The organism is Flammeovirga sp. EKP202 (genome assembly GCF_014534745.1).
GTDB lineage: Bacteria > Bacteroidota > Bacteroidia > Cytophagales > Flammeovirgaceae > Flammeovirga.
On the sequence record NZ_JACVVP010000001.1, the window covers coordinates 115,343 to 173,013 of the forward strand.

Annotated in this window: 46 protein-coding genes and 1 tRNA gene (2 of these 47 running past the window's edge); 30 read left to right on the forward strand and 17 right to left on the reverse strand. The window is 33.3% G+C overall.

Annotated features, from left to right (window positions below):
* The 17 genes from IC221_RS00500 to IC221_RS00580 form a co-directional block, all read left to right on the forward strand.
* Positions 1-782, forward strand: the 3' portion of a protein-coding gene (locus tag IC221_RS00500; RefSeq protein WP_188167097.1) for an ATP-grasp domain-containing protein. 103 nt of this gene lie to the left of the window's left edge; only the last 782 of its 885 coding nucleotides appear in the window; its start codon lies off the left edge, out of view; it ends in the stop codon at positions 780-782.
* Positions 783-877: 95 nt separating this feature from the next.
* On the forward strand, positions 878-1,951 hold the full coding sequence (locus IC221_RS00505; protein WP_188167098.1) for a DNA replication/repair protein RecF: 1,074 nt from the start codon (positions 878-880) through the stop codon (positions 1,949-1,951).
* A 7-nt stretch (positions 1,952-1,958) separates the two neighbouring features.
* Positions 1,959-2,300, forward strand: a complete 342-nt coding sequence (locus tag IC221_RS00510; protein WP_188167099.1) for a DUF721 domain-containing protein — start codon at positions 1,959-1,961, stop codon at positions 2,298-2,300.
* A gap of 14 nt (positions 2,301-2,314) precedes the next feature.
* Complete coding sequence (locus IC221_RS00515; RefSeq protein ID WP_188167100.1) at positions 2,315-3,391, forward strand: mannose-1-phosphate guanylyltransferase; 1,077 nt, start codon at positions 2,315-2,317, stop codon at positions 3,389-3,391.
* A 30-nt stretch (positions 3,392-3,421) separates the two neighbouring features.
* Positions 3,422-4,687, forward strand: coding sequence for a nucleotide sugar dehydrogenase (locus tag IC221_RS00520; RefSeq protein ID WP_188167101.1), 1,266 nt, complete (start codon positions 3,422-3,424; stop codon positions 4,685-4,687).
* 2 nt (positions 4,688-4,689) lie between these two features.
* Positions 4,690-5,682 carry an SDR family oxidoreductase gene (locus IC221_RS00525; RefSeq protein WP_188167102.1) on the forward strand — a complete coding sequence of 331 codons (993 nt, stop codon included), beginning with the start codon at positions 4,690-4,692 and terminating at the stop codon, positions 5,680-5,682.
* Positions 5,683-5,795: 113 nt separating this feature from the next.
* Positions 5,796-6,854 carry a hypothetical protein gene (locus IC221_RS00530; protein ID WP_188167103.1) on the forward strand — a complete coding sequence of 353 codons (1,059 nt, stop codon included), beginning with the start codon at positions 5,796-5,798 and terminating at the stop codon, positions 6,852-6,854.
* A gap of 6 nt (positions 6,855-6,860) precedes the next feature.
* Positions 6,861-8,261, forward strand: a complete 1,401-nt coding sequence (locus IC221_RS00535; protein WP_188167104.1) for a nucleotide sugar dehydrogenase — start codon at positions 6,861-6,863, stop codon at positions 8,259-8,261.
* Between the two features lie 33 nt (positions 8,262-8,294).
* Positions 8,295-9,167 (forward strand): N-acetylneuraminate synthase family protein, encoded by an 873-nt coding sequence (locus tag IC221_RS00540; protein WP_188167105.1) that lies wholly within the window; start codon positions 8,295-8,297, stop codon positions 9,165-9,167.
* A gap of 75 nt (positions 9,168-9,242) precedes the next feature.
* Entirely contained in the window at positions 9,243-10,397 is a 1,155-nt protein-coding gene (locus IC221_RS00545) for an acylneuraminate cytidylyltransferase (RefSeq protein WP_188167106.1), read from the forward strand.
* Positions 10,397-11,635, forward strand: a complete 1,239-nt coding sequence (locus tag IC221_RS00550; RefSeq protein WP_188167107.1) for an oligosaccharide flippase family protein — start codon at positions 10,397-10,399, stop codon at positions 11,633-11,635. The genes IC221_RS00545 and IC221_RS00550 overlap by 1 nt, the downstream gene beginning before the upstream one ends.
* A gap of 6 nt (positions 11,636-11,641) precedes the next feature.
* On the forward strand, positions 11,642-12,961 hold the full coding sequence (locus IC221_RS00555) for a polysaccharide pyruvyl transferase family protein (protein ID WP_188167108.1): 1,320 nt from the start codon (positions 11,642-11,644) through the stop codon (positions 12,959-12,961).
* A 299-nt stretch (positions 12,962-13,260) separates the two neighbouring features.
* Positions 13,261-14,202 carry a hypothetical protein gene (locus IC221_RS00560; protein WP_188167109.1) on the forward strand — a complete coding sequence of 314 codons (942 nt, stop codon included), beginning with the start codon at positions 13,261-13,263 and terminating at the stop codon, positions 14,200-14,202.
* A 3-nt stretch (positions 14,203-14,205) separates the two neighbouring features.
* Positions 14,206-15,570, forward strand: coding sequence for a hypothetical protein (locus tag IC221_RS00565; protein WP_223241249.1), 1,365 nt, complete (start codon positions 14,206-14,208; stop codon positions 15,568-15,570).
* 13 nt (positions 15,571-15,583) lie between these two features.
* The gene (locus tag IC221_RS00570) at positions 15,584-16,735 is read left to right on the forward strand and encodes an O-antigen ligase (RefSeq protein WP_188167111.1); all 1,152 of its coding nucleotides are present in this window, start codon (positions 15,584-15,586) and stop codon (positions 16,733-16,735) included.
* A complete protein-coding gene (locus IC221_RS00575; RefSeq protein WP_188167112.1) occupies positions 16,695-17,372 on the forward strand; it encodes a WecB/TagA/CpsF family glycosyltransferase in 678 nt (225 codons plus the stop codon). Before IC221_RS00570 ends, IC221_RS00575 begins: the two co-directional genes overlap by 41 nt.
* Positions 17,373-17,435: 63 nt before the next feature.
* Positions 17,436-18,815, forward strand: a complete 1,380-nt coding sequence (locus IC221_RS00580) for an undecaprenyl-phosphate glucose phosphotransferase (RefSeq protein ID WP_188167113.1) — start codon at positions 17,436-17,438, stop codon at positions 18,813-18,815.
* Between the two features lie 801 nt (positions 18,816-19,616).
* On the opposite strand, the gene IC221_RS00585 is transcribed toward IC221_RS00580, so the two are convergent.
* Together IC221_RS00585 and atpD are read right to left on the reverse strand one after the other, a co-directional pair.
* The gene (locus IC221_RS00585; RefSeq protein WP_188167114.1) at positions 19,617-19,862 is read right to left on the reverse strand and encodes a F0F1 ATP synthase subunit epsilon; all 246 of its coding nucleotides are present in this window, start codon (positions 19,860-19,862) and stop codon (positions 19,617-19,619) included.
* A 147-nt stretch (positions 19,863-20,009) separates the two neighbouring features.
* Positions 20,010-21,515, reverse strand: coding sequence for a F0F1 ATP synthase subunit beta (gene atpD / locus IC221_RS00590; protein WP_188167115.1), 1,506 nt, complete (start codon positions 21,513-21,515; stop codon positions 20,010-20,012).
* Positions 21,516-21,964: 449 nt separating this feature from the next.
* On the opposite strand from atpD, the gene IC221_RS00595 reads away from it, so the two are divergent.
* The 5 genes from IC221_RS00595 (at position 21,965) to IC221_RS00615 (ending at position 26,516) form a co-directional block, all read left to right on the forward strand.
* Entirely contained in the window at positions 21,965-22,639 is a 675-nt protein-coding gene (locus IC221_RS00595; RefSeq protein WP_188167116.1) for a hypothetical protein, read from the forward strand.
* 315 nt (positions 22,640-22,954) lie between these two features.
* Positions 22,955-23,620 (forward strand): carboxypeptidase-like regulatory domain-containing protein, encoded by a 666-nt coding sequence (locus IC221_RS00600; protein WP_082026733.1) that lies wholly within the window; start codon positions 22,955-22,957, stop codon positions 23,618-23,620.
* A gap of 284 nt (positions 23,621-23,904) precedes the next feature.
* Positions 23,905-24,930 carry a rod shape-determining protein gene (locus tag IC221_RS00605; protein WP_188167117.1) on the forward strand — a complete coding sequence of 342 codons (1,026 nt, stop codon included), beginning with the start codon at positions 23,905-23,907 and terminating at the stop codon, positions 24,928-24,930.
* Between the two features lie 168 nt (positions 24,931-25,098).
* Complete coding sequence (gene mreC / locus IC221_RS00610) at positions 25,099-25,950, forward strand: rod shape-determining protein MreC (protein WP_188167118.1); 852 nt, start codon at positions 25,099-25,101, stop codon at positions 25,948-25,950.
* Between the two features lie 35 nt (positions 25,951-25,985).
* Entirely contained in the window at positions 25,986-26,516 is a 531-nt protein-coding gene (locus tag IC221_RS00615; protein WP_188167119.1) for a rod shape-determining protein MreD, read from the forward strand.
* A gap of 77 nt (positions 26,517-26,593) precedes the next feature.
* Here the strand turns inward: IC221_RS00615 and mnmA are convergent, their stop codons facing one another.
* Positions 26,594-27,799 carry a tRNA 2-thiouridine(34) synthase MnmA gene (gene mnmA, locus IC221_RS00620; RefSeq protein WP_188167120.1) on the reverse strand — a complete coding sequence of 402 codons (1,206 nt, stop codon included), beginning with the start codon at positions 27,797-27,799 and terminating at the stop codon, positions 26,594-26,596.
* A 286-nt stretch (positions 27,800-28,085) separates the two neighbouring features.
* Between mnmA and IC221_RS00625 the strand changes: the two genes are divergently transcribed.
* Both IC221_RS00625 and IC221_RS00630 read left to right on the forward strand, forming a co-directional pair.
* Positions 28,086-28,167 (forward strand) — tRNA-Leu (locus IC221_RS00625).
* A gap of 246 nt (positions 28,168-28,413) precedes the next feature.
* Positions 28,414-30,807, forward strand: coding sequence for a GAF domain-containing protein (locus IC221_RS00630; protein WP_188167121.1), 2,394 nt, complete (start codon positions 28,414-28,416; stop codon positions 30,805-30,807).
* Positions 30,808-31,044: 237 nt separating this feature from the next.
* Here the strand turns inward: IC221_RS00630 and IC221_RS00635 are convergent, their stop codons facing one another.
* A complete protein-coding gene (locus IC221_RS00635) occupies positions 31,045-33,084 on the reverse strand; it encodes a BatA domain-containing protein (RefSeq protein ID WP_188167122.1) in 2,040 nt (679 codons plus the stop codon).
* 250 nt (positions 33,085-33,334) lie between these two features.
* Between IC221_RS00635 and IC221_RS00640 the strand changes: the two genes are divergently transcribed.
* The 3 genes from IC221_RS00640 (at position 33,335) to IC221_RS00650 (ending at position 35,473) form a co-directional block, all read left to right on the forward strand.
* Positions 33,335-33,937, forward strand: coding sequence for an OmpH family outer membrane protein (locus IC221_RS00640; protein WP_044211642.1), 603 nt, complete (start codon positions 33,335-33,337; stop codon positions 33,935-33,937).
* Positions 33,938-34,060: 123 nt separating this feature from the next.
* On the forward strand, positions 34,061-34,594 hold the full coding sequence (locus tag IC221_RS00645; protein WP_188167123.1) for a hypothetical protein: 534 nt from the start codon (positions 34,061-34,063) through the stop codon (positions 34,592-34,594).
* Between the two features lie 120 nt (positions 34,595-34,714).
* Entirely contained in the window at positions 34,715-35,473 is a 759-nt protein-coding gene (locus IC221_RS00650) for a class I SAM-dependent methyltransferase (protein ID WP_188167124.1), read from the forward strand.
* 307 nt (positions 35,474-35,780) lie between these two features.
* Here IC221_RS00650 and uvrA read toward each other — a convergent pair whose 3' ends face one another.
* Together uvrA and IC221_RS00660 are read right to left on the reverse strand one after the other, a co-directional pair.
* Positions 35,781-38,630 (reverse strand): excinuclease ABC subunit UvrA, encoded by a 2,850-nt coding sequence (gene uvrA, locus IC221_RS00655; RefSeq protein WP_223241250.1) that lies wholly within the window; start codon positions 38,628-38,630, stop codon positions 35,781-35,783.
* Positions 38,631-38,752: 122 nt separating this feature from the next.
* Positions 38,753-39,214 carry an N-acetyltransferase gene (locus IC221_RS00660; protein ID WP_223241251.1) on the reverse strand — a complete coding sequence of 154 codons (462 nt, stop codon included), beginning with the start codon at positions 39,212-39,214 and terminating at the stop codon, positions 38,753-38,755.
* A 223-nt stretch (positions 39,215-39,437) separates the two neighbouring features.
* On the opposite strand from IC221_RS00660, the gene pruA reads away from it, so the two are divergent.
* Positions 39,438-41,072 carry an L-glutamate gamma-semialdehyde dehydrogenase gene (pruA, locus tag IC221_RS00665; protein ID WP_044211646.1) on the forward strand — a complete coding sequence of 545 codons (1,635 nt, stop codon included), beginning with the start codon at positions 39,438-39,440 and terminating at the stop codon, positions 41,070-41,072.
* Positions 41,073-41,219: 147 nt separating this feature from the next.
* Here the strand turns inward: pruA and IC221_RS00670 are convergent, their stop codons facing one another.
* The 4 genes from IC221_RS00670 to IC221_RS00685 all read right to left on the reverse strand — a co-directional run bounded on the left by IC221_RS00670 (position 41,220) and on the right by IC221_RS00685 (position 44,233).
* Complete coding sequence (locus tag IC221_RS00670) at positions 41,220-42,083, reverse strand: biotin-dependent carboxyltransferase family protein (protein ID WP_188167125.1); 864 nt, start codon at positions 42,081-42,083, stop codon at positions 41,220-41,222.
* Positions 42,080-42,748: a 5-oxoprolinase subunit PxpB gene (gene pxpB / locus IC221_RS00675; RefSeq protein WP_188167126.1), complete on the reverse strand. Its 669-nt coding sequence runs from the start codon at positions 42,746-42,748 to the stop codon at positions 42,080-42,082. Before pxpB ends, IC221_RS00670 begins: the two co-directional genes overlap by 4 nt.
* Complete coding sequence (gene pxpA, locus IC221_RS00680; protein WP_188167127.1) at positions 42,745-43,488, reverse strand: 5-oxoprolinase subunit PxpA; 744 nt, start codon at positions 43,486-43,488, stop codon at positions 42,745-42,747. Before pxpA ends, pxpB begins: the two co-directional genes overlap by 4 nt.
* Before the next feature lie 229 nt (positions 43,489-43,717).
* Complete coding sequence (locus tag IC221_RS00685; protein ID WP_188167128.1) at positions 43,718-44,233, reverse strand: hypothetical protein; 516 nt, start codon at positions 44,231-44,233, stop codon at positions 43,718-43,720.
* 291 nt (positions 44,234-44,524) lie between these two features.
* Here IC221_RS00685 and IC221_RS00690 point away from each other — a divergent pair, with 291 nt between their 5' ends.
* Positions 44,525-45,043 carry a hypothetical protein gene (locus IC221_RS00690; protein ID WP_223241252.1) on the forward strand — a complete coding sequence of 173 codons (519 nt, stop codon included), beginning with the start codon at positions 44,525-44,527 and terminating at the stop codon, positions 45,041-45,043.
* A gap of 73 nt (positions 45,044-45,116) precedes the next feature.
* Here the strand turns inward: IC221_RS00690 and IC221_RS00695 are convergent, their stop codons facing one another.
* The 3 genes from IC221_RS00695 to IC221_RS00705 are packed head-to-tail and all read right to left on the reverse strand — an operon-like array spanning position 45,117 to position 47,137.
* Positions 45,117-45,827, reverse strand: coding sequence for a Bax inhibitor-1/YccA family protein (locus IC221_RS00695; RefSeq protein ID WP_044211657.1), 711 nt, complete (start codon positions 45,825-45,827; stop codon positions 45,117-45,119).
* A gap of 60 nt (positions 45,828-45,887) precedes the next feature.
* Positions 45,888-46,580 (reverse strand): YggS family pyridoxal phosphate-dependent enzyme, encoded by a 693-nt coding sequence (locus IC221_RS00700; protein WP_188167130.1) that lies wholly within the window; start codon positions 46,578-46,580, stop codon positions 45,888-45,890.
* Between the two features lie 2 nt (positions 46,581-46,582).
* The gene (locus IC221_RS00705; protein WP_188167131.1) at positions 46,583-47,137 is read right to left on the reverse strand and encodes a hypothetical protein; all 555 of its coding nucleotides are present in this window, start codon (positions 47,135-47,137) and stop codon (positions 46,583-46,585) included.
* Between the two features lie 460 nt (positions 47,138-47,597).
* Here IC221_RS00705 and IC221_RS00710 point away from each other — a divergent pair, with 460 nt between their 5' ends.
* Positions 47,598-48,572 (forward strand): ROK family protein, encoded by a 975-nt coding sequence (locus IC221_RS00710; RefSeq protein WP_188167132.1) that lies wholly within the window; start codon positions 47,598-47,600, stop codon positions 48,570-48,572.
* Between the two features lie 595 nt (positions 48,573-49,167).
* Here the strand turns inward: IC221_RS00710 and IC221_RS00715 are convergent.
* The 4 genes from IC221_RS00715 to IC221_RS00730 form a co-directional block, all read right to left on the reverse strand.
* Positions 49,168-50,382, reverse strand: a complete 1,215-nt coding sequence (locus tag IC221_RS00715) for a hypothetical protein (protein ID WP_188167133.1) — start codon at positions 50,380-50,382, stop codon at positions 49,168-49,170.
* A gap of 42 nt (positions 50,383-50,424) precedes the next feature.
* Positions 50,425-53,193, reverse strand: a complete 2,769-nt coding sequence (locus tag IC221_RS00720; protein WP_188167134.1) for a TonB-dependent receptor — start codon at positions 53,191-53,193, stop codon at positions 50,425-50,427.
* A gap of 226 nt (positions 53,194-53,419) precedes the next feature.
* Positions 53,420-56,572, reverse strand: a complete 3,153-nt coding sequence (locus IC221_RS00725) for a hypothetical protein (protein WP_188167135.1) — start codon at positions 56,570-56,572, stop codon at positions 53,420-53,422.
* Positions 56,573-56,666: 94 nt separating this feature from the next.
* A protein-coding gene (locus IC221_RS00730) for a DUF5723 family protein (protein ID WP_188167136.1) crosses the window boundary here: on the reverse strand, positions 56,667-57,671 show its 3' portion. Its footprint extends 540 nt past the window's final position; only the last 1,005 of its 1,545 coding nucleotides appear in the window; its start codon lies beyond the right edge, outside the window; the stop codon is at positions 56,667-56,669.

Genomic DNA, 57,671 nt, shown 5'->3' on the forward strand with positions numbered 1-57,671 from the left:
TTTTCTTTTCTACCCCAACACTTCAAGAAGTAAAGTCCACAATGAAGCAGTTGGATTTAAATTTCCCTATTATTCTAAAACCTGATGAAGGTGAAAGAGGAAGTGGTGTAGAAAAGGTGAATTCAGATGAAGAAATAGAAAATTATTTATCGACAAATCCTTCAGGAGTAATTCTTCAAGAATTCATCACTGCGAATTATGAGTATGGTGTGATGTATGTAAGGCATCCTTCTGAACAAAGCGGTCAAATAACGTCAGTGGTTTATAAAGGTGAACTTTTTGTAGTTGGTGATGGAAAAAGTACATTATTGGAATTATTTAAAAGTCATCGTCGAGCCGTTTTATACATTGATTTCCTAAAAGAAAAATATAACAAGGAGTTAGATCTTATTCTTTTAGAGAATGAAGTATTCATGCTTTCAAAAATGGGTAATCACTGTAGAGGTGCGATTTTCAATGATGCTAATTATTTGAAGGATGAACTTGATATTCGAGTTTTCGATAAAATATCTTCTCATGTAGACGACTTCTATTTCGGTAGATACGATATCAAGGCGGAGAGTGAAGAAGCTTTAAAGGACGGACATTTTAAAATAATGGAATTAAATGGTGTGAATTCAGAACCTGCACATATTTATGATCCAGACAATTCAATTATAAGAGCTTATAAGGACCTATTTTTACATTGGTGGAAAATTTATCAAATAAGTAAAGAAAACAGAAAAAAAGGCTACCCTGAGACATCATTTCCTTTATTAGTGAAATCATTGATGCAACGATAATTGTAGTCTTATTACAGAATCCAATATTCACTTAACAGTTACGCATTTATATCACTTGAAAATGATTACTTTTGCGACTTAGCAAAAGAAATAACATGTATCTGGAAAGACTTTATCTAAAGAATTTTAAAAATTACGATGAACTCACTTTAGAATTAGAGGATGGAATTAACTGCATCATTGGTCCCAATGGTATAGGGAAAACAAACTTGATTGATGCAGTGTATATGTTATCGATGACAAAGAGTGCATTTAGTTTTACTGAAAACCAAAATGTAAAACATGGTTCAAGTGATTTTGCACTTTCAGGAAGGTTTAAAAGTGAGACAGATTTAAGTACTGTCATCTGTCAGTACGATAAGTCTAAAAAAAAGATAAGTCTTAACGGTAAGGAATACAGTCGTTTCAGCGAACATTTTGGGAAGTTTCCATGTGTATTAATTGCACCGAACGATACAGATTTACTTAGGGAAGGTAGTGAAGTTAGAAGGCGTTATTTTGATAGTGTAATTTCTCAGTTTGATAAAGAATATCTTCAATCATTAATTGATTATCAAAGAGCATTATTGCAAAGAAATCAACTATTGAAAAATTTTGCTGAACAAAGACAAATACCTAATAAAGATTGGGTTGCCCCTTACAACCATGTTTTATTGAAAGAAGGACAACAAATACAAACTAAACGAAACTCTTTTATTGATGAATTTAAATTTCTCTTTAAAGAATCTTATTTTTCAATAGCAGGAGAAGAAGTAGCAGAAATAAACTATAAAACAGACTTTGGAAGTGACCTAATTTTTGAAGATTCATGGGAGAAAGATGTTGCTTTGCAGAGAACAACAAAGGGTATTCATAAAGATGACTTTGATTTTCGACTAAATTCCTACCCATTAAAAAAATACGGATCCCAAGGACAGCAAAAGTCTTTTATCATAGCCTTGAAACTTGGACAGTATTTACTTCTTAAAAAGCAACTTCATACGAGTCCGATATTGTTATTAGATGATATTTTTGACAAATTGGATGACATTCGAATCAAAAAATTGCTTGGTTTAATAAAAGAAAAGAAATTTAGTCAGATTTTATTGTCAGATGCTCGACCTGAACGGTCTAAAACATTGATAGAGCAGATTTCAATGCCTTGTAATATCATAGAATTAAAAAAATAATTTAATTTTGAGTGATGACAGAAAGATAAAGTACAGGTTTAGAAAAGTAACCCCAATTCCTAAGAAGCATGAAACGATAAGTGTAGCTGGTGCGATGCAGGATTTTGTGAAATCTTTAAAAAAAAGTCATAGTTATAATCAAGCAATGATTGAAAAAGTGTGGGAAGATGAATTAGGTACGCCAATTGCTTCTCGAACTATGAGTTTAAAGTTAAGAGGGAAAATACTTTACGCTCGCTTATCAACTCCTACTTTGAAAAATGAACTAACGATGGCAAGAGAAAGAATTGTAAGAAAATTAAATAGACGGCTGGGAGCAGAAGTTTTAACAGATATAAAATTTGCATAATAACTATATAGAAAATGAGTAATAATTATGTGGTCATTATGGCTGGTGGAATCGGAAGTAGATTCTGGCCATTTAGTAGACAAAAAAGACCAAAGCAATTTCAAGATATTTTAGGTACAGGTCGTACAATGATTCAACAAACTGTAGATCGGTTTGAAGGAGTATGTCCTAAAGAAAATATTTATATAGTTACAAGTAAAGATTATAAAGAGATAACCAAAGAACAATTACCATTTCTCTCTGATGATCAGATCTTATTAGAACCTTGTCGAAGAAATACAGCTCCATGTGTAGCTTATGCTGCCTATAAGATTGCAGAAAAAGATCCTGAAGCTAATATCGTAGTAGCACCAGCTGATCATGTAATTTTAGATGTTCCAGAATTTCAATTAAGGGTTGAAAAAGCTTTACACTACGTTGCTTCCCATGATATTTTGGTTACTCTTGGTATTCGACCTAATAGACCCGATACAGGATACGGATATATTCAAGCTCTTAATGATGAAAGGTTAGAAGTTTTATATAAAGTAAAAACTTTTACAGAAAAACCCAATGAAGAATTAGCAAGGGCGTTTGTATTAAGTGGTGACTTTGTTTGGAATGCAGGAATTTTTGTTTGGAATGTCAAAGCAATAAAAAAAGCAATAGAAACACATCTTCAAGATGTACATGAACTGTTTAATAGTGCTATTGGTACGTTCTATACCTCAGAAGAAGAACAAAAAATTGATGGAATATATCATCAGTGTAGAGATATTTCTATTGATTATGGTATAATGGAGCATGCGAATAACGTATATGTCATGAGGACAGATTTTGGATGGTCTGATTTGGGTACTTGGAAATCTCTCTATGAACAAGCAGATAAAAACCAAGAAGAAAATGTGCTTCATGGTAATGTGATGTCATATGAAACCTTTAATACTATTGTAAAGACACCAAAAGAAAAGTTGGTTGTTGTACAAGGTTTGGAAAATTACATTGTGGCAGAATATGATAATGTGTTGATGATTTGTGAAAAAGATCATGAACAAAGAGTGAAACAGTTTTTAGCCAATGCTAAAGATCAGAAAGGCAAAGAATTTGTCTAATTTTTTAATTCCTAAAACTATTAACAAATAATGAATAAGACTATTGGAGTCATTGGCTTAGGGTATGTGGGATTACCTCTGGCTGCAGAGTTTGCCAAACAAAAGGTAAATGTAGTAGGGTTCGATATTAATTCGGAAAGAATAAAAGAGTTAAATAAAGGTGTTGATCATACTTTGGAAGTTTCTTCAGAAGAATTAAAAGAAGCTAAAAGTTTTATTCAATATACTTCAAGCATAGATGATTTAAAATCGGTAGATATTTATATCGTAACGGTTCCAACTCCAATAGATGAATATAAAACACCTGATCTGACACCACTAAAAAAAGCAAGTGAGACTGTTGGAAAAGTATTGTCTTATGGAAATATAGTAGTATACGAGTCTACAGTATACCCAGGGTGTACTGAAGAGGTGTGTGTGCCAGTGCTTGAGAAGGTGAGTGGATTGCAATTCAATGAAGATTTCTATGCAGGGTATTCTCCAGAAAGAATAAATCCAGGAGACCATGTACATCGAGTACATAATATTATGAAAGTTACATCAGGCTCTACACCTGAGATAGCTGAAGAGATTGATAAAATGTACCAAGTTGTTGTAAAGGTAGGTACTCATAAAGCATCGTCTATTAAAGTAGCAGAAGCTGCAAAAGTGATTGAAAATTCACAAAGAGATCTGAACATTGCATTTGTAAATGAATTATCAAAAATCTTTGATAAAGTAGGCATTGATACATTAGATGTATTAGAAGCAGCGGGTACAAAATGGAACTTTCTTCCTTTTAGGCCTGGTCTTGTTGGTGGGCATTGTATAGGAGTTGATCCTTATTACCTTACTTATAAATCAGAATCATTAGGTTATCATCCCGAAGTAATTCTTGCAGGTCGAAGAATTAATGATGGTATGGGAGCTCACGTTGCTAACAAAGTGCTTCGTTTGATGATGGAGAAAAATGCATCAATTCAAAAAGGCACTAAAGTATTAATGCTTGGAATTACATTTAAAGAAGATTGTCCAGATATTAGAAACTCAAAAGCAATTGATGTAATTCGTGAACTTCAGTCTTTCAATTTAGATGTAGAAGTTTATGATCCACATGCTGATAAAGACGAAGTTTTTGATGAATATGGTATTCATTTGACTCCACAAATAGGTGAAAACTATAGTGCTGTTATTCATGCTGTAGCACATAAGACTTTTCAAGAAACAATAGATTGGAAAGCATTGAGCAATACAGGTGCTGTAATCTACGACGTGAAGAGTGCTATTGATAAAAAATATATTACTGATCGCCTCTAATCATGCTTAAGAATAAAAAAATATTGATTACCGGAGTGGCAGGTTTTATCGGCTCAAACCTATTAGAAAAGTTTATTGAGCAGGATAATGTCATTATTGGTCTAGATAATTTTTCAACAGGTAAAAAAGAAAATATCCAACCATTTTTAAAAGCAGATAACTTTACTTTTATAGAAGGTGATATTAGAAATATTGAAGATTGTCAAAAAGCAGTTGAAGGTGTCGGAATTATTTTCCATCAAGCAGCATTAGGATCTGTACCTCGCTCTATTAATGATCCAATAACTTCTAATGAAGTAAATATTTCAGGATTCTTAAATATGCTTACAGCGGCAAAGGATGCGGGTGTTAAAAGATTTATTTACGCAGCAAGCTCTTCAACCTATGGAGATCACCCAGATCTACCGAAAGAAGAGGATAAAATTGGAAAGCCATTATCGCCTTATGCGGTAACAAAATATGTTAACGAATTATACGCTGATGTTTTTTCGAAAACGTATGGTATTGAAACAATAGGTTTAAGATACTTTAATGTTTTTGGTAAAAGACAAGATCCTTTTGGAGCATATGCAGCCGTAATTCCAAAATTTGTAATTTCTCTATTAAAAAATGAAGCTCCTACGATTAATGGAGATGGAGAAACCTCAAGAGATTTTACATATATCGACAATGTTGTTCATGCAAATGAGCAAGCTGCAATTACTGAAAATCAAGCTTCGATTAATCAAGTTTATAATGTGGCTTTTGGTGAGAGGATTAGTTTAAATACTCTTTTTTCTTTAATAAAAGAGTGTTTAGAAGAGTATAAAAATGATATCGTAAGAATACAACCTAATTATGGACCTGAGAGGGCTGGTGATGTGCGACATTCATTAGCATCAATAAAAAAAGCAGAAAAACTGATGGGATACAACCCTCAATTTAATGTGAGAGAGGGTTTGCAAAATGCATCAAAGTGGTATTATGAAGACTTTAAGAATAAAGGTTTTATATAATATCGCAAAGGTAATGATGGTTTAGAGTGTGAGTTTTATGATTTTCTTATTAAAGAAAATTTTAAATTCTTCTTGTATATTTGCAAACCTATAAAATTTGAGATCTAACCTATATGGAAGAAAATAAAAACAATTTAAAACGCCAAACTACCACCAATTCTGATGAGATTGATTTAATTGAATTATTCTCAATGATTGGAGATAAGATTAATTCACTTGTAAATGGTTTCGGTAAACTGTTATTAAATTTCATATTGTACTTTTACAATATAGTCAACAAGTGGAAAATATTAATTGGTTTAGCAATAGTTATTGGAGGTATTTTAGGATATATGTCAAAGAATACATCGAAATTTTACTCCTCTAAAGCGACTGTTAATTCAAGGTTTTTAAAGGGAGTTGATTTTATTACAGAAATAAGTGAGTTGAATGCATTATGCACTGATGAAGGAAGACCAATGCTTGCTAAAGCATTAAATATTCCTATTGAAAATGCTGAGTTTCTTTCTGAAATAACAGCGAAGGGGTATTTCCATTTATATAAATATGGAGCTATAGAGGATACTCATATTGCAGATTCAATGTTAATTGATAGCTATGATAATGAAACTCGTTTTGAAATAGTTGTCAGTTCTGATGATGCGAATATTACAAAACAGGTTATCCAACAAGGTTTTGAATACTATTTTAATAATAATGTTTATATCAAAAAAAACTTAGAGGTATACAAACAAAATTTATTAATAAAATCAGAAACAATCACACTTGAGAAGAAAGAGTTACAAGAATACAATCAAGCTTATAAAAAGATTCTAGATTCACAAGGAGAACTAATACAGAAAGGTAAAATGCAACGTAATAGTCCAAGTGTGTTAGTAATGTCCAATGATCAACAACAGGATAGTTATATTAGGCAAAGTGGTGAACTGGCCTTTGAGGCAATGCAGAAAAGTAGAGAGGCTGATGATAGTATTGCTGAAATTACAAGGAAATTATCGTTATTACAACCTGTAGAATTTGTTAATAGATTCTCTGAGTTCTATACCGTTTCTTTATCAGCAAAAGGCAAGACAGCTTTAGGAATGCTTATAGGTTTTATATGTATTATTGCTTTTGCTATTCTAACAGACATTAACACTTACTTAAAATCCAAAGCTAATTTGAAAAATTAATCTGTTATGAAAAAAAAAGAAATTAAAAACATTTGTTGTATTGGTGCGGGCTACGTTGGTGGACCAACAATGGCAGTAATTGCTCTGAAAAATCCTAATATAAGAGTAAACATAGTTGACATTAATGAGCATCGTATTAAAGATTGGAATGATGCTGATTTGGATAAGTTACCTATTTATGAGCCTGGGTTGGCTGAGGTAGTGGAACAAACAAGAGGAAAAAACCTTTTCTTCTCAACTGATGTAGATCAAGGCATTAAAGATGCAGATATGATTTTTATTTCTGTAAATACACCTACAAAAACGTATGGTAAAGGAAAAGGTCAAGCTGCAGATTTAAAATATATTGAACTTTGTGCACGTCAAATTGCTAGAGTAGCACAAAGGGATAAAATTGTTGTAGAAAAATCAACTTTACCTGTAAGAACAGCAGAAGCACTCTCTGATATTTTATCTAACTCTGAAAGTGGTTTTAATTTTGAAATTCTTTCAAACCCTGAATTCTTAGCTGAAGGTACAGCTATTGAGGATTTATTGAACCCTGATAGAGTACTAATTGGTGGAGATAATACAGAATCAGGACAGATAGCAAAAGATACACTATCATCAGTCTATGAAGCATGGGTGCCAAAAGAGCGTGTTTTACAAACAAATGTGTGGTCTTCTGAATTATCTAAGTTAACTGCAAATGCATTTTTAGCTCAACGAATTTCATCAATCAATGCTATGTCTGCATTATGTGAGAAAACAGAGGCTGATGTTGACGAAATTGCGAGAGCAATTGGAATGGATAGCAGAATTGGACCAAAATTCTTAAAATCTTCAGTAGGTTTTGGTGGGTCGTGTTTCCAAAAGGATGTCTTAAACCTAGTTTATATTGCAAAATCATATGGGTTAGATGAAGTTGCAGAATATTGGGATCAAGTGATTCAATTAAATGACTATCAGAAAAGGCGATTTGCAGATCGTATTATAAAAGAATCTTATAATACCGTTTCAGGAAAAAAGATAGCATTCTTTGGTTGGGCATTTAAAAAAGATACTAACGATACACGTGAATCGGCAGCGATTTATGTAGCAGATCATTTACTGGATGAAGAAGCTGAAATTGTGGTGTACGATCCTAAAGTAACAGAAGAAAGAGTGTATGCTGATTTAGAATTTTTAAATAATCACTCTTCTGAGTACATACGTTCAAGAGTTAAAATTGTAAATAATCCTTTTGAAGCGGTTGATAAGGCACATGCTATTGCTGTTTTAACAGAATGGGATGAGTTTAAAGAGTACAATTGGACAGAAATATATTCTAAGGTATTGAAACCTGCAAATATTTTTGATGGTAGAAATATTTTAGACAATAATAATTTAAAAAAAATAGGTTTTAATATTTATCAAATTGGTAGGTAAAGATCTATTGAAACTTCTTTAATATAATTTATAATGGAATATAAAAAACCAAAAGTTATATCCGAAATAGGATGTAATCACATGGGAAAAATGGATATAGCTAAAGAACTTATTGATTTATCCAAATTATCTGGAGCAGATGTAGCCAAGTTCCAAAAAAGGACAAATAAAGAGTTGTTAACAGAGGAACAGTACAATGCCCCTCACCCCAATCCTAGAAACTCGTATGGAGATACATATGGTGCTCATAGAGAATATTTAGAATTTACTAAAGAACAACATCAAGAATTAAAAGAGTATTGTGATTTGATTGGAATTGAATACTCTACATCGGTATGGGATGTAACATCTGCAAAAGAAATTGTAGGAATCAATCCTACTTTAATTAAAGTACCTTCAGCTTGTAATAATCATTTTGAAATGATGAAAATATTACGAGATGAGTATACAGGTGAGGTACATGTATCGACAGGTATGACTAAAAAAGACGAAATAAAACAAATTATTGAGTTTTTTGAGGAAACAGGAGCTGCAAAGGAAAGATTAGTAGTTTACAACTGTACTTCTGGTTACCCTGTACCTTTTGAAGATGTTTGTCTTTTAGAAATTTCCAATTTAGTAAATGAATTTGGTGATCGAGTAAAAGAAATTGGTTTCTCTGGTCATCATTTAGGTATTGCTATTGATATGGCTGCTTATACATTAGGTGCATCATGGGTAGAACGTCATTTCACTAAAGATCGTACTTGGAAAGGAACAGATCATGCTGCTTCATTAGAAGTTACTGGTCTGATGAAACTTTGCAGAGACTTAAAAGCTACGCATCAATCACTAACATTCAAGTCAACAGAAGTTCTTCCGATTGAACAAGTTCAACGTGAAAAATTGAAATATAGACAAGCTTAAGATAAAGCTTTAGTAATTTATTAGAAGTAACATTAATATTAATTATTAATGTTACTTTCTTTTATTTAAAATAATATGAAAACAATTGCTTTTATTCCTGTTAGAGGAGGTAGTAAATCTATACCTTTAAAAAATATAAAACCTTTTTGTAATAAACCTTTAGTTTATTGGACAGCACAAGCTGCTCAAAATTCAAATGTTATAGATGAGGTTATTATTGCAACTGATTCAGATGAAATTATATCTACTGTTAAGGGATTTAATTTCAGTAAACTAAAGGTATATAAAAGAGATAATGAGAATGCACAAGACACATCATCGACAGAAAGTGTGATGTTAGAATATATCAAAAAAGCATCTTTAAATAAAGAGGATAATCTTATTCTGATACAAGCTACATCTCCCTTTTTACAATCAATTGATTTAGATAATGGAATGAAACAATTAGAAGAGTCTAATAAAGATTCATTGCTGTCATGTTCTTGTGTGAAACGTTTTTTTTGGTCTAAAAAGGGAGACCCCTTGAATTATGATTATAATCATAGACCTAGACGCCAAGATTTTGAGGGTACTTTAATAGAAAATGGAGCGTTTTATATTAATACCGTTAGAAATATTATTGAATTTCAAAATAGATTGAATGGTGATATTGAAGTTTATGAGATGCCAGAATACACAATGACTGAAATAGACGAGCCAGATGACTGGTTTATTGCAGAGCATTTAATGGAAAAGTATATCTTAAAAAAACAGAAAAAACAAATAAAACTCTTTTTGTCAGATGTTGATGGAGTACTGACAGATGCGGGGATGTACTATTCTGAAACAGGAGATGAATTGAAAAAATTTAATACCCATGATGGTATGGCTTTCCAGCTATTGAGAGAAAAAGGTATCAAGACAGGGATTATTACTTCTGAAAATACAAAAATTGTTGAAAGAAGAGCAAAAAAAATGAAAGTTGACTTTCTTTATCAAGGTCAGGAGCATGGGGGAAAACTAAACGCTGCTAAAACTATTTGTAAAGAGTTAGGTATTACTCTTGATGAAGTAGCTTATATTGGGGATGATATTAATTGTTTTGAACTGTTATCAAATGTGGGATTAGCGGCATGTCCTAGTAATGCTTTAGGTAAAATTAAATCGATTCCTTTAATTAATATATTAACTAAAAAAGGAGGAGAGGGAGTTGTTAGAGAATTTATAGATCTTTATAATTTCAAAAATTAATGAGAGATATAAATATCTATAAAAACATGCTATGGTTATTTTTAGATAAAGTAGTTATAGTATTAGTACAATTTACAATAAGTGTTAAAATAGCTAATGAATATTCATCTGAGTTATATGGGAAGTATGCTTATGCAATATCAATTTGTGCGTTTGTACCTGTTATTTTAGAGGTATTAAATAACAAGATTATAAAAAAAAAATTCTCAAAGGGAAAGGATCATATAAATCAACTTTTTAAGTTTACTTTCTTTAGAATTGCAATTAGTTTTATAATAGTAGTCATTTACTATTTATATACCTATTATTTGAATGGTTTTGATAAGCTCAATATTTATATTTTATTATTTCTTATTAATGCTTTTATTCTTAGTATTTCTTCTGTTATAGAGGTATTTTATGAGTTTAAATTGTTATCTAGTTTAACTGTAAAAATATCTGTTATTTCTAATTTATTTGTAGGTGTATTTCAATATATTATTCTTAGTTTATCATATTCGTTAAAATCTATAATAATAATAACAATTTTAGGATCTATATTGAGAGTAATATTACTCTCACGTAAGTATTTTAAAAGTGTTGAAGATATTAAATTAACTCGTGATAAAACTCTAATCAATACTCTTAATGAGGGTAAATATTTATGGTTAGCTACATTATCATTTATTATTTATTCTCAGCTAGATAAGCTTATGATAGGGGAAATGTTGGGAATGAGTTCTGTCGGTGTTTATCAAGTAGCTGATAGGTTTTATGCTCTAGGTATTATCTGGATAGGTATAGCAAAAAATTCTATTTTCCCTAAAATGATTCTTCTACAGAATAATAAGATAGAATATAAAAACTACATAAAAAAAAAGGTAAAATATGCATTATTATTTAGTTTTGTAATTATTGTAGGTGTATTCTTGTTCTCTTCCTTTGTTATTGAAAATGTATATAGCTCTGAATTTTGGGAGGCTTCAAAATATTTAAAGTTAAAATCGATTAATATAATAATTTTAGCTATTGGAATTTTGAAAGTTGAACATCTAAGTTTATTTGGAGGTACGAGAGAAAATACGATAGTTATATTTACTAGTTGTATCATAAATATTATATTAAATTTTATATTAATTCCAATATACCATATTTATGGTGCTATAATAGCAACGATTTGTAGTCAATTTTATTCAACAATATTAGGGACTACTTTAAATAAAAAATTGAATTCTTATTACTTACTATTATTAAAATAAATCTTAATGAAAAAAATATTTTTGATATCAGATAATAGAGATGATTCAAATTGGGGTTGTAGAGCAACGAGTGCGGCATTAACTGATATAATAAAAAAATCAATAAGTAATCAAGACGTAGAGTTTGATACCGTAGGGTTAAAAGATATTCATTTTTATCAACCTTATTATCATTTTAAGAATATACCATTATTTGATCGTATATATAACTTTTATCCAGGACATTCAAATGTTAGGTGGAAGAAAAATATTAAGAGATTACTAGCAGTTATTTTTAGTCCTTTATTTAAACCTTTTTTTTATAAAGATAGTGTACCTCATAAAGCTACTGAGGTGAATACTTTTGTAAAACTAGTTAAAAATAAAAAAATTCTGCAGAAAGAGGTTAATGCTATAATGAATGCTGATTTAGTAATATGCAATGGAGAAGGATCTGTTTATGCTGATGAGAGAAAAGGAAAATATAATTTATTTCTCTTATATATTGCTAAAACTCTATTTAATAAAAAGGTTTATATGATCAATCACATGTTTGATCCTAAATCTAATGATCTCATTGAATTATCAAAATTTTATTATCCTCACTTTGATGAAATAGTATTTAGAGATGAATTAAGCCTTAAGTATTTTAATGATTTGAATTTAAATTTAAAAGTAAGCTTTTTACCTGATGCAGCTTTTATCTATCATTCATCAAAGTCAGCCTTTATTACTGAGATATCTATACATAATAAAGGTTATTTAGATGTTTTTTCTGGTAATAAAAACTACTGGGAGAATGTGGATTTGTCAAAAGATTTTGTAATTATTGGGGGAAGTTCTAGACTGACAAAACCTGGTTTACCTAAAGGATATAATCCAATACTATCATTTCAATTATTGATAGATGAATTACAGAGAAAAGGTATTCAAGTAGTATTATCTGAACCCTGTTTGGGAGATAATTTTATGAGACTCTTGTCATCGAAAAATCAGCTACCTATTTTACCAGTTGAAACACCTACTCAAATGGCAATTGACATCATGTCTTTATCAAAGTGCTATATTTCTGGGAGATATCATCCAATGATTCTTACTATGGTAAGTGGTACACCTGTTGTAGCTTTTACATCAAACTCACATAAAACAAGAAGTTTACAGGATTTTATGGGGTTTGAAAATGAACCTAACTTTGCTGTGGAATATTTAGACACGGAATATGTTAAAGTAGCAGAGTATGTTGAATATTTGATAAGTGTAGAGCCTGTTTTAAGACCTAAGATAAAAAAGAAAGTAGATAATATACAAAAGAGTATACTAGATTTTTATTCTAATATTTTGACTTAAAAGTTTATGATATAAAAATAACTAAATAAAGGGATTCTTAGATTAATATTTGATTATAAGTTTTTTTGAGTAATGTATTTAGTTTTACTGATTCGTTATTCTAAAAGGGTATATCTGCTATCTATGGTTGCCTTAATAATTGCAATAATGCATTTTTCATTATCATACTACTGTTGTTGGTATATATGTAATAGAAGGAGCTGTTAAAGTTTCATTTGTATCATATGGAATTGTATTTTTATTAGTATAACTTGTAACTAATAAAGTTCAGCGATTACCGTGGTTTACATTTAAAATTTATGATTGATATTTATATTTTTTCAAAACCTTTGCAATATTTAAATATTAAAAATTTAGTATCTAAAAAAATAAACAATACTGATGAATTAATCATTATAGGTAACTTTTTTAATGCGAAGCTTTATTATAATAAAATCAAAGAATATGACTCTTATTGGAATTCTATTACTTTTTTTGAAAGTAGGAGAAGTGCTTATATATCATTAATAAATAAAAAAATAAGATTTCTTTATTTAGATCGTGATCATGGCATTGATTATTTCTTTTTAAAATTTTTATCATTTGAGAAGTTGAGAGTTTATGAGGAAGGTTATGGAACTTATAGACCAACGCAGAAAGTAGATGGGTTTAGATCTCAATTTAAAGAATTTATTGTTAATTTATTCGGCTCTGGTAGAGGAATTGGTCAATCACCTTTATGTTCTCAATTAATTGTTTATTATCCAAATTTTTATGCAAAAGAAAATAATCAATTGGGATATACAGCAGAACTGGTAAATTTTGATTCCTCATTTGAAGAGAATTTATTAAAAAATAGAATACTCTTTGATAAAATATTTTCTACAGATTCTTACATAAAGAGTATAAAGAATAAAAAAGTATTTTTTTACGCGACGACTTGGACTATTGATTATACTATAATACAAACAATTGTGAGTCAAATGCGAAATGGTGATATTTTTATTATTAAACCTCATCCCCATATTAAAGAGCACTTAGATTTTGATAGTTCGGATATTTATATTTTAAATACACCAAATTTGTTGGAATTTATTTTAATTGAATTGAAATCTAATAATAATGATATCACTGTGTATCATCAAAATAGTACTTCAATGGCTTATTTACAAAGTATTAATTCTATAAATATACCTACAAGTAATTTAGTTCAAAATGAAGATTATTCAAGGTTTTATAACTTCTTAAGAGAGAATGAGTAACAAATGAAAGCTATAGTATCAAGTGCAAAACATAATTTTTTTTATTATCAAATAATAGCAATAATTTTATGTGTTTCTAATTTTTTTCTTTACTCTAAATCATTTTTTATTGGTTTCTTTTTTACATTACTAATAATTGTATCATTGAAAGTTAGTATGAAAAATAAAATACTTTTAGCTTATTTTATGTATTTTGTTTTTTTTCAAAACTATTTCATATCAATATTCAGTTACAACTTACTTATAAATAAGGGCTTGTTTAAGTTTTTGCATGGGTTAAATATTTTAATTCCAGTATTTATTTCTATCCTATATTTGCTCTTAAAAAAACAAAATAAAATTTTTGTTTTTAAAATAATATCTCTTGTAACCCTTCTAGCTATTTATTTTGTTTTTGGTACTTATCAATATGGTTTAAATCCTAGCTTAGCTTATTTAAGGTTATTTTTGATACCCATTATTTTTTTTATATGTGGTTTGTTCTTTCAAGATATTGAAGAAAACTTTGTTAAACAACAGTTAAAAATAATGTTGTTCGCAATTGTAATTGTAGGAATATGTCAATTTCTTTTTCCTAAATTCACTACTTATTTATTGAATGAGTTAGACTATTTTAAAATAAAAAAAGGAGTATTAAATCTAGGTGATTTGATTTCGTTCCACAAAAGGAACTATTTTTTAAATCTGTCAATTTTTCCGAAATTGGTTAGAGTTAGTTCTTTAATCAAAAGTATGATTTCTGTAAGTTACTTTATTACTATTATATCTCTTTATATATATTATAATGAGAATAAAAAGGTAACCTTCTTATTTTTTGTAATTGCATTATTTATTGTAAGTTCTAAAGGTGCAATAATTCTATATTTTACATTCGTACTTTTTAATAAATTAAGAGAAAGCAACTCATATTCATTGACTATGCTTATTATGACTTTATTTTGGTTATTAACCATTATTACAGGATATTTAATGCATAATGAACATATAGTAGGGTTTGTAGCAGGTTTGAAATATATTTTTACTTTAGGTAATGGTTTAGGGTTTAGTGGTAATTTGTCTAATGTAGCATTGACAAGTTGGGATGGTGTATCATTACCAGATTTAGGTTATTGGACTCGATTTCAAAATGGTAGTGAGAGTGTATATGGAGTATTGATTAGTAGTCTTGGTATTCTAGGAACTGTATACACTTACACTTTGTATACGATTTTAGAAAAGAGTAGGAACGTTCTTCCAATAGAAAGAGAATATATTGTTGTATTATCAGTGTTAATTTTCTTTTTAGGAATTTTTCAAGAAGAAGCATTTTCTCCTTATGCTATAGGGTTATCAATGTTTATTCTTGGTTTTACATTGAATAAAAAATGAATTGATTTAAATAATGACTTTATCTAAACAAAAGATAGGTGAAATACTTGTAATAAATACAGTAATATCATTACCTTGGGGATTCGCTTACACAAATATTTCATTTATTCTAGTTCTTTTATTTGTTCTTTTTTTTCCTAAATCAATAGGTGATTTAATTTTTAGAAGTCAATACTTACCTTTATTTCTTTTTTTTATTGTTCATGTAATATCATTTGGGACTTATTTTGAAGGAGACTTTTTGGTAAAAGCTTATGATTTAGTTTATCCTCTGCTTCCTCTTGTGATTTTCCCTTTATTTTTAAATAATATTAATTTATCAAAATTAGTATTTAATAGATTGTTAATTACTTTTTCAATATCAACTTTGTGTATAGGTATATTTGTACTAATTAAATATATGTTATTAGAAAGGGAAATGACTCTTAGGAATGTTACATTATTATATACTAATATACATATTCCATATTATGCTTTGTATCTAATAACTTCCCTTTTAGCGATGTATTTTATTAAAATACGTAATAAGTATTTATATTCATATTTTTTATTTTCTTTAATAATACTTCTTTTTTTAGGGTCTAAGATGGGAGTGCTAAACTTAATAGGTGTATTGGTTCTTTACATTTTAAAAGAACAGAAAAAGATAATAAAGTATGTTGTACCATTATTAATTATTTCATTACCACTAATCTTTTTGTATACTCCTTTTGGGCATAGGTTTAACCAAGAAATAATAAAACAATCAGATCAATCAAGGCTCAGGAATTGGAAATCAGGGATGAAAACTATTTCAGATAGTTTTTGGTTAGGGTATGGTTTTGGAAATGAAAAAGAAGCATTACAAAAGCATAGACCTAAAAATAGTTATGAGTATAAAGAAGGGTATAATTCTCACAATCAATTTATTGATATTGCAATTACCTTTGGGATGTTAGGTTTAATACTTTACATATTCATGATGTTGTATTATGTATATATTGGATATCAAAGAAATAATTTTTTTCTAATTATTTTTATACTAGTATTTAATATATCTTCCTTAACAGAGAATCTCTTAGATAGGCAAAAGGGGATTATTCTTTTTTCAGTATTTGTTCCGTTATTATTAATATGGGAGAGAAATGATAATAAAGATTATATTAGACAGACAAAAACAAAATAAGACAACAACTTTCTTAAACCCCGCTTCATATGTTGAAGCAAGAAAAAAAATATCTCTCTATAAGGAAATTGATTCCATTTATGTCGATGGTATTTTGTTAGTTAAACTTTTAAATATTTTTTGCAATCAAAATGTTACGAGAAAAAGTTTTGATATGACTTCTTTAGCTCCTCTAGTATTTAATGATGCGATTAATGATTCAAAATCAATTTATTTTATTGGTTCAACACAAAATTCAATAGAAGGGTTTATTGATATTATTAAAAAAAAATATAAAGGGCTTAATATTATAGGTTATCGAAATGGATATGTAAAAGGAAAAGAGGATGGAGCAATCCAGAATATTATTGATTTAAACCCAGATATTGTTGTTATCGGTATGGGAGCACCTTTACAAGAGAAGTTTTTAATTAACTTAAGAAAAAAAGGTTTTGATGGAACTGGTTATACTTGTGGAGGGTTTATTCATCAAACGTCGGAAAGTCTAAACTATTACCCAACATGGATTAACAGATTAAATTTAAGGATGCCATATAGAATTTTTGCAGAACCTGAGTTTAGGAGAAAACTTCCAAATTATGTGAAATTCTTTTTCTATTTTTTCAAAGACTTAATTTATTATTATAAACAAAAATAAATTAGAGTTTGATATTATTATTTTTACTTTTGTTGTATAGAAAAAGAAGCATATTTATAAATAATGGGCAAATCAAAGTACCTACAACCATTTAACTTTTTAGCAGACATACTTATATTCAATTTAGCCTTTATATCTGCTATTTGGTTGAAATTTAATAGAATAAAACCACCTTTGGAACAGGAATCGTATACCATGCTCTGGATTTTTGCAAATCTAGCGTGGATTATTATTTCTTTATCTATCAAGCCACATTCCTTTCAAAGGACTAAAAGAGTTACTAGGGTATTAAGAAGCTATGCTTCTGCTTTGGTGTGGCATGGTATGGCTATATCTACTTTTGTGGTTGGGATTAAATTTGCTGATGTTTCAAGAGAGTTTCTTTTAAATACATATATGATATGGACTCCTGTTATCTTTTCTGTTAAGATAATTGGTATCTATGCAGTCCGTATGTATCGCCGTCAAGGCTTTAGTTATAAGAATGTAGTAGTTCTAGGGTATGGGCCTTTGGCTGTGGAAGTAAGAAAGTTTTTTAGAGTACATCCTGAATTTGGTTTTAGATTCCTAGGCTTCTTTGATGATCATTCAAAGGAAATGTATGTAAAAGGTAAACTTTCAGAGTTTAAAACTTTTGCTGTTAATAATGATGTAAACGAAGTTTACTGTTGCATACCTTATATAGACTATGAGCTAATTCGAGAGTTGATAGATTGGGGAGAAAGTCATATGATAAAAGTAAAGTTGATTACAGACTTTAGGGGATTTGCGTCTAAAGGTATTACGCTTGAGAGGTATGATGAAATTCCTGTATTGGATGTATCTCCAGTTCCATTGGATGATCAGCATAATCAATTAATGAAAAGAGCTTTTGATGTAGCTTTTTCTTTTTCTGTGATTGTTTTACTAATGTCCTGGTTAACTCCTTTGATGACTCTAATAATCAAATTGGAATCTAAAGGCCCTGTCTTTTTTAAACAGAAACGAACAGGTAAAGACGGAAGGGCATTTTGGTGCTATAAATTTAGATCTATGGCTGTAAATTCTGATAGTGATGCCAAGCAAGCGACTAAAGGAGATATGAGAATAACTAAAGTAGGAGCGTTTATCAGAAAGACTTCAATAGATGAATTACCTCAATTCTTTAATGTATTTATTGGTAATATGTCTGTAGTAGGTCCTAGGCCTCATATGTTACGTCATACAGAAGAGTATTCTAAAGTAGTGGAAAAGTTCATGTCTCGTCATTTAGTGAAGCCAGGTATAACTGGACTTGCTCAAGCAAGGGGATACAGAGGTGAAACTGAAAATGATGATTATGCTATGAAAGGTAGAGTGAAACTAGATCGGTTTTATGTTAATAATTGGAGTCTTTGGTTTGACGTTCAAATTATCTTTGATACAGTAACAGGAATTGTGAATGGTGATGAGAAGGCATATTAGGAGATATTTTAAACCCTTATAAAGAGTCATAAGTCTATTATTGAAAGATTTTATGGCTTTTTTATTGCAATATTTTCAATAACACGTTGCATCATTTTCAATCTTGTAAAAATCATAAATTTACTAAAAATAAATTAGTGAATATTTGTAAATAAACATTCTAAGCCTTAATATTGAAGTAACATAATAACAAGAAATAGAGTATAAAAACTCTGCTCGGTTCATTTAAAATAAAGTTTGACTATTTTTCTCTTTTTTATGCAAGACAATTTTTTGTTACTCTATGCTTAGTTAACAAACCTCAAATATGTGAGTAAATCGATTTTTATCTTTCATTAGTTGTGGAAATTGTATCACGTTTCAATCATCTTAGTTGCAAGGTGATTATTTCAGATGATTTTAATTTAAAATAAAGATATATAAGTGTTTAGTAATAAACTATACATATTGTTGCCATGAGTATATGCTCATGTGTATACAGAAGATTTTGTTCAATTAACGATTCAAAAAAAACAACGCTATTTCTCACTAATAAAATCACAAATTATGATCAATTTTAGCGATACTATGCCAATTTTTAATCAAGATTTTGTGGATATTATTTCTCCTTATGAATAATATAAGGATACAATAGTATAGTTTTCACCTCATTAAGTAATTAGTGAGGTGTTTTTTTATGTTATAGATTTAATGTCGAAAAAATGAATTACATTAAATACGTTGGTTGTATTAAGAGTGAGTTTCAAACATAAAAAAAGGACGAAAAAAATCGTCCTTAATTATAATGCTTTATAATGAAGCTTAGCTTACTACTGATTCAGCAAGAATCACTAGTTTGTTGTCAAGCATCTCAATAGTACCACCATCAACAGTAAAAGTGGTAAGATCTTTACCGTTGGCGATACGAACATCACCTTTTGCTAAGCTTGAGATGATGTTGGCGTGTCTATCAAGCATTTCAAATTCCCCGTTGATACCAGGAACTTTCACACCTGTAGCTTCACCTTCAAAATATTTTTTATCAGGAGTAATTAATTCAACAAACATGATAAATAAATTTATAAAAGTAAATTATGTTTGAGAGGTAGAAGTAGTTATGTAAATATAAACTTCTTACTCCCTAAATTAATAAAGGCGAGAATCAGAGAATACTCTAGACTCTCGCCTTGTGAATATGATTAAGCTGTGAAGGAATTACTTCGCTTCAGCAAGCATTTTCTCACCTCTTTCTACTGCTTCTTCGATAGCACCTACGAACATGAAGGCTGCTTCTGGAAGGTGATCCCACTTACCATCTAAGATTTCGTTGAAACCACGGATAGTATCTTTAATGTCTACGATTAGACCTGGGATACCTGAGAATTGTTCTGCTACGTGGAATGGCTGAGATAAGTAACGTTGAACTCTACGAGCTCTTGCTACTACCTGCTTATCCTCTTCAGAAAGTTCATCCATACCAAGAATTGCAATGATATCTTGTAATTCTTTATAACGTTGGATTGTTTCTTTTACACGTTGAGCAGTGTTGTAGTGTTCATCTCCTAATACGTCTGGAGATAAGATACGTGAAGATGACTCAAGTGGATCTACACCTGGGAAGATACCCATTGAAGTAATCTTACGTGATAATACTGTTTGTGCGTCTAAGTGGGCGAATGTTGTCGCTGGAGCAGGGTCAGTTAAGTCATCGGCAGGTACATATACTGCTTGTACTGAAGTAATCGATCCTCTCTTAGTTGAAGTAATACGCTCTTGCATAGCACCCATTTCAGTAGCAAGCGTTGGTTGGTAACCTACGGCTGAAGGCATACGACCTAGAAGGGCTGATACCTCTGAACCTGCTTGTGTGAAACGGAAGATGTTGTCAACGAAGAATAAGATATCTCTACCTTCACCTTCACCTTCACCATCACGGAAATACTCTGCAATTGTAAGACCAGATAAAGCTACACGAGCACGAGCACCTGGAGGTTCGTTCATTTGACCGAATACCAATGTTGCTTGTGATTGAGCAAGCTCTTCTTCGTTTACTTTAGAAAGGTCCCATCCACCTTTCTCCATGTCTTCTTCGAATTCTTTACCGTATTTGATTACGCCTGATTCGATCATTTCACGAAGAAGGTCGTTACCCTCACGAGTACGCTCACCAACACCAGCAAATACAGAAATACCTGAGTATACCTTTGCGATGTTGTTGATCAATTCCATGATCAATACTGTTTTACCTACACCGGCACCACCGAAAAGACCAATTTTACCACCTTTAGTATATGGCTCTAATAAGTCAATTACTTTGATACCTGTATAAAGAACTTCTGTAGAAGTTGCTAATTGATCAAATGGAGGAGCAGACCTGTGAATAGGTAATGAAGTTTTACCTGAAGGTTGTTTCATTCCGTCAATAGCTTCACCTACAACGTTGAATAAACGACCTCTAACTTCTTCACCTGTAGGCATTGCAATAGCCTCGCCTGTATCAAGTACTTCAGCACCACGCTGAAGACCTTCTGTACCGTCCATCGCTACTGTACGAACGCGTTCCTCGCCAAGGTGTTGTTGAACTTCCAAAATGATCTCTTGACCATTGGATTTCTTCACCTTCAAAGCATTGTAAATCGCAGGTAGCGTAGATCCTTCTGCTTCGAAGCTGACGTCAACTACTGGTCCAATGACTGTGGAAACTTTACCGATATTTGACATCTTGGTATTTATTATTATATCAATGAATTCAAACACAAGCTTCGAAGCAAGACTACTTCAAAGACTATTTTCAATGCAAAACTATAATACTATCTAATGATTCCAAAGATTATTGACATTTTAAGTGTAAGAATTGTATTTTAATTGCAATTTTTATGGTATACCGGTTGAAATTTTGAATTTCACCCCCTTTTTTACCAAATAGAGTTAATTGCAAGGCGTATATTTAATCAAGATTAAAATTTATTAGGAATTTACATGTAAGTTTTAGTTCTTGTAAACAGACTTTATTATAATTGAGAACTATTGCTATAAAAACTTACATCGAATTAGGCATGATTTTTTAGGTTACCTTAGCAATCAACACTCGTTTTACGTTGTTTAATAAAATATACTTTCAAAAAGTATGGTTTATGGACAACTCAAAATGGCAACTTACTGTGTGAAAAATGAAGATTAAAAATACCTTTTATCTATTACTAGCATTTACGTTTCTAACATTGAATGCTTATGCAAATGATCCTCTTAACAAACCAAAAGTTTGGTCACTACTACAAGAAACACCAACAGATATGAGTTTGTGGGCTGCCTATGTAGGTAAGTCATGGGTTTGTATGAACATTTCTGAGAAAGAAAACATCAAAAGTTGGAAACAAATGCTTGGGCCTTCAGGACCATTAGCACAAGCTGAACAGCATAATAGACCATCGAATGAGCAACTTCAAAAAGAAGTTTTTGCAGCTAATGATGAATTTTGGGGTGGGGAAGAGCTTCAGACTCAAGTAACAGCCAATGAGATATTGTTGGAAAAACAAGAGTTAAGGCAGCATTTTGAAGAAATGGAACAGCAAATGGTGCAAACACCAAGTGCTATAACAACGTTAGCAAGAAACCTAAGAGAAAACTTTATTTTAATTGATGATGAATTTAGAATGGAGTTTGAATCATTAGGGTTAGAATACGTTGGATATTGGGATAAATATCCACAAGGAAAATACTCTCCAGAAAAATGGGTACAAGAAAGAAGTATGGAGTTAAAGCACCTTAAAAAGCAACAGTTTGAAAAGATAAAATCATCTATGCTAGCCTCTGCAGTATCAGCAGAAGAAAGTGCTGGACACTAGTAGGATAAAATATATTTGAGTGCATTTTTAACCTTCTATTGATTAAGAATAAGTATTTCATGTAATGATTGAATCATTTTTTCAAGTTTCATTAAAAAGTAAAACCTTTTTTGAAACAACAAGGAATACGATGACTTAGAATGGTTTAGGTTATTAAAAAAGAACTAAGAGTGTTAAAGAGAAAAGCTTAAGTCTCGAATTCACTTAATTATTTACAAATATTTTAAGAAAAGCCTCAATACATCCCTTTTGTATTGAGGCTTTCGTTATATTTGATAAACTTAATCACATATCAAAATTATTCATTGACGGAGAATGATTCAATTTTTTGAAAAAATATTAAATTATAAGGTAGTACTATTTCTAGGAGTAGTTACTTTCTTTTTACAGCCTAATGATATTTTCGCCCAAGGAGAACAAAACACAATTCAGTTTTCAGGTATTGTAGTTGAAGGAGATAGTTCATATGGTGTACCTGGAGCTCACGTTTATATTAAACAAGCAGGTAGAGGAACAGTGACCAATCATGCTGGTTTTTTCACAATGCCAACACAAGTTGGTGATACTATTGTAGTGAGTTCGGTTGGTTTTGCAAAACAAGAAATTGTAATTCCTAAAAGAGATGATTTAGGTTTTACTGTATTGATAGAAATGAGAGAGGAAGTGACAGAACTTCCATTGCTTGAAGTATTTCCATATCCTACCAAAGAGATTTTTGAAGAGGCATTCTTAGCATTAGGAGAGCAAAAAGATCAAAGGGTGGAGAATATGGAAAAAAATCTAAGCCAGGAGAAATTGACAATGATGTCTAATGCATTGCCAATGGGAGCAACTGGTAACTACAAATATTATATGAATTATAGGGCGGATCAAATTGCTACTCAGTATTTTATGGAGACGGCGAACCCTTTACTGAACCCATTTGCTTGGGGTGATTTGATCAAATCCATAAAACGTGGTGACTTTAAAAGAAAAGAATAACATAATTTTATAGGCATTTAGTATACCATAGGTACATTATTTGCCGTTTCTTTTATAGCCGTAGATAAGGCGGTTATTATGCTTCATTAAAGCGGTGGTATTGATAACCAATAAAAATAGGTGAGACAAATACTGATCATTTGTCTTGTATTTCCTTTTCAATATACTGAGAATATTTGCTTGCAATAGGGGTAAATGTTACAAATTGAAACCATTAATAACTTGATTTTTTTTACTGCAGTTACACCAATTATCTTGAATAATGAAAATAGAGTAAAGTATCAATGGGCTTCTTTGATTTTTTTACAAGTGATCTGGCAATAGATCTAGGAACAGCAAATACGCTGATTCTCACCAAAGGCAAAATTGCGGTAGAAGAACCTTCTATCATTGCATTAGATAGGCAATCTGGAAAAGTGATTGCTCTTGGTGCAAAGGCCATGCAAATGCATGAGAAAACGCACGAGAATATTAAAACGATTCGTCCTCTTAAAGATGGCGTAATTGCTGACTTTCATGCTGCAGAACAAATGATTCGTGGCTTGATTAAAATGTCTGATGCTAAAAAACGATTTTTCACTCCTTCTCACAGAATGGTCATCTGTATTCCTTCGGGAATTACCGAGGTGGAAAAGAGAGCTGTTCGTGACTCTGCCGAACATGCTGGAGCAAAAGAAGTATATATGGTTCCGGAACCGATCGCAGCAGCAATTGGTATAGGTGTAAATATTGAGGAGCCTATGGGAAGCATGGTAGTAGATATTGGAGGCGGAACGACAGAGATTGCAGTGATTGCAATGTCAGGAATTGTCTGTGATCAATCGGTAAGAACTGCCGGAGATGTCTTTAACAGAGATATTCTAGATTATATGCGCCGTCAACATAACTTACTTATTGGTGAACGATCAGCTGAGAAAATTAAGTTTGAAGTTGGAGCTGCTTTGGCAGAGTTAGATGATGCTCCTGAAGACTATGAAATTCGTGGTCGAGATCTTCTAACAGGTATTCCAAAAGTGATCAATGTATCTTACGCTGAGGTTGCATTTGCTTTGGATAAATCTATTTCAAAAATTGAAGAGGCTATTTTGAGAGCCTTAGAAACTGCTCCACCAGAATTATCTGCAGATATTTATGATAGAGGAATTCACCTTACAGGTGGAGGAGCATTATTGAGAGGATTGGATAAACGAATCTCTCTTAAAACGAAATTACCAGTGCATGTTCCGGACGATCCATTGAGGGCTGTTGTTTTAGGAACGGGGCATGTATTAAAGGAATTAAACAGGTACAAAGCCATTTTGATTACCTAATTATATAAAAAAACGCAAGATGAATTGAAAGATTCCATTGCGTTTTTTTTTGTTCGGATCTTCATTTTATCTTGCATGATATTTAAGGGAAAAGAAATAATTACGATAAGCTAAAAACTCTTTTTACCTTATATTTTTTCTGGAGATAATATTTTTGATTGCCATTATATGAGTCAATTATTTGCTATCATATTTAAATACCGAGTCTTTTTAGTATTTATTCTATTAGAGTTAGTAGCAGCAGCTTTAATTGTTAATAATAATACTTATCAACGTTCGGTTATTCTATCTTCTTCTAACACTGTAGTAGGAGGGATTTACAATACTACATCTAATATTGAGCAGTATTTTTACCTTACTGAGGTAAATGAAGACTTATTAAATGAAAATGCTCTTCTTAGAAAGCAAATTGAATTATATCAGGTAGCAGGTGTTAGTGATAGTATTGATACAAAAAATACCTTATCTCCATTATTTTATGGTATGAGTGATACTATTGCTTATGACTTTATACCAGCAAGAGTAATTAATAATTCGGTTTACAGGTCTGCCAACTACATTACTTTAAATAAAGGTAGGAAAGATGGAATTGTAGAAGGAATGGGTATTATGACAAAAGATGGAGTAGTGGGGCAGGTAAAATCTGTTTCTAATCATTTTGCGACTTGTTATTCGCTTCTACATAGAGATATGGCTGTATCTTCAGAACTAAAAAAGAATGGTGCACTTTGTACAGTAACATGGAATACAGAAGATCCTACAAGGGCATCTGCAAATTATTTACCATTACATTTAGACATTAATGTGGGCGATACTATTACTACCTCTGGGTTTAATACTGTATACCCGGAAGGAGTAATGCTGGGTGTGGTAACAGAAGCAGAAAAGACTCCTTCAGAACGTTTCTGGTTAGTGACAATTGATGTTTCTGTAGACTTTTCAAAACTGCACCATGTGTATGTGTCAAAGTCATTATTCAGAACAGAAAAAGATTCTTTGGAATCTATGGATGAACAGTAAAATTAAGTAGAAGTCTTAAGGATCAAGAAGAAATTATGGGAAGAGAAATTTGGTTAAAACAAGCAGGATTATTTCTAATCTACCTTTTTATTCAAGTATTGTTTTTTAGAAACCTTACTTTCTTTGAAGGTAATGTGATGGTATTCCCCTACATTGCTTTTCTTATTTTACTGCCATTTGGAGCAATGAACATGAGTATATTGATCGTGGGCTTTTGTATGGGATTTGTGATAGATATATTTTATGATTCTATTGGAATTCATACGGCATCTTGTGTTTTCCTTGCTTTTACAAGAACACAAATCATGAAATGGACGGCTCCAACAGGGGGATACGAACTTTCAGAAGTACCGACTATTAACCAAATGGGTTTTGGAGCTTTTTTAGTTTTTGTGATTCCACAAATAGTATTACATCATATTACGTTATTTATGATTGAGGCTGGAAGTATGGCATTTATGCCTAAGGCAATACTAAGAGGCGTCTTAAGTACTTTAGCTACATTAGTTATAGTATTGGCAATTCAATATTTATTCTATGGTAATGTAGGACGTAGAAGAATTTAAGTCTTAGATGGTAAAGAATATAAAAAATGGTCATAAGTTTCAAAAGCTTATGACCATTTTGATTTTACAACTGCTTATTATCTTCCAATCACTCCAGATCCAATTAATTCATCTTCTTCATACCAAGAGATAAATTGACCTGCTGAGATACCAGATTGTTTATTTTCAAAAACACAATATAGCCCATCTTCTTTTTGATAAAGAGTGACTTTTTCTAATGGTTGACGATATCTGATTCTAGCCATATACGTTCGAGTTTCACCAACTTCCATTTTAAGATCTTCTCTTACCCAATGGATTTCATTAGATTCCACTTTCAAGCCTTGTCGGTTTAGACCAGGGTGTTCACTACCTTGACCCGTGTAAATAGTGTTTGTTTCGGTGTCTGTTGCAATCACAAATAAAGGAAGTGGAGTTCCTCCAACACCTAAACCTTTACGTTGGCCAATAGTGTAGTAATGTGCCCCTTGATGCTCTCCTACTTTTTTACCATAAGTTGGCTTATAGGAATAAGGAAGAGTCTGAAGCTCTAATTTCTCTTGTTCAGAAGCGGCAGCATTAATGGCAGCTTCCCTTTCCAAATAGATAGAATGATCAACAGGAACCTCAACAATATTACCAACTTTAGGCATTAATTGCTGCTTTAAGAAGTCAGGGAGTTTTACTTTACCAATAAAGCAAAGTCCTTGAGAATCTTTTTTGTCAGCGGTAATTAAATCCTGTTCAGCTGCAATAGCCCTTACTTCAGGTTTCGTTAATTCTCCAATAGGGAATAATGCCTTAGAAAGTTGCTCTTGATTCAATTGAGATAAGAAATAACTTTGATCTTTATTTCCATCTACACCTGCTAATAAACGGAAGACTTCTTTTCCATTTTCATCAATGAAAGAGTCTTTTCTACAATAGTGCCCCATTGCTACATAATCAGCACCAAGTGACATCGCAATGTCCATAAAGACATCAAACTTCACTTCTCTGTTACATAATACATCAGGATTTGGGGTTCTGCCTGCTTCATATTCCGCAAACATATAGTCAACAATACGTTCTTTGTATTGCTCACTTAAATCTACACTTTGGAATGGAATGTTCAGTTTGTTGGCTACAAGCAATGCATCATTGCTGTCGTCAATCCATGGACATTCACCTTGAATTGTTACACTTCCATCGTGCCAATTGATCATAAAAAGACCAATTACATCATAACCTTGCTCTTTTAATAAATAAGCGGCTACGCTTGAGTCTACACCACCGGATAGACCTACTACTACTCTTTTTGCCATAAAATTAAAATGCTTACAGGGGGTTAAGTTCCCTTTTCACAAACACATCAAATTTTTTTTATAAAAATCTGATTTTTTTTCAAAGATAGGAATATCTTTTTGATGTTGTACACACTATTTATTATCAGATACTTAACACTTCTGAATACCAGCGGAATATTATTTTTAGAAATGTAAAACGCATTATATTTAATTTTATTAAAGAAATTTTTTTAGAATATACTTGCGTGGTAATATAAAAACGTGCACCTTTGCATCGCTTTAAAACAAAAGGCCACAACAAAAAGCGGGTGTGGTGAAATTGGTAGACACGCTAGACTTAGGATCTAGTGCTTCACGGCGTGGGGGTTCGAGTCCCTCCACCCGCACTTAGAAAGGTTGATAGAAATATCAACCTTTTTTTTATGCCCAAAATTTAGTAATCTTAAAAATAGAATATCTGTTTCTTCGTTATTCTTTATAGTCATAGTGATTTTATCTATTCACATTGAATGATTATAGTTTATAATCTGGAATAAATTTTATAAAAAGAAATAGTTCATACATCCACTATGTAATCATGGTACTTGAATTGCTTAAAGTACAGAAGTAGTAGGACACATATAAAGTAGACTATGAGTGATCAATCATCAACTCCTAAAAATGTTGGTTTAAGATTAAATGATTTAAGTATACGTGTTAAGGTTTTGCTTAACATGCTTATAATAGCTGCACTTTCCAGTATTGCTGTAGGCTTTTTGGGGTATTACTCTGCTAAAAAATCTTTGGAAGAGGCTGTATTTGCTCAATTGACTTCCGTAAGGGAAGTGAAAAGAAGAGCATTGGAGTCTTTTATTGAAGATGCCAAAGAGCAAGTGAGTGTATTAGCACAAAGTAGAATGGTTGCAGATGCTGTCATGGAACTGTCACCTGCTTATTCTATCATGGATTTCTATTATTCTCCAGGTAAGATTACGCTTATGAGAAGAGACTTGAAGGAGTTTTACCGAACGAGTGTCGATAGAAAATTGGGAGAACAAGATCTTTTCTCAAAGCAGCTTATTAAAAGTACTGAGGAGCTATCAGATAAAGCGGTAGTACTTCAAAATCTTTATATCGCCAATAATCAAAATCCAATAGGTAAAAAATACTTGATGAATAGGGCGGAAGATAAAACGGCTTATTCTGATATTCATGAAAGATATCATTCATCATTCAGAAGGTTTTTAATGGCTGACGGTTTTGCAGATATTTTACTAGTGAATGTCAATACTTCTGAGGTAATTTATTCTGTAGCTAAAAATACAGATTTTGGATCAAGTTTGATGGACGGTGTGTTTAGGCAGTCTGCTTTAGGACAAGCTTTCACATTAGCTAGAAATTCCATTCGCCCTAACATGGTGATTCTATCAGATTTCGTTTCTTATGAAGGAGCGTATGGTGACTTACAAATCTTCTTTTCGGCACCTGTTTATGAAGAAGGAGAAAAAATAGCCGTACTTATTGCCACAATGCCTTTGTCTGCGATCAACAAGATCATGACAGACGATGGTGATTGGAAGCAAGAAGGATTAGGGAAAACAGGAGAAACTTATTTGGTAGGTAAGGATCAATTGATGAGGAGTGATGCCCGTCTTTTTAAAGAAGGGGCTGAGAAGTTTTATGAGGAGTTATTGGATCTGAATGTATCTGGTGATGAAATCAGTCAAATCAAATCTCTAAGAACAACTGTATTATCTAAGTCTGTAAGTACAGAGCCTGTTTTGGATGCTTTAAAAGGGCATTCAGGAAATTTACTTTCCAAAAACTATTTAGGTAAACCGGCTTTGAGTGCTTATTCTAGTTTAAAAATAAGGGAACTTCCTTGGATTATCATCGCAGAAATGCAGGAAGAAGAGGCATTTGAATCCATTGAAAGATTGAAATGGAATGTAGCGTTAGCCACTTTGGTTATCTTTATTATTGGTGTGATTGTATCGAATGCCTACTCTACAAGTTTTACTAGACCTATTTATAAACTTCAGGAGGCCATTGCCAAGCTTTCAAAAGGTGATTTATCTGCGTCAATTCCGGTTACTTCTGCTGATGAAATAGGACAGACTATCGATTCGATGAATACGCTTATCAGTCGAACAAAGGACACGTCAGATTTCGCAAGAGATATAGGTAAAGGTGATTTTGAAACCAAGTTCGAAACCTATGGCAATAAAGACGTATTGGGTAATTCTTTGGTGAAGATGAGAGATCGTTTAAAAGAGGTTTCTATCGAGGATCACAGAAGGCAATGGGTCAATGAAGGGGTGACAAAGTTTGCTGATATTACTAGGCAATACTTAGACAATGTAGATCAACTTTACGAAGTAGTATTAAGGGAACTGGTTGATTATTTATCGGCCAATCAAGGAATGCTATTTTTGGTAGAGGATGATGAAATCGAAGATAAAGCATATTTACAGTTGAAAGCTTGTTACGCTTTTGATCGACAAAAATATCTTCATAAGAAAATCGGTTTTGGAGAAGGGTTAGCAGGTCGTTGTTGGCAAGAAAATGAATCATTGTTTATTGATGATGTACCAGAAGGTTATTCAAAGATTATAACGGGTCTTGGTTTAGCATCTCCAAAGAGTATTCTAATTGTTCCTTTAAAGTTCAATGAGCAAGCTTTGGGAGTTATTGAAGTAGCTTCTTTTGATGTATTTGAAAGGTACATGATCGAGTTTGTAGAAAGAATTTCAGAGAATATAGCTTCTGCTATTACATCAGCGAAGCACAATACAAGAACTGCACATTTACTTTCAGATGCTCAAAAATTAACGCAAGAGTTAAGAACAAGAGAAGAAGAAATGCTTCAAAACACTGAGGAACTTCAAACGACTCAAGAAGAAATGGCCAGAAGGCAAATTGAACTTGAGGAAGTAAGAAATGCGTTAAAGAAAGAGATTGCTTTAAAAGACGAGCAAATCTTATTTTATAAATCTCAACTTGGTGAAAAAGGAGATGACTTATCCTCAGAAGTAGAGAAAGTTTAATATCTCTTTTCACGAAAAAATCCATTGTAAGCGACTGTTTACAATGGATTTTTTTTGCACTAAGTACAAAGTCAAAAATAAATCATAGTTAGTTCTAATTTATTTTTTGTGAGTACAACGCTAAAAAACGTCTTAATAGTGGTTCTATTGAAAGTTTTTTGAAGGAAGTAATCGCAAAACAATAAATAGAATTAGTATTAGATAATTTTGAATTTGTACTTAAAATAAACTATGCACTTACTTCCAAAATCGAAGGATAATCATCTCAATACTGAGGAACAGTAATGCAAATAGTAAGAAGAACCTCCACAAAGGTTGTGCTACGTTATCTTCCATAAAAATCTGTTTGAAAGTATCTGCTTTGCTATTGCTGTATACTTTTACATTTTTAAAATTCTGAAATTTATCCTTTAGCTCTTCTGTTGAATAACTTTCCAGTTTAGATTCTAAAATATCATAGTTAAAGGCGATGTAGCCTATGATAGCTTCATTTTCGGTGTTCTTAATTGCATAGCAACCTGCTTCCATATCTTCATTCGGTAATTTTAATGTAAGAATATCAGCATTGACCTTTTGAGTTGGAATGATTTCAAGTTGTTCTTTTTGAAGTTTATACATACTTCCTTTTTGAAGCCCTTCTAATCGGATTCGGATGTTTTTTTCTCCAAAATTATAAGACAGTTGATCGGATTGAGTTTTACTTAAAATCGCCATTCTATACATGATCGGCACAAATAAAGCGTGCTTTCCGAAGTTAGAGTATTGTGGATCGAGAGGTACTGAACTGAAGTAAATATTTTGTAATGCATTTTCTTGTACCGTTAAAAAGCTTTGCCCGTTTTTATACCCCAAAAGTGTATGGACACCTCTGCCATTCCATTGGTAATTCGAAATACCTTCTGGCATACTCATATTTTTAATTCTCTTTTCAAATACATTGGCAAAGAAAGGATCTTTCTTAGGAGGCGGAATTGTACCAATATATTGACTACTTGCGGAGATATTATTTTTTGAAATCAAGACGCCAAAAGCACTAGAGTAGCTATCAATATCCATATTTGGAGGAGGAAAAACGGCGATATTCGTCCCGTTCCTAATGGCATTGGTGATTACTTCATTCAACGATTCATTGATAGATTCCACATAATCCAAAATTAAGAGGTCAGCTCCACTTGTTGCTGAATAATTAATCGAATTAGATCGGAAAGAAGTAGCATTCAAGAAAGGTTCACTTTTGTAAACTGTAGATAAATATTTTCTAGGGTTATCTGAGATAATGGCAATATTAATATTGGGTGATACATTTAATATAAAATAATGGTCATTATCAAAATCAACAGGGTAATCATCTATGCTTACTCTACATCTTTTCGCACCAGAATTACCAATAGCAAATGCCATTTCTATTGTTTTAGTTTCCTCTTCTTCTAATGAAATAGTTGCATTTGAAGATTGTACATCTTCTATATATAATTTTAAATCTCTGTCTTTCACTTCTCCTTTTCCAAGGTTAGACACTTTCACAAAAAGCTTATTGTTCTCTTTTTCTTTTAAGAATGGTTTTTCCAACCAAACAGAATCAATGCGTAAGTTTTCAGTTTTATCAGCCTGTAATGGTATCAAATGATAAGTAGTCGAAGTATCAAATTCAAATTGCTCAAACTCTAGGTTAGTAGACTTTTGAAAATCAGAGATCATAAAAATTTGCTTATTGTCTCCCATTTTTTCTCTTACAAAAGCATCTTGGCTGAAAGTATTAATTTCATCCAAACCTCTAGTAAAGTTAGAATAAGTCAAGCCAATGATTTCTTCCTCTGTACGATCTTGGTTTTTAAAATACCTAGAACTACCTGTAAAGCGGTTGTCAATGATTTGGTAATTATATCCGACAGGGAAAATACCAGGAATATTTCTGCCTATATCTTTACCAGCATCCAAAAGCGTTTTACCATTACGTTCGCTTTGCATACTGAAGGAGTTGTCAATGTAGATACTGATTTTACCAGTATCACCTTTTAGGAGTGTACTACCATCTTCTTTTGGTATATATGGGCGGGCAAAGGTGAGAATAGCCAATAGTATGAAGGCCATACGGGCAATCATTACCAATATCTTTTTCAAACGGTCTTGTGCATTGGACATTTCCTTGACAGTTTGAAGAAAGGCAACATTGGTAAACTTTACTTCAGACGACCTCTGAAAATTAAAAAGGTGAATAATTAGCGGCACCGCAACTAAAGGCAGGACATATAAAAAAACAGGGTTTACGAAGTTCATAGAAAATCTAGACTTATATCGATACTTTGATGTACAAAGAGTACTTCTACGTATCTAATTTCATCATTTTTGTGAAAATTATACTAGTAAGATACAATGAAAGAATAGGACTTTTTACACTTAGAAGGATTTAATTATATTTGTGCCGGATTAAATCGGAAATAAAATAGAAAAATACCTTCCATCGAAGTTTTTTTTATCTATTTTCATAGTACATTTTTTTGAATCACATTCTAAACTAATAAATAAAGTGAAGAAGTTATTAATCGTAGTAGGTATCATTGCTACAATGATTGCATGTCAGCAACCTCAACCTGTTCAAACAGCAGCACCAGCAGGAACTACAACAAAGATCGCTTATATCAACAACGATACTTTATCTGTTTACTATAAATTCGGAGAAGATCAATACAAAGAATTCCAAGCGAAAGTAGAGAAAAGCCAAAAGCAATTGCAAACTCGTGCAATGAAGCTTCAAAAAGATGCTGAGAACTTTGAAAAAAGAGCTAGAGCAGGTTTAATGTCTCAAAATGATGTTCGTAAGAAACAAGAGGAGTTAGCAATCAAACAACAAGAAATTCAAATTGCTCAACAATCTCAAGCACAAGGTTTAGCTGCTGAAGAGGCATCTATCCAAGCTGAGGTACGTAAAAGAGTAAAAGAATTTTTAGATTCTTACTCAGCTGACAAAAACTATAGTATTGTATTAGGTTATAGCGATGGTGTAACATCAACTGTAATCTGGTCTACTCCAAACGTAGAAGATATCACTCAAGCTGTTATCGATGGTTTGAATGCTAAATATGAAGAGGAATTAAATGCTGCTTCATCTGAAGAAAAAGGATCGAAGTAATTTTAATTCAGACAAAGTATTTTTAGGGTACTTTTCAATCCACAATAGTTGTTATGCTGTTGTGGATTTTTTTTCATTAAAATTTAAGCTTTGTACCTTTGTGGTAACAGATAATTAAACAATATGAGCGATAGAAAACCAAACTTTTTTGAAGGGTTCAAAGACCCGTTCGAAATGGTTAATAAATTGAGAATTGTATTTTATTCTTTAGCAAGTCTCTCCGTACCTTTCTTCACTATTTGGTATCTTCAGAATAAGAACGAAGAACTAGAGCCGATCATTGAGCCCTTGGGTAAGGTGTTTTCAGGTATTACAGCAGCGATAGCGGTGGCAGTAGCAATTGTAGTTTACATGCAGTACCAAAAGAAGTTAAAGGTCATCAGAAAAGAAGATTCACTTCCTTACCGATTAACCATGCTTCTAAAAGGCCAATGCTTCAAATTTATTCCATTGGCAGTAGCTCCTGTAATTACAGTGGTACTTTATAGATTGACGTTAGAGCCATTAATGATGGGTGTTTATTTATTCTCATTAATATTATTGGCCATGAGTAACCCAACGGTCCATACGGTGATTTCTGATTTGAGGTTGAATAAACGAGACAAAGAAATTATGCTTCAAAATATTCCTTTTGAAGAGACAGATATGAAATTATAATCATTTGAAAACTCCATCTTTAATAGTACTCTATTTTGATGGAGTTTTTTATATCTTGAGTATTAAGCCAAAAATAAACTATGACCTAGTTACGACTTAGTACTTATTAACCCTAATACTATGACTGAAGAAGATTTTAAATTACTTGTTGATTTTCATGTTAATGCTGATCGACAAGGACCAGGTAGTGATACTGAAACTGAAAAAGCGCTGTCATTGACCAATCTTGATTTTGAGAAGCCTCTGAAAGTAGCAGATATTGGCTGTGGTTCTGGTGCGCAGACTTTTGCTTTAGCGACAGTATTAGAAAAAACCGAAATCACTGCTGTAGATCTTTTTAATGCATTTTTGATGCAATTAAACTTGAAAGCCGTTCAAAATAATTTTGATGATAGAATCATTACTCTGAAGGAATCAATGGATCAATTATCTTTTGACGAAGGTGTGTTTGATTTGATTTGGTCAGAAGGTGCTATTTATAATATTGGTTTTAAAAAAGGGTTAGAGGACTGGAAAAAATATCTTAAGCTAGGTGGATATATTGCGGTGAGTGAGATTACATGGTTAACCAATAGCAGGCCTAAAGAGATTGAGGAATATTGGAACGCCGCATATCCAGAAATTGATACTGCTTCAAATAAGTTGGGAGTGATAGAAGAATTAGGCTATCAACCAGTAGGGTATTTTCCATTAAAACAAGAAAGCTGGTTGGATAATTATTACGGTCCAATTGAAGACCGTTTTGAAGCATTTTTAGAAGAAAATAATCATTCTGAAAAAGCTAAAAACCTTGTAACGCAAGAAAAGGAAGAAATCAAAATGTATAAGCAGTTTAAAGACTACTATAGTTACGGTTTTTATATCGCTAAAAAAGTATAACTCACTTACAATAAAAGTAGTCTGAATACAAAAAAGCACGTTTCCTTAAAATGAAAACGTGCTTTCTATTGAAGTGATAATTGAATTGGTTAGTGACACAAATATAAAGCGAATGTATACTAAATGCAAATAATTATCAACATAGTGCAATAATAAGTGAATTGTTTCGTGAACTTATTAAATAACAAAATATTCATTCACTTATATGGCACTTATGGAATTCTAGTAAAATAATCTTTTACAAATATCACAGATGCTGAATATCCTGTTATATCTGATTCGGAAAATTATAGTGCACTGATGCACATTATTTAAGCTCTTCTTTAAGGTATTTTGCGGTGTGACTCTTCTTATTTTTAATTACCTTTTCTGGAGTACCAGTTACTACTACAGTTCCTCCTTCAGCACCACCTTCAGGCCCAATATCAATGATATGATCGGCCACCTTGATAACATCTAAATTATGCTCAATAATCAGCACCGTATTACCTTTGTCAACTAATTTATGTAATACATCTAATAAATGTTGAATATCTTCAAAATGAAGGCCTGTTGTAGGTTCATCTAAAATATAGAAAGTCTTACCCGTATCTCTTTTCGAAAGTTCCGTTGCTAATTTTACACGTTGTGCTTCACCACCTGATAGAGTAGTGGCATGTTGGCCTAATGTGATATATCCTAAACCAACATCCTTCAGAGCAGATAGTTTTCTCATGATTTTTGGATGAGCTTCAAAAAACTCTACGGCTTGATTAACGGTCATGTCCAATACATCAGAAATAGATTTTCCTTTGAATCGAATTTCTAATGTTTCACGGTTGTAACGTTTACCTTTGCATTCTTCACAATCTACATAAACATCAGGAAGGAAGTCCATTTCGATCAACTTCTTACCACCACCTTGACAGTTTTCACAACGACCACCTTTTACATTAAAAGAAAAACGGCCTGGCTTGTAACCTCTGATTTTTGATTCAGGTAAATTGGTAAATAATGATCTGATCTCAGAGAACATATCCGTATAAGTGGCAGGGTTGGAACGTGGAGTTCTACCAATTGGTGATTGATCTACTTCAATTACCTTATCTATAAATTCCAGCCCTTCTATACTTTTGTAAGCTTTAGGAGCCCTTTTGGAACGATATATCTTTTGATTTAGAATAGGGTATAAGGTATCGTGAATCAAAGTAGATTTTCCAGAACCCGAAACACCTGATACCACAATCATTTTACCCAATGGGAAAGAGACGTCAACATTTTTCAAGTTGTTGCCAGAAGCACCTTTTAAGTCTATGGACTTTCCATTACCTTCTCTTCTCTTTTTAGGAATTTCGATTTGAAGTTTTTCACTTAAGAAATCAGCCGTTGTACTTCCTTGCTTTAAGAAAGCATCAGGATTTCCTGCCGCCACTACATTTCCTCCATAAAGTCCTGCTTTCGGGCCGATATCTAGAATGTAATCAGAGGCCAACATCATGTCCTTATCATGCTCCACCACAATGACTGAGTTACCTAAATCTCTTAGGTCTTGAAGTGATTTGATGAGTTTGACATTGTCTCTTTGATGTAAACCGATACTTGGTTCATCCAATATATAAAGTACACCTACGAGTTGTGTTCCAATTTGCGTCGCTAAACGAATACGTTGTGCTTCACCACCCGAAAGTGTTCTTAATGATCTATTTAAAGTCAGATAATCGAGACCTACATTGATCAAAAACTGCGTTCTTTTACGAAGTTCTTTCAGAATTTCAGAACCAATCGTTTTTTGACGTTCCGTTAGGTCCTCATCTACATTATTGATCCAGTGTCCAAATGTTTTGATGTCCATTTCAGCCAGATCAGCAATGTTTTTACCTGCAATTTTAAAGTGTAAAGATTCTTTTTTGAGTCTTGCACCATTACAAGTAGGGCAAGTTTTGACGATTGTGAATTCCTCGGCCCAGTTTTTTACTTTTTCAGAACTGCTTTTCGCATGTCTTTTCAAGAATGGAATTACACCTTCAAACTGAGTGACCCAAGCTTGATCGTATTTTGATTCTTTGGCAGTCAATACTTCAATTTCTTCGTCTGAACCATGAAGTACAATCTCAATCATCTCATCACTCAACTCATTGATAGGAGTTGAAAGCGTGTATCCTTTTTGTTTCAAGTGTTGCTCTATCATCTTGAAAATATAGATATCTCTATATTCCCCTAAAGGAACAATACCGCCCGCAAAAATACTTTTAGTAGGATCTGGAATGACCGCTTCTTTTGTGATTTCCTCAATCTCACCCAAACCATTACAAGTCTGACATGCACCATAAGGAGAGTTGAAAGAGAACATATTTGGAGCAGGTTCATCATAAGAGATACCCGACTTTGGATCCATCAAGAATTTAGAGAAGAACTTCACTTGTTCTTTTGCAGGAGCATCAGGGAAAACTGTCATCATGATTCCCTTACCTTCTTTCATTGCCGTTTTCAGTGATTGCGTAATTCTGAAAATATCTTTTTCAGCTACTTTCACTCTATCCACCACTACTTCAATATCGTGGGTCTTATAACGGTCCACCTGCATTTTTGGTACTAAGTCCAAAATTTCACCATCCACACGCACTTTGCTGTAGCCTTGCTTTCGAAGTTGAACGAAAAGTTCTCTATAATGACCTTTACGACCTTTGATCACAGGAGCAAGAATAATCATTTTGTGACTGTCATAATGACTCATGATCCACTCAATGATTTGATCTTCCGTTTGCTTGATCATTTTCTCACCCGTCACATATGAAAAAGCATCAGCCGTACGAGCATAAAGCAGACGAAGGAAATCGTAAATCTCCGTCGTTGTACCTACAGTAGATCTAGGGTTTCTTGAAGTTGTTTTCTGTTCAATAGAAATTACAGGGCTTAAACCTTCAATTTTATCTACGTCCGGGCGTTCCATATTTCCAATAAAAGAACGAGCGTAGGCAGAAAAAGACTCCATATATCTTCTTTGCCCTTCCGCGTAAATGGTATCGAACGCTAAAGATGATTTTCCACTACCCGAAACGCCAGTGATCACCACTAGGCTATTTCTAGGAAATTTTAAATCAAAGTTTTTAAGATTGTTTTCTCTTGCCCCGTAAATGGCAATTTCTTCTTCGATGTATGCTTCTGAGTGCTTCTCCAAAGTGCTTGAAATGATGATGAAATAACAAATTCAGTCCTTAAAAATAATGGAAATAGTCTACATTATTTTCTTTTTTTTGAAATAATATAATGTTGAGTTAAACCTAGATGTTTCTTCTCTACTTACTGATCAAATACCTTCTTCATCTTATACTCATCCAACCCTTTTCCAAAACCATCTTTGATTTTCTCATAAGTGACAAAACCATAACGGTTGAAAAGCTTTTCCATCAGCTGAGTGGTATTAATATGGATAGGATACATTTTACCTTCAGCAATGATTCTGCTTTCAATTTCATTGTAAAAAGTGTCTGCTACCTGTAGTAAGTTGCTCGCCCCAATGCTTCCTTGCTGGAACATGACCCATGGTATTCCGTGTCGATCTTCTTTGGTATAATAACCTCCACAACCTATAATGTCTCCGTCATTATTTTCTACCACCAAATAGTTTTCATCTGTATAATTATCAAGGAAATCAATAAGGTAAGATTCGTCTTCTAGATCAAAATATTTAGGTGCATTGGAATGGAAAATGGCTATGATTTTCTCTTTATGAGATGGATTGTAGGTTTTGAAATGGATCATAATGATTGGTTTTGACTTGAAATACTATGCAAGTTATTGAATTATTATAGTAGAGGTGCGTTATACTATCAATAAAAAATGATAAAAACGCCTTTTATTCTTCAAATAACATGATGATTATGTGGCTCAATTTCATACATTTGTAGCACAAAATTTATACTGTCTGTATTTCACATACTATCAGACAGCTAAGTATATATTCACATATCAATTATTTTAAACCATGGCAAAAGGATTTTTCAGCGTACCTAAGGCTGTCAACGAACCCATCAAAAGCTATGCTCCAGGTACTCCTGAGCGTGCTGAGTTAGAAGCAAAAATTGCAGAAATGTCATCTCAAAAGATCGATGTTCCAATGTATATTGGTGCTGAAGAGGTTCGTACGGGTAACTTAGGAACTTGTGTATCTCCTCACGATCACCAAAATGTGGTAGGTGAGTATCACAAAGGTGATAAGGACCATGTAACTCAAGCAATCAACGCAGCATTAGGTGCTAGAGAAGCTTGGGCGGAATTGTCTTGGGAGCACAGAGCGTCAATTTTCTTAAAAGCAGCAGATCTTTTAGCAGGTCCTTACAGAGCGAAGATCAATGCGGCAACTATTATTGGCCAATCAAAAACAGCGCACCAAGCAGAGATTGATTCAGCATGTGAATTAATCGACTTCTTAAGATTCAACGTACAATTCATGACTGAGATCTACCAGGATCAACCTGAGTCATCTCCAGGCATGTGGAATAGATTAGAGTACCGTCCGTTAGAAGGATTCGTATTCGCTTTAACTCCATTCAACTTTACTGCGATTGCTGGTAACTTACCAACAGCTCCTGCAATGATGGGTAACACAGTAGTTTGGAAACCATCTCACGATCAGATTTACTCTGCTAACGTATTGATGGAAGTATTCAAGGAAGCTGGTGTACCTGATGGTGTAATCAACCTTGTTTATGTTTCTGGTCCAGACGCAGGTGACGTGATTTTCAATCACCCTGAGTTTGCTGGTCTTCACTTCACAGGTTCTACAGGTGTATTCCAAGATCTTTGGGCTACTATTGGTAACAACATTGCGAAGTACAACACTTACCCACGTATCGTAGGTGAGACTGGTGGTAAAGACTTTATCTTGGCACACAAATCAGCAAAAGCGAAAGGTTTAGCTACGGCGATTACTCGTGGTGCATTTGAATTCCAAGGTCAAAAATGTTCTGCAGCTTCTCGTGTATATGTTCCTTCTAACCTTTGGGAAGAAGTGAAAGGTTATATCATTGAGGACGCGAATGATATCATCAACAACCACATGGGTACTCCACATGATTTCAAAAACTTCTTCACAGCAGTGATCAATGAGAAATCATTTGACAAGTGTGCAGGTTATATCGACAGAGCGAATGCTTCTGAAATGTGTGAAATCATCGCTGGTGGTGGTTACGACAAATCAAAAGGTTACTTCGTTGAGCCAACAATCATCGTGACTAAAGATCCTAACTACGAATCAATGGTAGAAGAGATCTTTGGACCAATCGTTACTATCTACGTTTATGACGCAGAGTACTTCGATGAGGCAATGTACTTAGTAAACAACACTTCTTCGTATGCATTGACAGGAGCGATCTTCTCTCAAGACCGTTATGCGATTGAGTTGGCAACTAAGAAATTAGAAAACGCAGCAGGTAACTTCTACATCAACGACAAGCCAACTGGTGCTGTTGTTGGTCAACAACCTTTCGGTGGTTCTAGAGCTTCAGGTACTAACGATAAAGCGGGTTCTGCAATCAACTTAATGCGTTGGACTACTCCAAGAACAATGAAAGAAACATTTGTTTCTCCAGAAGATTACAAGTATCCATTTATGGGATAGTTTTGAGGGAAGAGGTAAGAATGAAGAGGGAAGAGAGAACTCTTTCTTTTTGAAACTTTAATCTTTCTTAATATATAAGAAGAGCATAATTCGAAAGGGTTATGCTCTTTTTTTGTGGCAAAAGAAAATGAAATTTAAACATCCCTCTTACCTCTTCATTCTTACCTCTACCTTGTTTCCAACTTGCATTTGTGCCAATTGATCACACGCTCTTTCCGTTAAGTTCAAGGCTCTCAAATAACCTCCAGAAGTTGGAGCATCGGCCATCATAATAATCGGAATTCCTGCACTTGTAATCTGCATGGTGCCTTTTATCATTCCAGAAGAAATTATTTCTTTTTTATTTCCTAAGGGAATTGATTCACCTTCTAATCGATAACCAATTCGATTAATGTCTTTACTTATGGTATAAGTAGTGGATAATAATAACTCTTGACTTTCTTTTGGAAGTTCATTCCACTCAGGCCCTGGTAGCGCTTCAAGAACTACATGTTGAGGGAAATTTTGAGGTTTGATGACACTAAAGCTATTGGAGAGGATATTGGGTTTGAGGATATGGACAACATCTCCAGTTTCAAGCTTTTTACCGTAATACCCTCCAAATTTGGCAGGGAGGTAGGTGGAGTAGCTATTATATATTTTTGGAAGGTTTAATTGACCAGCGATGGCTAAATATCCGTACATGCCTTTGGTTGCAAAACCAATACTCAATATATCATCCGTTGTCAGTGTGAGGATTTTACCTTGAGGAACTTCGTGATTGTTTAATTTAAGTTCCATATGTGCTCCGTAAAAAGCTACAGAAAATTCAGTATGAGCCTTGATTGTACAACCTACTTGACAGCATTCTAACAAAGCGGAGTTTGGTGAGTTTCCTACCAATGAATTGGCAATTTGAGCAGAAGATTCATCCATAAAACCGGACACGGGTATTCCTTGATCTTGCACACCATATCGTCCTCCATCTTGAATGGTGGTCATCAATCCTCCTTTTATGACTTCAAAGCTCATTTTGTATTCTTTAGTTGGTGAAAAGTGTCAAGATCGATCGATTTGAATTTGATTTGATCTCCCATTCGTACGAGTGGTTTTTCGTTGACTTGGAAAATTGGAACTGGAGTTTGCCCAATGATCTGCCAACCTCCAGGAGTTGCGGAAGGATAGATTCCCGTTTGTTGATCTGCCAAACCTACAGCACCGGCAGGGATTTGAAGACGTGGCGTTTTTTTTCTTGGTGTAAATAATTGAGGATCTAATCCACCTAAATACATAAAACCTGGAGAGAAGCCTAACATGTACACAGTGTAATGAGGAGCAGTGTGTAAATGGATAATTTCGTCTATTGAAATATTTTTTGATTGTGCTACTTCTTCAATATCTAATCCTAAAGAAGTGGCATAACAGACCGGTATTTCAATTACCTTTTGTTCAAGTTCTTTATCACCATCAATCTCTATATTTTCTATTTCCAGTTTCAACTTGTCAAAAGAAGTCACAAAAGGGTCATATATTAATGTGATAGAATTATAAGCGGGAGAGATTGATTTTATACCTTCCATAGAAGATTGTAAAAGGTATTTATAGTAGTTTTTTACCTGTTGATGAACCGGAATGGAAATGATATTCTCAAACTGAATAATCAAACTCTTTTCCCCAAATCTTTTTACCTCCATCATAAGAATGATTGAATATGAATAGAATTTTCTACTAGCTTTTTCTTTACGAATTGAATGAGTTCTAAGGCTTCAGGGGTATCTCCATGGAAACAAATACTATCTGTTTTTAATGAAATGAGTTGCTTATCTATACTTTCAAGTTGCCCTTTCTCAATTGTACTTTTGATTTGTTGCCATGCTTCTTCATTGGTATGAATTACGGCTCCTGCTTCACTTCTTGGAACCAATTTTCCCTCTGAGGTATATCTTCTATCCGCAAAACTCTCTTTGATAAAAGAAATACCACTCTTTTGACAGAGAATTTCCAATACTGAATTAGGCATTCCCATGATAGATAAACTTTCACTTACAGCTTGAATTGCTTCAACAATGACTGTTGCCGTAGTTATATCAATCATGGCTTTATTATACAATGCACCGTGAGGTTTTACATAATTTACGCTGATATTTTCCTCTTTTGCTATAGAAAGCAAGCCCTGAACTTGATCCATAATTGAGGATTTCAAATCATCATTTGAAATCATAATTTCTTTCCGACCAAAGTTTTCTAGGTCAGGGTAGGATGGATGTGCACCTACATTCACATTATATTTTTGAGCCAAACGCAATGTAGCTTTCATACTTTCTTTGTTTCCTGTATGCCCTCCGCAGGCAATATTGCAGGAAGAAACGATTTGGAGGAGATGTTCATCATAGGGAAAGCCTTCTCCTAAATCTGCATTGAGGTCTATTGTTTTCAAGTTTTGAAGAGTAATATTTGTTGAGGGTGCAAAATAATTAATTATCTGGTTTTTGGAGAAAAAATAAACCACCTCAATTGCTCAAGGTGGTTTATGGTTTACTACTTATTTCTGTGTTATCTCGTAAGCTTAAAAGCTGTTCTTATAGCTTTATCAATCCTTTTTTCTCTCTTCTGATCAAACAGGTTGAATGACAGGAATTAGGGAATATTCCATTTCCTTTATACTGCTAACGTGTCAATTCTATAATTACTTCGATTTTGATGTTAATCGGACCATCCGTAGTTTCAATATCAATTTCCACTACAGATTTTTTAGTGATCTTATTCGTGGTTAATTCAGTAATCTCCCATCTTTCTTCTAAAAAAGTACCATCAATGGCAAAAAAGAATTCACTCATGTCTTCATTGATTTCCCAGTAATCTGTTCTGTGGTTAGGAATATCTCGTACGACAGAAAGTTCATTACCTTCTTCATCATAACGGATACGATCGTATTTACCTCTTACCTCTAGGATATTTTCATCCATGAATTCATAGGTGGAACTGATATTATCAGCTTTAAAATAAGTGATGTTATTTTTTTCAGGACGAAGCTCGTAGGTTTCAGTTTCTGTAGCATTGATTGCAGATACTTGCCATTTACCTTTAATAGGGTCAAGTGGTCCTTCATCTTCGCTACACGAATAAAGTGATAGAATCCCAAGAATAATGAGCAGACGAAAAAAATGTGTTTGCTTTAACATAGTAGTATATTATATAATTAAAAAATAGAATGCTTCTTTAAGTTTCAGTTATTATTTCGCTTTCATTAGTACAGCCATTTACAATAAATAGAAGCAACAATGATACTTCTACTTTGATGTGTACTTAAGATTTAAAAACGAAAGAAAATAGATTGTAATAATAAAACTTGTCCTAGTTTATTACATGTAGAAAAATAATAAATGAATAGTTCTTTCCTTATCTCCCCCAATTATTGAATGTTTCAAGCCTGTTTTAATGAGAAATCAATTACATGTACCTAAATACTGTTAATGGCCACAAAACCAATTCTTTCGTGTAATGAGCAGAAACCTAATTACATGAATTACTTTTTGATTATGAATTACTTCAGATTTACCCATCTATTGCTTATTGCGATTCCATTTTTCCTTGTTTCTTGTTTTGATCAAACCGATGAAATTGAGCAGATTGATTTATCTAAAAATATAGAAGGTCAATATATTATTTCTGGTTTTCAATATGAGGGGGTAAATACTGTAGCTCCGTTAGAAGAGCATGAAATAGGAGATAGTTATATTTCTGTAGTTAGAGAGAATGAAACACAAGTAACCGTACGCTTAATTTTTGATACGGAAGAAATACAGTTTTCTTGGAATTTATCAGAGCAAAATGTCATCACTTTTAATAATTCAGAATACGATTATCAAGTGCAGCCGGGGATAACAAGCCTCAATAATCTACATCTTTTTATTGCTAAAGACGGGCGGTTGAAAGCAGAGTTTTCACCCTATTTACAACCAAATATTAAATCGATTTATGCTTCTAAATAGAAATCAACTCATAAAAAAACTCCTTGAAAAGTGTTCACCTTTCAAGGAGTCAATATTTATATTTTATCTAACCCTAGTCTCTGCTTGATCCGCCGAAGAAACGTAACAAGTATAAGAATAAGTTGATGAAATCTAAGTATAAGCTTAATGCACCTAAGATAGCCATTTTTTGTGCTGACTCTCCGTCTGCGATAGCGTAGCTCATCTCTTTTAATTTTTGAGAATCATAAGCAATTAATCCCACGAAGATCAATACACCTACAGCTGATGATAGCCAGTATAACATTGAGCTACCAATAAAGATATTTACTACTGATGTTAGGATTAAGCCAAATAGAGCCATAATCAAAAGGTTACCCATTGATGTTAGGTCTCTTTTAGTTGTTAAACCAAAAATACTCATACCAATGAATGTACCCGCAGTAATTAAGAATGTAGATCCAATATTAGCTAAAGGATAAACATAAAAAATAGTCGATAAGGTAACACCAGTTAAACCTGAATATAATATGAATAATGTTGTGGCAGTGGCCGATGACATTTTATTAATTCTTGCACTTAAGAAAATAACCAAACCAAATTGTGCAATGGCTAAAATCCAGAAGTTATTGGTTACGATTGGCATGTTAGAAGCATTGTTGGCTACAAACATGGCTACAAAAGCTGTAATTAATAATCCAGCACTCATCCAACCATAAACTTTTGTCATAAATGAACTTTGAATACTTGCTATTTCTTTATCTGATCTATGACTGCGTTGGAACGCATACTCTTGTTGTCTCATTTTAGGTAATATTTTAAGATTTTCTGTTAATCATTGGTGATATAAACGAAATATTAAGACTTAGTGTTTCGGGGCTCCGTAATTTCTTGCACCAAAAATAGCACTTCCAACACGGATCATTGTGCTACCTTCTTTGATGGCTATTGGGAAGTCACCACTCATACCCATAGAAATTTCAGAAAGTTCTACGTTCTCTAAGTTATTAAATTTCTCTTTGAGTTCAGTGAAAAGCGTCTTTAAAGAGGCAAATTCTTTTTGCACTTGTGTTTCATCAGATGTATTGGTTGCCATACCCATCACACCTACAACTCTGATGTTTTTCAACGCCTGAAATTCTGCTGAGGATAAGTATTCAGTTACCTCTTCTTTAGAAAAGCCAAATTTAGTTTCTTCTTCAGCAATGAAGATTTGAAGTAAACAGTCAATAACTCTGTCATTCTGAGCTGCTCTTTTTTGAACTTCATTCAGAAGCCTTGGGCTGTCAATAGAGTGAATTAAAGAGACAAATGGAGCAATATATTTTACCTTATTTCTTTGAAGGTGTCCAATCATATGCCATTGAATATCTTTTGGTAAAACTTCATGTTTGTCTACCAATTCTTGCACTTTATTTTCACCAAATATTCTTTGATCAGCATCATAAGCTTCCTGCAACATTTCTACAGGCTTGGTCTTACTAACGGCAACCAATTTACAAGAAGTACCTTCCAGTTTTTGTCTGAAAGAGTTAAGATTTTCTGCGATAGATGACATATTTATTTCTTTTTGATAATTAGCATAAACAAGAAAGTAAGGAAAAAGCCAAGGAACAACAATCCAATAGCTTGGTCTACGGCTAGAACACCTGCTGATAATTCTTCAACACCTTTTACGTTTTCCTCGTAACCTGCTTCGCCAAGACTTTCAATAATTACTGATTTTCCTTCTATTAAGATGATTTTTAAATCTGCTTTATGACGCTCAATAATTGCTTGACCAATACCTTTTGTACTTAAAAGAACATACAGTAAAAAGCCATATAACGTTGTGGCTACGCTATTTAACGTTACCCCGATTAAAATACCTTGAGGACCTTTCATTTTTCCATCGTTTAATTTCAGACGGAAATAGGTCATTGCACCTGCAAAGAAAAGGCCGTAAAGAGGGAAGTTAATATTTTTCCATCTACCAAATGAGTTGAGGTTAAGTCCGTGCAATACCATTGCATATCCAATTAAGATAAATGCTGCTATTGCTCCTGCTATAGCTCCAACCTTAAATAAATCAGGTCTTAAAAATTTTAATTTTGGTGATTGTGATTGTTCTTTCATAATTCAGTCTTAAGGCTACAAAAGTAGTATAAGAAGTAAGAAGTAAGAAAGAAAGAAGGGAGTTATTGGAGAGGATTTTTAATTTTTTACGTGAAACCAAAAATACGCTATAAATCAAACTCCTTTTTTAGACTTTGATACTGTTGGATGATTTTAATATTGAAAGCTTGTAGGAACATCAATTGATAGTGCACGATAATGTAGTTTACAGTGTATTAGCTTTGTAGCCTAACTTTAATATCTATCGGCATTTACATCATTTTTCATCCAAAAAGGCCCTTATTATCGGCTTAATTCCATAAGAGATTAATATTATTAAATACTGCAATCGATTTTTTGATTCTCGTTTACATTTTGTAATGAAAATCATTTCTTAATTAAAATTCTTTATTGTAATTAGCCAACTCAATTGGATTTGGAAAAATCAAACAAACACTTTTCAAAATATATATATTAAATCATGACGACCGTAACTTTAGGAATTGACGTAGGAGGTACTAATACAAAAATTGGTTTTGTAGACAAACATGGTAGATGTTTGGCAAGTACGCACATCCCTACAGGTGCTGATGAACCATTTGCAAACTTCTTATCTAACGTATTTGCTACAGTAGATAAATTGAAAGAAGAAGCAGGTGAAGTGGAAATGGTTGCAGTTGGAATCGGTGCTCCAAATGCTAACTACTATACTGGTAAAATTGAAGAAGCTGTAAACCTTAAAGGTTGGGGTAAAGAAGTTTCTATTGCTGACTTAATGGAAGAGCACTTCAAGGTTCCTGTTGCCATCACAAATGATGCTAACGCAGCTGCTTTAGGTGAAATGAAATTTGGTGTAGCGCAAGGAATGAAAAACTTCGTAGTTGTTACATTAGGTACTGGTCTTGGTAGTGGTATCATCGTAAACGGAGACTTATTATATGGTCATGATGGTTTTGCTGGTGAGTTAGGACACATCAACGTTGTTGAAGGTGGCCGTATCTGTGGTTGTGGACGTAGAGGTTGTTTAGAAACTTATGTTTCAGCAACAGGTATCAAACGTACAATGTTTGAACTATTAGCTGACAGCAACGGTACAAGTTCTTTATCTGATAAGACTTTCGAAGAGTTGACAGCGAAAGATATCTTCGATGCTGCTGAAGCTGGTGACGAATTAGCAAAAGAAGCATTTGACGTAACTGGTGAGATTTTAGGTAAAGCGTTAGCTGATACTATTGCCATCTTTAGCCCAGAGGCTATTGTATTGTTTGGTGGTTTAGCAAGTGCTGGTAGCTACATTACAGAGCCTACACGTACAGCTATGGAAGAAAATTGCTTACATATCTTCAAAGGTAAAACTAAATTAGTAGTATCTAACTTAGAAGGTGACAACACGGCAATCTTAGGTTCTTCTGCATTAGCATGGCAAGAATATGAAAAACAAGCAGCTAAAGCATAGTTACTTGTATTAAGATAAAATGAAAACACTCACTTCTGTAAAATGAAGTGAGTGTTTTTTTTTATGAAAATTTTTTAGAGTAAGGTAAATACACTATTCCGTATACTACTGTAAAAACCATTGCTCGTATTGTAAAACCTGATAAGGTAAGTTCGCTTGATTCAACTACTAAGTATTCCAGTAAGAATGATAGTAAAAAAAGCATTAGCAAATTAGACATGAACGTATTGACTTGTTGGATCATTGAATTAGGGTAAAATTGACGTTAATTGAATATTCTTTAATTTATATTATTTATTGGAATAAATCAAATAAAAAGCCCCTTCTTACTACATAATGTTACAAGAAGGGGTTTTATTGATAATGTGATTTTGGAACAGTTAATAGTAGATAGATCTCTCAACTTCTATCTATTTTGTACGACTCATTCACTAAAATGAAGAATTGTAAATAAAAAATAGCCGTACGCTTAACTATCTTTATAATAGAAAATAGACCTTTAAATAATGGGTGGTTTAAATTCCAAAATGCTGTTTGTAAAGGACCCTTACTATGATTCAGTAAAGGCCCTTATATATTATCTAACTACAGCTAATTATTGTCTTGAAGCTTTGTATTCGATATCTGTTTCTGAAGACTCAGATACATGTAAGTTAGTTACAGTGAAATCATCAGCATCTGCGTTGTAAGTATTATCAACATGCTTCAATGTAACATCATGCTCGATAGATACACCTGTAGGGAAACCTTTCACGATCACGTTATCCATCGTTACTTTAGAACCTACACGGATTTTGAAACCTTGAGAGTCAGAACCGTTCTCTTCAGCAATTACTGTGATGTTTTTCAAAGTTGGGTGAGAATAAGGAGTTGCCTCATGGTTTTGTGAGTTGTTGTCTCCTTCGAAACCACGGTCACAACCTTCAGCAACATGAGCATACGCATTTTCTAAAGTACCTGTCCAACCTTCAGTCCAGTCAAATTGATCATCTTTGTTGTCTGTAGAAACTAAATATGATGCGTTGGCAGTACCACCAAACCATTCAAACCCATCGTCATCACCTTTATGAGCTTGTAAGTGGTGACATTCAGTATTGTTACCAACACCGTTGAAAGTAAATCCATTGTGCTCTTTGTCTGTAGTAATTTCGTTACCACCAAACTCTAAACGGATGTAAGATAGCGATCCTGAGTCATCTGTAGGATTTTCTCCACCATACCATAACTCTTCACCGTCGATACCTGTACCAACTTCTGGGTGAGCTTTTCCACCTTCTACATTGATAGGTGCATAACCATTAATGATAATACCACCCCATGAACCAGGAATTTGATCTTGAGAAGTGAATACAATCATGTTTTCGGCAGTACCGTTTGCTTCAATTTTAGCTCCTTGCTCAACCATTAAGTATGCTACATCATCACCTTCAAGATCTACAATTCTTACTCCTGGGTTGATTGTCAAAGTAGCTTGGTTTCTAACGTGAACACCACCTGATAAGATCCAAGTAGAATTTTCTTCTAAAGTAAGATCTTCGCTGATATCTCTAGGAAGAGTTCCCGTAGCATTGTCAGCTGTTACATCAGAAACGTCAGTACCTGGGAAATCCACACCTACGGCCCATTCACCTGGAGTCCATCCTGTAGCTTCTCCATCAATAGCGATAGGTTGTTGTTCAGTCAATTTTGCGGCTAAGATTTCACCTTCGCTTTGTGAAGGATCTTCAGTAGTTTCATCGTTGTTGTTACATGCAACAAGAACAGAGGCTAACATTGAGATAGCTGCAAATTTTTGTACAAAGTTTTTCATTTGATTGAAAGGTTTTAGAAAAAAGACTTAAAAATTGTTTTATTAAAATGTGTAAGACAACCCTACACCTAGTTCCATTCCAAGCTTATAAGCTGAGACTTGTTTTGTTGTACCGTCCTCAAACTTTTGGTAACGTTCGATAGATGGATTTAAGAGGTTTTTAGCAGATACATTGAAACTTAATGCATCTTTGATTTTGTTTCTGACAATGAAGTCCAATGTACCGAATGACTTCTCGTAAATATCTCCGGCTCCCATTGCACCAGCGGCAAAAATTCTATCACCAAATGTTGTGTAGGTCAATGTGAAGATGGAATTAATATTTCCATTATTCCAGTCTTGTTGATACCCTACGTTGGCATTGATAATAAATGGAGAAGCACCTTGTAATGCTCTTTGTCTGTTGGTTACAATGGTATTAATATCATCAGAAATGGTCATTTGTGAGTACATAAAAGTACCATTCATACCAATTGTAGTTTTTCTTAAAGCTTCAGAACCGTTATTGATGATTGATCCTAATGATTTTTCGAATTCTACTTCAATTCCTGCTACTGTTGCTGTTCCGATATTATCAAAAGAGTAAACGTTTCCAGCTGATGGTCTAGCTACTTTCTCGATTGGATTATCTAAGTATTTACCAAATAAACCTACTGAGAACAATTCACCAGAGTTAGGGAAAATTTCATATTTCAAATCGACATTATAGTTCTGAGCATTTTTCAAATTAGGATTACCAATAATCGCTTCACCACCTACAACAGTTTGGTATTCGAAAGGAATCAACTCTCTCATTCCAGGTCTTGTGATTGTTTTGCTGGCAGCAAATCTCATATTCGACCTTTCATCCAGAGCATATTTTAAATTGAAGGAAGGTAAGAATTCAACGGATTCATAACTATCTTCTCTGTAAGGATCAGCAATCAGATCACCTTGCATTTTATATTTTACATACTGTTCCCCAATTTCCGTTCTTACTCCTACATTCATCTTTAATTTGTTTGGCATGATATCATAGTCATACCCAGTGTAGAAGGAATGTACATCCATTTTTGCCTGGAAATAATTGTTCGGAATTGTAAAAGGAGAGTAGAAAATGGTTTCATTTTGAATCCACTCATTGATTCTAGCATTCGGATCTTCAGAATTGATCCCTCTTACGACTGCACTACTCGATCTAATATTTGTTTGGAACCATTCAAATTCTCTGTTTTTTGATTTCATTTGGTAGCCAAACCTCAAAGTGCTTCTAAAGGCATCATGTTCATTATTAAAAGCACCTAAACCAATTGAAAAATCCGTTCTTGCTGCATATTCTACTTCGTTCATTTCACCCCAATAGCGGTGATTATCAAAAGCATTACGAGTGAATAAGTTGACTTCTTTACCGTCTACAGATTTATCAGAGAATAATAATTGTCTTCTGTCAGGTTCTTGTGATAGTGTAGCAGTTCTTGAAACTCCCCAAGTGAAATGTAGTCGATCATTTTCCATAAACTTATGATCACCTGAGAATTGATTTACAAATATGGTATTTTGAAGGTAGGTATTTCTTCTTGCGAATAATGTTTCAGTATCCAAGTCATTGTTGTAACCATAGTTCTCATCAACTGAGTTAAATGATTCGTTGACAACAATATTATTTAGTTTGAATTTATGTTTGTTATTAAGCTCGAAAGTAAGGTTTAATAATGCAGAAGTATTGGTAGAGTAAATCCATTCTTCACGGTCATAATCTACATAAGGAGTGGCTTGTGCATTGTAAGCAGCAAAACGACCATCTCTGTATTCGTATTTGTTATTGTGAGCTAACGATCCGATAATACCGAAAACACTTTCATCTCCAATATCCCATGATTTACCACCAGAAGCATTTAAACCAATGTTTAATGGTGCTGTTGCTGTTGTTGGAGACCATGATGTATTATATGCTCCTGGCTCACCGTTTGGAGTGATTGTAGGGACTCCACCTTCAGGTCGTTGTCTTGCATTACCATTAAAGCCAAATGATTCGTATTGTCCGTCTTTGTGCGTTTTAAAATCATTGAAAGTAGCTAATGTGTTAAAAGCTCCTGAAATTCCTATTGTAAAAAAAGCGTCGTCAGGATAATCTTTTAAGGTAATATCAATATTGGCACCTGCAAAGTCTCCGTACAATTCAGGAGTTGCTGTTTTTGATACTCCAATATTTTTTACCAAGTCCGTAGGAAAGATGGATAATGGAATTACTTTTAAATCAGGGTTAGTAGAGGGAACAGGTAAACCGTTCATGGTTGCAATATTATAACGATCTCCGAGGCCTCTTACATAAAGTCCTTTACCTCTGACTTTTGCCACACCTGTCATTTTTGTCATGGCACCCTCCACGTCAGAAACACCTTTTACAGACATTTCTTCAGCTCCGATAGATTCGATCATGACATCGGCATTTTTACGCTGTACCATTAAAGCTTCAGCACTTTCAGTATTGGCCTTGGCTACAATTTCGACGGCATCAAGTTCTTGTGCGTCTACTTCTAAATTAAATCTTAATTGATGTTTCTGTCCTTCTACGACATTGACTGTTTTGATGACAGTTTTGTAGCCGATGAAAGTAGCTAGGATTTCTTTTTGACCAGCTTCTGCTAAAAAAGAAAACTGTCCGTATATATCAGTGGAGGCACCGGTGTTGGTCCCTTTAATAATTACACTTGCTCCTATAATTTCTTCGCCAGTGTCAGCATCGAAGACGGTACCTGAGATTGTACCCTTTTGTGCCCAAGATGTCAGTCCAATTGAAGTTAATAAAATTAGGAAAAAAAATTTCTTCATTTGTTAATCGGTTTTATTTACGTCGGCAAAAGTAGACGAAATAGATCTCATCGATTTATACAAAAAATGAAGATTTTATGAACTGAAAAAAATGTGTATGATGTTAATGTTAACTTGTTAAAATGTTGTGATTGTGGTAGTTGTTAATTTATATAACGCATGTTAAACCTAAAAAAAGCTAAATCAGTATAACAGTGAATACATTGATTTAGCTTGTTGTGAGGTATTATTTTACATTTTCGAATACCACTATATCTTTACTTAATGCTTGACTAATATTACCATTTTCATCTTTGAATCTTACCCAAACATGTTGCCTTCCTCTACCTGCTAAAGTCCATTCGATCTCAGGTTGGTAATTGACCCATTGAGCAGTTGAAAAATCCTTGGAGTTGGACAATTGCATTTCTACAGTATCATCGGATACTTTTGTTTTTACAGTGACCGTCAGAGATTCTGTACCAGTTGCACGGTCATTAAACTCCATATGATGAAGAATTGGGTGACTTGTATCTAAAATGATAGAAGCAGAAATAGGTTTTGAAACAGTGCCAGCTTGGTTTTTTACTTTAAAATAAACTTTCGCAACACCGTCTTGGTTATTCAATTTCCATTTTTTGGTATGCCTGAAAGGTTCCCAAGTAGATGGAGAGGCGAAACTATAATCGTTACAGATAATCATCTCTGTGGCATGTTCAGCATTTAACTGAAGAGTCACTTCAACTTCTCCTGTTGATGGCTCATTATTATTAATGCTAATTTCCGTAGCCATTGGGATGGTTCTGTCTAAAATGATTTCACTTCTCGTTTCAAAAGATTCATTACCTGCATAATCATAATACTTAGCATATACCGTCTTTTCACCATCACCTTCAGGTAACAACCATTTTATTCGCGAACGGTAATGTGTCCAATAGGCATCAGAGAAGTCTGCATTATTAGATATAACCATAAAATCAGCAGATTCGCAGATTGGGTTGAGTACAACTTCTCTATTGTTGGCTCTTGTATAAAAGTTTCCACCATCAATCACAAGTCTAGGTTTTGATGGAGGGTCTCGGTCCCAAACAATATCTCTTTTTACAATTCGTGTAACGTTGTCGTAGTTATCTTTAAACTGAATGTAAATTCTTTTCTTTCCTTCTTCGCCCACCAAAGGATAGTTGTAATTTTCTTGGTAAGGTAGCCATTCTGTTCCTTCCCAATAAGGATGATCAGATACTCTCATGTAATAGGCTGAATCAACTTTGAACTCCATATCCAAGGCAACATCTCTTATAAAGGTAAATTGACTTGGTACAGTAATTTGTTCAGGTAATTCAGGAACATTGATTTTTACATTGATATCTTGTGGTGAGGTTGCATCAAAATACAGCTTCTCAACAAGAGGTTCTGATAAATTACCCACAAAATCCTTAAAGCGGACATATAAAGTTCTATAACCAATAGGACCACCTTTTACACTCATACCGTAATAAAACGGAAGTTCAGTATAAGGTTTCCACGAAGCAGTGTAAAACGTTGAATCTTCAGTGATTTGCATCGCCACGGCAGTTTCAGCCTTGACTTTCACAACATAATCTTTGGTATAATAAATACGAGACTCAGTAGGTAATACTTCAAGATCAATAGAAGTATTCAATGGAGGAGTCTTATCCCAAATGATATGGTCTTTCACAATCTGACTTTCCGTTCCTGTTTCTGATTTAAATTTGGCATAAATAGTTTTTACACCATCAGGGTCATGGAGGTAATGCGTGACTTTATTTGTATACTCTTGCCATTCTACACTTTCCAAACTTTCATCAGAACCCACCTTCATGTGAGTAGCATTCAAACAGAATAGTCCTATTTCTACTTTTCCGTCTCCTCTTGTATTATATTCATTATTATTATCCAAGCTAATTCTAGGGCTAAGAGGTCTTACCTCTTTATAGATAGAGTCTGCATAGATTTCTGAAACATTTCTTGCACGGTCTCTAAATTGTACTTTTACTGTTCTGTATCCACCTTTGTTACCAATGAAAAGATCGAAAGGAGCTGTAGAAAACTCTCTCCAATACGCATTATCAAACTCTTCGGCTAATCCTACTTTCATCATAAGTGCTTCATGTGCATTGACTCTCACTCTTACTTTATTGTCAGTAGTTTTGCCTCTACCAAAAATCTTAATACGACCATGTGTTGGAGGATCTTTGTCATAGTGTATTTTAGCCATAATTGGCCTTGATTGGTTTTTGGCTCTATCCCTATATTTAATCCATACTTCACGGTCACCACTTTCTCCTTCTTCTAAAGTCCACATCTTTACCTTAGAGAAAGGTTCCCAATCACCTGCAGTATGAAAATCTTTATCATTTGAAATACGCATTTCATGACCATGAGTAGCGTGTAATTGTAAGCTTACATTTGTAGACTTTGTGTATTCGTCTCCATTATTGATGGCAATTCTTGGGTTAATTGGAGGTTTTGTATCGATATAAATCGCAGTATTGATCAGTCCAGACTCATTACCGGCTTTATCTCTAAATCGGATATATACTCTTTTATAGCCCTCAAATACATCATCTTCCATAGTCCAATCTTCCATGTAATCTCTATACCTTCTCCATTTCTGTCCATAGAAATTAAGACTATTACTGATTTTCATGTATTCAGCATCTTTTGCACTCATTTCAAGAGCAACCTGTCTATTATGGGAGTTGACATATTTAATACCTGTTTCTTTATCCAAAATGGAATAATCAGGTACAATATCAAGAGATTGAGCGATTGGAGGTTTAGTGTCTAGTTTGATATGGTCAACGTAAACTTTTGTTTCGTTACCTGCATTGTCTTTGAATTTTACATGTATTTTTTTTACACCATCACCAGGAAGTAGTAACCATGTATTAAGGTGTTTTCTAAAGGGTCTCCAGTCTTTATCATTAAAAACGCCTGTATTACTTAAATTCATCCAAGTTGCTTCTTCGCACTTGAAGTCAATTTCTACATTTCTATACTTGGTATAATTACCTCTTGAAAAGTTCACTCTACCTCTGTAAGGTGGTTTTGTGTCTAAATGAACAAAAGCCACAAAAGTATTGGTGGTGGTTCCATTTTTTAGTTGAAACTTGAAGAAAATTTCTTTTGCTCCATCACCTTCAGAAAGCGTCCAATAATATGTTTTTTGATAGCCAATCCATTTACAATCACTGAAATCAAAGTTTTCACTGATTTTCATTTTGTAGGCTTCAGGAATATTAATATTAAGTTGAACTTTTTTCTTATTGGTTAACTCACCCTCTTCAATACTTACACCAACTTGTGCGATTGAGAAATGTTGCAGGCAAAGAGTGAGTAATAGAAATGAAAAAATATATTTAAGTTGAAATTTCATGACAATCTGGAAAATTTAATATGGCATACTGCAAATATTGGGCAAGAACTTTTTTTCCTTCCAAATCATCTAAGCAGAATCTAAAAAAACGCTATTAAAGTTTAAATCTTAACGCCGCAGCTGCGATAGAAATTGTACTTGAGTTTCCAGAAAGTGAGAAGTAAGAAAGAATATCATGTGTAGATATACCTACTTCATAAAAACCTTTTCTTGCAGAGTAGGTAACACCAATTGGAAGTTTGAATGTGTCGTTGTTTCCTCCAATGTTAAATCCAGTGGAGAATGATAATGTTTTAAAAGGTTTAAAATCACCGCCTATGGCATAAAGAGGTTTTTGTAAGTTACCAGGAGCATCATTTTGAGGTATAATAACGTCTACACCTACATGTACTAAACGGAAGAATTCATAACTAGCACCAACTCTGATGGTTGTCGGTAAATCCACTCTTTGGTTGCCCTCTTTTTTTTCCCATTCTACAGCTGAGTTACTACCTGCTAATTGAAAAGTTCCTTCGTTTTGTACAAAAATATTATAGTTGTCCACACCCTGACCATTTACTCTACCTAAAGTAAGGTCACCTACCGAGTAAATTTGACCAGTCCAGTTCATTTCCCCGTAGTTATTGAGTGCTACACCAATTTTTAAATTTCTTTTGATGACAAAAGTAAGTCCAAAATCAAGCCCGAATCCTTCACCAGCAGGTTTTGGATTTACCAACTTTTCCGAAAGAGGTCTGCTGTCAAAATCATCTTCGACTAATCCGTTAGTTAAAACATCAACAGGGTTTACAAAAGAAGACGAGAATACTGGACTTTGGAATTCACCGTTTTGGTTTACATCAAAATCCATAATCAATAAACCTTGTAAATAGCGAACGCCGAAACCTCCATAAATGGATAAGTCATAAGTTTCAAGTAATTGCCCACCATAAGAAAAATTGAATTCACGGATCCAAGTAGATTTCATTTTTGTACCATCCAAGACCGAAGAAAAAGATTGTTCATCATCAGGGTTTTCGAAAAAACCTGCTTGAACCTGATCTAATTGATCATCCGTCAATGTACCTCCAGTGTGTCTAGGGTTATCGATGATATCACC

What these genes read in the sequence shown, in the direction of transcription:
- IC221_RS00505 (WP_188167098.1), top strand. Translation starts at nt 878, where the DNA reads ATGTATCTGGAAAGACTTTATCTAAAGAATTTTAAAAATTACGATGAA.
- IC221_RS00515 (WP_188167100.1), top strand. Translation starts at nt 2,315, where the DNA reads ATGAGTAATAATTATGTGGTCATTATGGCTGGTGGAATCGGAAGTAGA.
- IC221_RS00520 (WP_188167101.1), top strand. Translation starts at nt 3,422, where the DNA reads ATGAATAAGACTATTGGAGTCATTGGCTTAGGGTATGTGGGATTACCT.
- IC221_RS00525 (WP_188167102.1), top strand. Translation starts at nt 4,690, where the DNA reads ATGCTTAAGAATAAAAAAATATTGATTACCGGAGTGGCAGGTTTTATC.
- IC221_RS00530 (WP_188167103.1), top strand. Translation starts at nt 5,796, where the DNA reads ATGGAAGAAAATAAAAACAATTTAAAACGCCAAACTACCACCAATTCT.
- IC221_RS00535 (WP_188167104.1), top strand. Translation starts at nt 6,861, where the DNA reads ATGAAAAAAAAAGAAATTAAAAACATTTGTTGTATTGGTGCGGGCTAC.
- IC221_RS00540 (WP_188167105.1), top strand. Translation starts at nt 8,295, where the DNA reads ATGGAATATAAAAAACCAAAAGTTATATCCGAAATAGGATGTAATCAC.
- IC221_RS00545 (WP_188167106.1), top strand. Translation starts at nt 9,243, where the DNA reads ATGAAAACAATTGCTTTTATTCCTGTTAGAGGAGGTAGTAAATCTATA.
- IC221_RS00550 (WP_188167107.1), top strand. Translation starts at nt 10,397, where the DNA reads ATGAGAGATATAAATATCTATAAAAACATGCTATGGTTATTTTTAGAT.
- IC221_RS00555 (WP_188167108.1), top strand. Translation starts at nt 11,642, where the DNA reads ATGAAAAAAATATTTTTGATATCAGATAATAGAGATGATTCAAATTGG.
- IC221_RS00560 (WP_188167109.1), top strand. Translation starts at nt 13,261, where the DNA reads ATGATTGATATTTATATTTTTTCAAAACCTTTGCAATATTTAAATATT.
- IC221_RS00565 (WP_223241249.1), top strand. Translation starts at nt 14,206, where the DNA reads ATGAAAGCTATAGTATCAAGTGCAAAACATAATTTTTTTTATTATCAA.
- IC221_RS00570 (WP_188167111.1), top strand. Translation starts at nt 15,584, where the DNA reads ATGACTTTATCTAAACAAAAGATAGGTGAAATACTTGTAATAAATACA.
- IC221_RS00575 (WP_188167112.1), top strand. Translation starts at nt 16,695, where the DNA reads ATGATAATAAAGATTATATTAGACAGACAAAAACAAAATAAGACAACA.
- IC221_RS00580 (WP_188167113.1), top strand. Translation starts at nt 17,436, where the DNA reads ATGGGCAAATCAAAGTACCTACAACCATTTAACTTTTTAGCAGACATA.
- IC221_RS00585 (WP_188167114.1), bottom strand. Translation starts at nt 19,862, where the DNA reads ATGTTTGTTGAATTAATTACTCCTGATAAAAAATATTTTGAAGGTGAA.
- atpD (WP_188167115.1), bottom strand. Translation starts at nt 21,515, where the DNA reads ATGTCAAATATCGGTAAAGTTTCCACAGTCATTGGACCAGTAGTTGAC.
- IC221_RS00595 (WP_188167116.1), top strand. Translation starts at nt 21,965, where the DNA reads ATGAAGATTAAAAATACCTTTTATCTATTACTAGCATTTACGTTTCTA.
- IC221_RS00600 (WP_082026733.1), top strand. Translation starts at nt 22,955, where the DNA reads ATGATTCAATTTTTTGAAAAAATATTAAATTATAAGGTAGTACTATTT.
- IC221_RS00605 (WP_188167117.1), top strand. Translation starts at nt 23,905, where the DNA reads ATGGGCTTCTTTGATTTTTTTACAAGTGATCTGGCAATAGATCTAGGA.
- mreC (WP_188167118.1), top strand. Translation starts at nt 25,099, where the DNA reads ATGAGTCAATTATTTGCTATCATATTTAAATACCGAGTCTTTTTAGTA.
- IC221_RS00615 (WP_188167119.1), top strand. Translation starts at nt 25,986, where the DNA reads ATGGGAAGAGAAATTTGGTTAAAACAAGCAGGATTATTTCTAATCTAC.
- mnmA (WP_188167120.1), bottom strand. Translation starts at nt 27,799, where the DNA reads ATGGCAAAAAGAGTAGTAGTAGGTCTATCCGGTGGTGTAGACTCAAGC.
- IC221_RS00630 (WP_188167121.1), top strand. Translation starts at nt 28,414, where the DNA reads ATGAGTGATCAATCATCAACTCCTAAAAATGTTGGTTTAAGATTAAAT.
- IC221_RS00635 (WP_188167122.1), bottom strand. Translation starts at nt 33,084, where the DNA reads ATGAACTTCGTAAACCCTGTTTTTTTATATGTCCTGCCTTTAGTTGCG.
- IC221_RS00645 (WP_188167123.1), top strand. Translation starts at nt 34,061, where the DNA reads ATGAGCGATAGAAAACCAAACTTTTTTGAAGGGTTCAAAGACCCGTTC.
- IC221_RS00650 (WP_188167124.1), top strand. Translation starts at nt 34,715, where the DNA reads ATGACTGAAGAAGATTTTAAATTACTTGTTGATTTTCATGTTAATGCT.
- IC221_RS00660 (WP_223241251.1), bottom strand. Translation starts at nt 39,214, where the DNA reads ATGATCCATTTCAAAACCTACAATCCATCTCATAAAGAGAAAATCATA.
- pruA (WP_044211646.1), top strand. Translation starts at nt 39,438, where the DNA reads ATGGCAAAAGGATTTTTCAGCGTACCTAAGGCTGTCAACGAACCCATC.
- IC221_RS00670 (WP_188167125.1), bottom strand. Translation starts at nt 42,083, where the DNA reads ATGAGCTTTGAAGTCATAAAAGGAGGATTGATGACCACCATTCAAGAT.
- pxpB (WP_188167126.1), bottom strand. Translation starts at nt 42,748, where the DNA reads ATGATGGAGGTAAAAAGATTTGGGGAAAAGAGTTTGATTATTCAGTTT.
- IC221_RS00685 (WP_188167128.1), bottom strand. Translation starts at nt 44,233, where the DNA reads ATGTTAAAGCAAACACATTTTTTTCGTCTGCTCATTATTCTTGGGATT.
- IC221_RS00690 (WP_223241252.1), top strand. Translation starts at nt 44,525, where the DNA reads ATGGCCACAAAACCAATTCTTTCGTGTAATGAGCAGAAACCTAATTAC.
- IC221_RS00695 (WP_044211657.1), bottom strand. Translation starts at nt 45,827, where the DNA reads ATGAGACAACAAGAGTATGCGTTCCAACGCAGTCATAGATCAGATAAA.
- IC221_RS00700 (WP_188167130.1), bottom strand. Translation starts at nt 46,580, where the DNA reads ATGTCATCTATCGCAGAAAATCTTAACTCTTTCAGACAAAAACTGGAA.
- IC221_RS00705 (WP_188167131.1), bottom strand. Translation starts at nt 47,137, where the DNA reads ATGAAAGAACAATCACAATCACCAAAATTAAAATTTTTAAGACCTGAT.
- IC221_RS00710 (WP_188167132.1), top strand. Translation starts at nt 47,598, where the DNA reads ATGACGACCGTAACTTTAGGAATTGACGTAGGAGGTACTAATACAAAA.
- IC221_RS00715 (WP_188167133.1), bottom strand. Translation starts at nt 50,382, where the DNA reads ATGAAAAACTTTGTACAAAAATTTGCAGCTATCTCAATGTTAGCCTCT.
- IC221_RS00720 (WP_188167134.1), bottom strand. Translation starts at nt 53,193, where the DNA reads ATGAAGAAATTTTTTTTCCTAATTTTATTAACTTCAATTGGACTGACA.
- IC221_RS00725 (WP_188167135.1), bottom strand. Translation starts at nt 56,572, where the DNA reads ATGAAATTTCAACTTAAATATATTTTTTCATTTCTATTACTCACTCTT.